Here is a 57,671-nt window from a genome sequence, read left to right as displayed (position 1 = left end):
CACTTACACCTACCTGTTGAACGGCCTGGCACCGGACTCGAACTGGACCGGGGTGTTCCGCCCGGGGGAAAAGCTGCGGCTGCGCTTCATCAACGGCTCGGCCATGACCTACTTCGACGTGCGCATCCCCGGCCTGAAAATGACCGTGGTCGCCGCCGATGGCCTGCACGTCAAACCGGTGAGCGTCGACGAGTTTCGCATCGCCGTGGCGGAAACCTTCGACGTTATCGTCGAACCGACCGAAACGGCCTACACCCTGTTCGCCCAGGCGATGGATCGCACCGGATACGCACGGGGCACCCTGGCAATGAAGGCCGGACAGGTTGCGCCACTGCCGCCATTGGACCCACGCCCTCTGGTGACCATGGATGACATGGGCATGGCCGGCATGGGTATGGCCGGCATGAACCACGGCAGCATGGCAAGCATGGATCACAGCAACATGGCCATGGGCGACATGCCCGGCATGCAGTCCCACCCGGCCTCGGAAACCGACAACCCGCTGGTGGACATGCAAGCCATGTCCACCTCACCAAAACTCGACGATCCCGGCATGGGCCTGCGCAACAACGGTCGCCGCGTGCTCACCTACTCCGACCTGCGCAGCACCTTCGAAGATCCGGACGGCCGCGACCCTGGCCGCACCATCGAGCTGCACCTGACCGGCCACATGGAAAAATTCGCCTGGTCGTTCAACGGCGTGAAGTTTTCTGATGCAGAGCCCCTGCGCCTCAAGTACGGCGAGCGGCTGCGGATCGTGCTGGTCAACGACACGATGATGATGCACCCCATCCACCTGCATGGCATGTGGAGCGACCTCGAAGACGAGAACGGCCAGTTCATGGTGCGCAAACACACCATCGACATGCCACCGGGCTCCCGGCGCAGCTATCGGGTCACTGCCGATGCGCTCGGCCGTTGGGCCTATCACTGCCATCTCCTGTACCACATGGAAATGGGCATGTTCCGTGAAGTTCGCGTGGAAGAATGAGGCGCACCCCATGACTCGATTCACCCCGTTTTTTTTGGCACTCGCGACCTCGACGGCGATGGCCGCCAGCGATGACATGCAAGGCATGGATCACAGCCAGATGGACCACGGCCAGATGCAAGGCATGGACGACGGCCAGATGCAGCCCGCCGCCCCCAGCGAAAGCCGCACGCCGATCCCGGTGCTGACCGATGCCGATCGCGCTGCGGTGTATGCCGATCCCGCCGGCCACCACGTACATGACAGCACGCTCAATTCATTTTTCCTCGCCGACAAACTCGAGTGGCAGGACGCCGATGACGGCAGCACCCTGGCCTGGGATTTGTCCGGTTGGGTCGGCGGCGACATCGATCGCCTGTGGCTGCGCTCCGAAGGTGAACGCACCAACGGCGTGACCGAGGACGCGGAAATCCAGGCCCTGTGGGGCCACGCCATTTCCCCGTGGTGGGACGTCGTCAGCGGCGTGCGCCAGGACTTCAAACCCAGCGCCCCGCAAACCTGGGCCGCGTTCGGCGTGCAAGGCATGGCGCTGTACAACTTCGAGGCCCAAGCCACGGCCTTCATCGGCGAAGGCGGCCAGAGCGCCGTGCGGCTGGAAGGCGACTACGACATCCTGCTGACCAACCGGCTGATCCTGCAGCCGACCGTCGAGCTCAATGCCTATGGCAAAAACGACCCGCAGCGGGGCATCGGCGCGGGGCTGTCCAACACCGAGGCGGGTTTGCGCCTGCGCTACGAAATCCGCCGGGAATTCGCGCCCTACCTCGGCGTGACCTGGAACCGCACCTACGGCAACACCGCCGACTACGCCAACGACGAAGACCAGGACCGCAGCGAAACCCGCCTCGTGCTCGGTGTTCGGCTGTGGTTCTGAACAGACTCACCCAAAACCGACAACAACCGCTTCGAGCGGTAAAGGACCTTGCATGCGCCTCATCAAACCCACCGCTATCGCAGTCGCGTTGCTCAGCGGCCTGCTCATGAGCACCCTCGCTCAAGCGCACCCCAAACTGCTCGCCTCCACGCCGGTGGAAGGCGCAGAAGGTGCCCCGCCCGACAAGATCGAACTGCACTTCTCCGAAAACCTCGTCACCCAGTTTTCCGGCGCCAAACTGCTGATGACCGAAATGGCCGGCATGGCCCACGCCCCGATGCCGGTCAAGGCCAAAGTCAGCGGCGGCAGTGATCCGAAGACCATGTTCATCACCCCGACAGCGCCCTTGACTGCCGGCACCTACAAGGTCGAATGGCGTGCGGTGTCGTCGGACACCCACCCGATCACCGGCAATGTCACGTTCAAAGTGAAATGATCGATGAGCGACTCGGCCAACGTCGTTCTACGGTTTGTGTTGTATGTGGATTTGATGCTGTTGTTTGGCGTGGCGCTGTTCGGGCTGTACAGCTTCAAGGGGCAGGAGAGGCTATCCGGGACGGTGCGGCCCTTTCGCCGGCTGTTGACGGCAACAGCCGGGCTCGGCGCACTGCTGTCCATCGCCGGCATGGTGCTGATGGTCCGCGCCATGAGCGGCGAATCAGACGTTACCGAGTTGCGCCCTCACCTCGAAATGATGCTGTTCGAGACAGACGTCGGGATGGCCTGGGCCGTGCGGATGATTGCACTGGCGGTCGCAGGTTTGGCGGTGATGCTAAACACACGCGCCCCCGGCCTCAGCCTGGTGATCGCCAGCACTGCCGGAGGCATCGCCCTCGCCAGCCTGGCCTGGAGCGGGCATGGCGCCATGGACGAAGGCAGCCGTCGTTACTGGCACTTCACCACAGACATCCTGCACCTGTTGGCGGCCGGCGCCTGGCTCGGCGCGTTGCTGGCGTTTGCCTTGATGGCACAACCCCGAGCCCTGCAAACCGAAGCCAACATACGCTTGCTGGCTCGCGCAGTCAGGCGATTTGAGCTTGTCGGTGCGCTGATCGTCGTGGGCATTACCGTCACGGGCGTGGTGAACTACCTGTTCATCGTCGGGCCGAAACTCGATGAGGTTTTACTCAGCCCCTACGGAATTCTGCTGGCGATCAAAGTGCTGCTGTTTGCCGGGATGCTGGTGTTGGCGGCGCTGAACCGCTTTCATCTTGGCCCCTTGCTGGAGCGGTCGTTGCGAGAGGGCCAATATCGCGAGGCAGCCCATGCACTTCGGCGCAGTGTGGTAGTGGAAATGGCCGCGGCGGTTTTGATTGTGGGGTTGGTGGCGTGGTTGGGGACGTTGAGCCCGGAAGTGGAATGAGGCATCTCCCGGGGGCGTTGATTTTCACACCGGTGAAAGTTTCACTACACTCCCCCTTCAAAACCACTCCAGCACAAAAGCCCGATAACAATGACGAAAATCAAAAGAGCAATGATGCTCGGCGGCTTGCTCGCACTCTCCCTTGGCGCCCAGGCAGAACCTTCGCATCTGGACAGCGTCATGCAAAAGGGACAATTGCGTGTTTGCACCACCGGCGACTACAAGCCCTACACCCTCAAAGCCGAGGACGGCGAATACTCCGGCATCGACATCGCCATGGCCCGCGCCCTGGCCGACAGCCTTGGCGTCAAGGTCGAGTGGGTGCCCACCACCTGGAAAACCCTGATGCCCGACATGCTCGCCGGCAAGTGCGACATCGCCATGGGCGGCGTCTCGGTCACCCTGGAACGGCAGAAAAAAGCCTTCTTCAGCAGCATCCTGGACGTCGACGGCAAAATCCCCCTGGTGCGCTGCGAAGACCAGGCGCTGTACCAGACCGTCGAACAGATCAACCAGCCAACGGTTCGCCTGGTCGAACCCGCCGGCGGCACCAACGAAGCCTTCGTCCACGCCTACCTGCCCAAGGCGCAATTGCAACTGCGCGACAACGTGAGCATCTTTCAGGAACTGCTGGATAAAAAAGCCGACGTGATGATCACCGATACGTCGGAGGCGCTGTACCAGCAGAAGCTCAAACCGGGCCTGTGCGCCGTCAACCCCACGCACTACATGCAATACGGCGAAAAAGCCTACCTGCTGCCCCGGGACGACATCACCTGGAAGCTGTACATCGATCAGTGGCTGCACCTGGCCAAGGCGACAGGCAACTACCAGAAGATCCTGCGCCAGTGGCTGGCGGTGCCTGACGCCAAGTAACGGATCGTTTTTTTCGCACAAAAAAGGGCGCATCCAAAGGGGCGCCCTTCTTCATTGCGGACCACGCATCAATCGTCGTGCAGCAAACCTGAACCGTATTCGCCGAAGCTGTTGCCGAGTGCGCTGCCGTGGAAATTCATCTTATTGGGGTTGCTGGTAGGCCCCGGGCCGAAGCCGGCAGGCTGCACGGAGTCGGCCGAATAATCGCTGTGGGTGCTCACACCCGAACAGGCGCTCAACAACAAAGCACCGGCAATCAGCGAGACTTTGACGAGGTTTGCGATCATTTTTTTGATACCTGCAGGTTGAGACGCGGGGGACATGACCTTTGGCGGACATCCTACGCCTCGGCTGTGCTGGGCAACATGAAACCTTATGGGGTGACAGCGTTGGTTCAGGAACCGTGTGCACCTGGCGACATCTCACCCCCAACGCTTTGCGGATCGACATTGTCCAATGCCCGATTCACCAACAACTCCCCCACCACCGCCAGCTGCTGAATCGACAGCGCCAAACTGCGTGTTGAACCTTCGAGCTGACAAGCCAGATCAGTGGTCAAGACGTTCAACGATGCAAGGGTCTCGCAGGCGTGACACAGGAGCGTTTCAGTGTCGACGTTGGGAAGAATGGTGAACACATGGCAGACGGGGTCGGCGTGATTCGGGTTTCTAAGTCGTTTGCTGACCACCCGCTGAGAGTCAGCGGAGAGTTGACCAAGATCGAGAGAGTCGGAAGCCATTGCGGTTTGCGGAGGATCAGGCGTGATCTTTTTCATCGTGTGAGTTCCTAGAATTAACCAAAGGAACTGCCAGCATCACTTCCACATGATGGGGTGGCAGCTGTGCGCAGGTGTGGAAGACCGGGGATCTAGGAACCCGGCGCACCCGAAAGTGCCCCGCGCACAGCCGCCATAATTTAACAGCAGACATGAAAAAAGCGCCTGCCTAAATTCAGGTGACGCCTGTGCGCCTAGATCTTGTGAAGGGCTTCCACACCCTTGTCGCTGAATTTGCAGCGACGCAAAAAGGCTATCCGGGTGGCTGAGGGAGTGCAATGTGGGCGATGGGGACGTGTGTTGCGGGAAATATCCGACATTTTCGTACTGAATTAAACAGACCTGATTGCCGGTATTCGGACTGCTGAGCCCCGTCATCCCATTCCTGATAAACTCCCCCTCCTCCCAGCCTCACCGATTCCAGATTGCCAATGTCCGCAGCCAACGCCACACCCGCCCCGCTCTCCCGCCGTTTCTCCGTCGCGCCGATGATGGATTGGACCGACCGCCACTGCCGCTTCTTCCTGCGCCTGCTGTCGAAAAACGCCCTGCTCTACACCGAAATGGTCACCACCGGTGCCCTGCTCAATGGCGATCACGAGCGTTTCCTGCGCCACAACGAAGCTGAGCACCCGCTGGCCCTGCAGCTCGGCGGTAGTGTCCCGCTGGACCTGGCCGCCTGCGCGCGCATGGCGCAGGAGCATGGTTACGACGAGGTGAACCTGAATGTCGGTTGCCCGAGTGATCGGGTGCAGAACAATATGATCGGCGCGTGCCTGATGGGGCACCCGCAACTGGTGGCCGATTGTGTGAAGGCGATGCGGGATGCGGTGTCGATTCCGGTGACGGTCAAGCACCGCATCGGGATCAACGGGCGGGACAGTTACGAGGAGCTGTGTGATTTCGTTGGCACGGTGCGGGATGCCGGGTGCACCAGTTTTACCGTGCATGCGCGGATTGCGATTCTGGAGGGGTTGTCGCCGAAGGAGAACCGTGACATCCCGCCCCTGCGTTATGACGTGGCGGCGCGGTTGAAGGCGGATTTTCCCGAGCTGGAGATTATTCTCAACGGCGGGATCAAGACGCTGGAGGCCTGCCACGAGCATTTGCAGACGTTCGACGGCGTGATGTTGGGCCGCGAGGCGTATCACAACCCTTATGTGATGGCCGAGGTGGACCAGCAGCTGTTCGGCAGCACGGCGCCGGTGATCACGCGGGCCGAAGCACTGGCACAGTTGCGGCCATATATCGCCGCACACATCGACGCTGGCGGTTCGATGCACCACATCACTCGCCATGTGCTGGGGCTGGGCACCGGGTTCCCGGGGGCGCGCAAGTTTCGGCAGTTGTTGTCGGTGGATATCCACAAGGCCAAGGAGCCCCTGGCCTTGCTGGATCAAGCTGCCGGGTTGCTTGAAGGGCGTTGATGCCCGGTTGTTCTCGCCATTTCAACCAGGTGGTTTGATCCGCCTGGCTCGCCTGTTCAGCTGGCGGCCGCCGCCGTCCAGTTCACCCAGCCGAATGCCCAGGTTGCCAGGATCAACAATCCGAAAACAATCCGGTACCACGCGAAGGCGGCATAGCTGTGGTTCGCAATGAACTTGAGCAGGCCGCGTACGGCGATCATGGCGAAAAAGAACGCTGTGACGAAGCCCAGGGCGAAAACCGGCAGGTCGCCGGTCTGGAACAGCTCCCGGTACTTGTAGCCTGAATACACCGCCGCACCGACCATGGTGGGCATCGCCAGGAAGAACGAGTACTCGGTAGCCGCCTTGCGCGACAGGCCAAACAGCAAGCCACCGATAATGGTCGATCCGGAACGGGAAGTGCCCGGGATCATCGCCAGGCATTGCGCGAAGCCTACCTTCAGTGCATCCGGCCAGCGCATGTCGTCGACATGGTCGACGTGCACCACGTGGTCCCTCTGCTCCGCCCACAACATGACAATGCCGCCCACGACCAAGGCGACTGCCACGGTGATCGGGTTGAACAGGTAGTGATGAATCTGGTCGGCGAACAAGACACCCAGAACCACGGCCGGAAGAAAACCGATCAGCACGTTCAGGGTGAATCGTTGTGCATTGCGTTGGGTGGGCAGTCCTTTGACGATCTCTGAAATCTTGCGGCGAAACTCCCAGACAACGGCAAGAATGGCGCCCAGCTGAATAATGATATTGAACGCCATGGCGCGTTCACCGCCAAATTCCAGCAAGTCCGCAACAATAATCTGGTGGCCCGTACTGGAGATCGGCAAAAACTCAGTCAGGCCTTCTACCGCGCCCAGGATCAACACTTTGAAAAGGGTCCAGAAATCCATCAATCCTCCGTCAGACCGTTCTTTGGGAACGATCCGTCAACTGCACTCAGATATTGAGTAGCTCAAGCAAAACAATCGAGACATCCACACCCATTACCTGATGTAGCGAGGGAGAATATGTCTTATCAAAAGACACACTCAAGCCATGTTAATAATCGTCCGAGTACGAACACCTCGGAAATATATTTAGGTATTCAGTAGAAAAAAGTCTCGCCACTCAATAAAGTGTGATCGCCCTCACACTAATTGTGTGTCTTACTGGATTCAGCACCTTGGCATGAATGATGGCACGCAGAGGGCCAAACAGTGGCAAAAGGACATAAAAAACAAATCGCCATCGTTTCAAAATAGTGGCACAATTCCATATTGCCACCATCTAGTGGCGCTATTTCACTAGTTCAGCCCACCGAGAAAATCAACTAAAAGCTTGAAAAGCTTAACTATTGTTAGAAAACTCGGGAGCCACGTCTAAAATTCGCGTAAATGTTACCAATTGTCAGTCACAGATGAGAACCGGTGCTTTAACATCCCGATGTCAGCACCTATTCGAGTCAATGCATGATGCTTACAGGGAACTTAGCGACTAGAAGCCAGCGCCAGACTAACGATGAACCCGGAGTTCTCACTCTGGGTCGTACCCGTGGCGTGGCTGAACATTTTAGAGCGCTAGTCGCAAGGCATGTGCGGACCGATATGGCACTAGAGGCCAACGCCTACACTAGTTCATTCAAGAAGAATGAACGCTCTGGTTCGTACCGCGCCATCTTCATCATCATCGACAGCCCCCAGGCCCTCGAGGAAAGCCTCGCGCTAGTGGAAGACCTGCGCACCGGCAACTTGAAACCCATTATTTGCGCGGTGATCACGGGCCGAGGCAGCTACAACAAGATCAAGTACTATCTTGCGGGGGCCGACTACTGTATCAAGTTCAATACCCTTTCCGATGAAAGCTTCGAGTTGCTCGCCGAGTTCTTCAACAGTGAAGAATGGCAAAGAGATATCAATTTGATATTGGACCCCACCCGTATTTGCCTACTGGGCACCAGCAAGAAGCTGGACATTTCCTTTGCAGAAATGAAGATCCTGGAAGCCTTTGCGCAAACCAGTAATCACATACTAAGCCACGATGAAATCGCCAATATCATGGGGCTCAACACCAACTTTTATGACCCCAGGGCGCTGGAAAAATCGATCAGTCGCCTTCGTGGGAAAATCAAGGACATGTATGGCACAAACGCCATCCAGAGCATCCGGGGGCATGGGTACCGGTTGATGAGGGGGCTGATCTCGACCCCCTGATACACCGCAGGGATGGCGCTTTAGTATCAATTCAACAGGCGATTTTCCTCAACGATACAAAGGTCTCGACTTCATCGTTTTTTTTGTATTTCATACTGACGACACTTATCGATTCAATCACCGAGGCAACATCGGACCATAACAATAAGAGTTTATTCTGTAACTGTAGATCGAGTGGAACCTATCGAGGGCCAAATTTGGGCCCAGACCCTGCCTTTCGATTACTTCCGAGGGAGTTATTACTCCCCTGCCGATCATCTTTTCGCCAAATTTGGTGTGTACTTCAGGAGAGAGACATGGAAACTAGTACAACCCTCCCAAGGAAATACTTTGTCGTCGTGACCCACAGCACTACGTCGCAGCGTGAACTTGAGAACATCCTGTCCAGTGAGCGCTTCAACTCGTTTGGCACCTCCCAGGCACAGATGTTTATTGAAGGTGCCGCGTCGCCCTCTTCCGCTCCCCTGCTGATGGAGTTCAGCTACCCAAACGTTTCAAGGAAGAACGTCGCGCGCAGTATCGAACATGATACACAGCGACTATTGGCCACCTTGGAATCCGAATGGCTGGCAGCGCAATCGACTAATCCATTCCACAGCATGCCGGCAACCGCCGGGGCAGCCAACGACATTGCGCGAACAATCGAGGGCGACACTCCTTACAGCGAAGCCTGGCAACTCGACAAGGATCAAAGCGTATTGGCAAAAGAGGGCGTCGAGATCAGCCTGACCGGATTGGAAGCCGCGCTGGTAAAGAAAATGCTGCACCATGAAGAGCGTGTCGTCAGTCGAGACGAACTGATCCTCAGCATCGGCAGGGAGCCGGAACAATATCGCGGCCTGGAAATGTGCCTGAGTCGACTGCAAGACAAATTCAAAATGGCCAGTAACGGTGAACGGCTGTTTCGTGCAGTAAGAAATCGTGGCTATTGCCTGATCCAGGAAGTCGTGACGTAAACATCTCCACCTTTAACGAATAAAACAAACAGAAACAGTGCGATTACAACAATAAAAAAGCACTCTGTTTGGTTTCAACCTCCGCGCCAGTCAGACCGCCCTCATCCCCACCCCTCCTACAATACCAAAGACCACTCTAATTATTCACCTCCTTCCATTCGACCTTTTCTAACGCTCGACCTTTTCTAAAATCCTGATAGTTGGCACTTTGCCATCTTGTTAGAACTCGTCAGACAGCATCTCCGCCAATAACTTAGTCTATTGACTGACGACAGTTCGGCATATCGACGTTGTTACCTCAGGACACTGTTCCAACAACAATAATAAGCCTACTTAACAACTCGGATTTCAACTGTCGAAACCTGAATGGACGTCTTTTGGGGATATTGTATGGATCTTACTCTTAGTATCAATCGAAACACGGGCCTCAAGGGACTTACCTTTTGGGGGCAGTGGGCGCTGGCACAGGGCTTTGTAGTTTCTCTGTTGTTCATACTTGCCGAGCGGCACACTGGAACGGTCGAGTTCTATTACCGAATGTGCGCAACGCTCGCCGTCCTGGCCTCGGTTCCGGCTTATACGTTCAGCGGCGTGTACCGCAAAAGAGACAATTATCTGTCAGGGCTGGGACGCCTGTTCATGGGCTGGTCCATGACGATGGCGGCGCTGGCCTGCATCGCGTTTGTCTGCAAGGCCGATGAGCTGTTTTCCCGACAAGTCATCCTGGGTTGGGCGGTGTACGGCTTCCTCGGCCAGGCGTTGCTGTATGCTCCGCTGCATGCGTTCTCGAAGTTCTACCAGCGGTCACGCAAAAGCGAGCATAAAACCCTGATCGTCGGCACCGGTGAACTGGCGCTGGGATTGGCGAACAAGCTGAGCGACCTCGAAAACCTGCCGTTGGTGGGCCTGGTCAGCAACGGCGCCCTTCCTGACCTGGAGCCGGGCGCACCGCGCATCGTCGGCGCCCAGGAGGACCTGCTGGAACTGATCAAGACCCATGACATCCGTCGTTTGTACATCACGCTACCCCTGTCGGAAGCGGCAAAAATCGAAGCCATGTACGTCGATTTGCTCGATGCCAACGTTGACGTGGTCTGGGTGCCGGACTTGAACAGCCTGACGCTGCTCAATCACTCGGTGAAAGTCGTGGACGGCCTGCCGGCGATCTACTTGAACGAAAGTCCGCTGACCAGTCGGCCCACTGCCGCGCTCAGCAAAAGCCTGGTGGAAAAAAGCGTGGCCCTGCTGGCCATTATCCTGCTGAGCCCGGTGTTGCTGGTCATTGCCTTGGCCGTAAAGCTCAACTCCCCCGGCCCGGTGTTCTTCAAGCAGGACCGCCATGGCTGGAACGGCAAGGTGATTCAGGTCTGGAAGTTCCGCTCCATGCGCGTGCACGACGACCATGAGGTCAAGCAGGCGAGCCGTAACGACTCGCGTATCACCGCTGTCGGACGCTTCATCCGTCGTACTTCGCTGGACGAGTTGCCGCAACTGTTCAACGTGCTGCAAGGACACATGGCACTGGTCGGCCCGCGCCCTCACGCCATCGCGCACAACAACTACTATTCGGGGAAAATTCTCGCCTACATGGCGCGCCATCGAATCAAACCGGGCATCACTGGCCTGGCGCAGATCAATGGTTGCCGTGGCGAGACCGACACCATCGACAAAATGCAGAAGCGTGTCGAGATCGACCTCAAGTACATCAACAACTGGTCGCTGTGGCTGGACCTGAAGATTCTGGTGAAGACGCCGTTCACCTTGTTGTCGAAAGACATCTACTGATGGTTTAGGGCTGCACAAGGCAACACCGCAAGGGGACGCAAGTCCCCTTTTTCGTGGCTGTGATAGTGTTTTCTGTCTATTACCTGAACCAGGGCTTCAGCGACCAATCGCCTCAGGCAAACCCGGTGAAACAGGATTACAGTTAAAGCTCACCGCCGAACAACAGCGGTGGCTTTAAACCGGACCTCTGAGGAACACCGTTATGCCGTGGAAAAACTCCGAGTCGCGCTATAGCACCCTATCGATCGCGCTGCATTGGTTGATGCTGGTCCTGCTGGTGCTGGTTTACGCCTGTATCGAGTTTCGCGGGCTCTTTCCCAAGGGCAGTGGCGGGCGCACGCTGATCGTCGAATCACACTTCATGCTCGGCCTGACCGTATTCGTTCTGGTCTGGCTGCGATTGTTCGCACGCAGTTTCGGCCCGGCGCCGCAGATCTTCCCGGCGTCGCCGCACTGGCAAACGACGCTGGCCAGGCTGATGCACTGGGCGCTGTACATTTTCATGATCGTCACGCCGATTCTCGGCTGGCTGGTCACCAGCGCCAAAGGCAATCAGGTGATGTTCTACGGTATCGACCTGCCGATGCCGGTAGCGGAAAACAAGGACCTGGCCAAACAACTCCAGGAATGGCATGAACTCGGCGGCACTATCGGCTATTGGCTGATCGGCCTGCATGCCGCGGCCGCGCTGTATCACCACTATGTGGTGGGCGATAACACCCTGCTGCGGATGATGCCCAAGCGGGTGAACCGCGACGCCTGAGACCAATGCATTCCAATGTGGGAGCGAGCTTGCTCGCTCCCACATTGATTTGCCGTGCGTTTCAGATTTGTGGACTGAACCCCCTTCGTCCCTGCAAACCGCCGGTGTGGACGAAGATCAGCCGCGTGCCCCGGGCGAACTTACCCACCTCGACTTGTTGCTTGAGGGCCATGAGAGCCTTGCCGGTGTAAAGCGGTTCCAGGGGAATGCCGCTGCCCTTCCCGGTCTTTTCGATAAAGTCGAGTAGCAGCGGATCAACCTTGGCAAACCCGCCGCGACTGGCCTCGAACAGCTCATAAGCTGCATCGATCAGACCCGCTTCCCGCACGATCCTCTCGACCTGCTGCGCCACCCCGTGATCGTCAGGTACCGCCAGGGCACCGTACACCGGATGATCCCCCGCTTCGGCCAGCACCAGGCCGGCCAGGGTCGTGCCGGTTCCGCAGGCCAGCCACCAGCCGTCGTAGTCACGCCAACCCAAGCCCTCCAGTTGCGCGCAAACGCTGGCCCGCAGTTGCATGCAACCCAGGGCGCCAGGCAAACCGCCTCCCCCTTCAGGCACCGGATGCAACGTCGGGTAGCGGGTTTGCCAGGGTTGCCAGAAACCCTCTTCATGCCTCGCTCGATAGCCTGCGTAACCCAGCCAGTGCAACTCCATGCCGAACGCCTGCAAGTCCTTGACCGTCGGGGTTTGCTGAGGGTGGCCGCGCAACAGGCCCACTGTGGAAAAGCCGAAACGCCGGCCCGCCGCCGCCAGGGCGTGGAGGTGATTGGAGTGCGCGCCACCGAGACTGATGATGCCTTCGCCACCCTGGCGTTCGGCGGTCTTCAGGTGCTCGATGAGCTTGAACCATTTGTTGCCGCTGATCAGCGGGTCGATCCGGTCCAGGCGCAGGATCGCCACTTCGATGCCGGCATGGGTGAGCCAGTCGAGATCAAGGCGTTCGAGGGGGGCCTGGGGTAGCCAAGTATCGGGAGGGAGAAGCATTGACGCCTGATCCGAGTGGGGAACAGGCATCTTAACAGCCTTGAGGACGCCTTCGCGGGCAAGCCCGCGATAGCCATTGGCACGCTGGATCTGCGTATTACAACTGCGCCGCCAGACGCGAACCCTGATTGATCGCACGCTTGGCATCCAGTTCTGCCGCGACATCCGCGCCGCCGATCAGGTGCACGCTCTGCCCCGCCGACACCAGACCGTCATGCAATTCGCGCAGCGGGTCCTGCCCGGCGCAAATCACGATGTTATCCACCGGCAGCACCTGCGGCTCGCCGGCTTCGCCGATGCGGATGTGCAGGCCTTCGTCGTCGATCTTCAGGTATTCAACACTGTTGAGCATCTGCACCTGTTTGTTCTTAAGGCCGGTGCGATGAATCCAGCCGGTGGTCTTGCCCAGGCCGTCGCCGACTTTGGACGTCTTGCGTTGCAGCAGGAATACCTCGCGGGCTGGCGCATGGGGCGCTGCCTTGATTCCCGCAACACCGCCGCGCGCTTCAAGGTGTGTATCGATGCCCCATTCCTTCCAGAACGCGGCGCGATCCTGACTGGTGGCGACACCTTCATGCACCAGGAACTCGGAAACGTCGAAACCGATACCACCGGCACCAATCACCGCGACGCGCTTGCCGACCGGTTTGCGCTCCAGGATCACGTCCAGGTAGCTCAGCACCTTGGCGTTTTCCACCCCTGGGATGGCCGGCACGCGCGGCGCAATGCCGGTGGCCAGAATGATCTCGTCGTAGCCGCCCTCGACCAGTCCCGCCACGTCGACGCGGGTGTTCAGGCACACCTCGACGTTGGTGGTCTGCAACTTGCGGTTGAAGTAGCGAATGGTCTCAAAGAACTCTTCCTTGCCCGGAACGCGCTTGGCAATGTTGAACTGACCGCCGATCTCACTGGCCGAATCGAACAGCGTCACCTGATGGCCACGCTCGGCGGCCACGGTCGCGGCGGATAAACCGGCCGGACCGGCACCGACCACGGCAATTTTCTTCAGCTGCTGCACCGGCAGATAGTTGAGCTCGGTTTCGTGGCAGGCACGCGGGTTGACCAGGCAACTGGTCAGCTTGCCGCCGAAGGTGTGGTCGAGGCAGGCCTGGTTGCAACCGATGCAGGTGTTGATTTCATCGGCACGGCCTTCAGCGGCCTTGTTGACGAAATCCGGGTCGGCGAGGAACGGCCGCGCCATGGACACCATGTCGGCATCGCCGTCGGCCAGGATCTGCTCGGCCACTTCCGGGGTGTTGATACGATTGGTGGTGATCAGCGGAATATTGACCGAACCCCGCAGCTTGGCCGTGACCTTGCTGAAGGCCGCGCGCGGAACTTTGGTGGCGATGGTCGGAATCCGCGCTTCGTGCCAGCCGATACCGGTGTTGATGATGGTCGCACCGGCCTGCTCGATGGCCTTGGCCAGTTGAACGATCTCTTCCCAGGTGCTGCCGCCTTCGACCAGGTCGAGCATCGACAGGCGGAAAATGATGATGAAGTTCGGACCTACCGCTTCACGCACGCGACGGACGATCTCCACCGGCAGGCGCATGCGGTTTTCGTAGCTGCCGCCCCAGCGGTCGGTACGATGGTTGGTGTGGGCGGCGAGGAACTGGTTAATGAAATAACCTTCGGAGCCCATGATTTCCACGCCGTCGTACTCGGCGGTTTGTGCCAGTACCGAGCAAGTGATGAAATCGCTGATCTGCTTCTCGATGCCTTCCTCATCCAGTTCCTTGGGCTTGAACGGGTTGATCGGCGCCTGGATCGCGCTGGGCGCAACCTGTTTCGGGCTGTAGGCATAACGACCGGCATGGAGGATCTGCATGCAGATCTTGCCGCCCGCGTCATGCACGGCACGGGTAACGATACGGTGCTTGAGCGCCTCTTCTTCGGTCGTCAGCTTGGCCGCGCCGGAATACACGCCACCCTCGTCGTTCGGGCCGATACCGCCGGTGACCATCAGGCCGACACCGCCACGGGCACGCTCGGCGAAGTACGCCGCCATGCGCTCGAAGCCACCCGGTTTCTCTTCAAGGCCAGTGTGCATCGACCCCATCAGGGTGCGATTGCGCAGCGTGGTGAACCCCAGGTCCAGCGGAGCCAGCAGGTGCGGGTATTGAGCGGCGGTCATCGGTAACTCCACATCGAGCGATCACGGAAAGTGCAGGAGCTCTGTGGCCCCCATCAGTCATGTTCGACAGACTAAGAGTCGCGCCGCCATCCCTCAATGACCGTAAATGACAACTTATTGATCGAAATGAGCAGCGACATTGGGCTAAAGGGGATGACACAAAACAAAAACGACCTTGCGGTGCAGGTCCGCATTGAAACCTGCATCCGGAAGGCCGCTTCCTTTCGGGCTCTGGACAAGCCCGCAGGATTTACCCGCAGTATCGGCCTAGCATGTGCTTGCTACTGCCCGCGCAGGCGCAACGTAGTCGTCCTGTTGTTTCGCTCGCTGGGTCAACACCAGCATCGTCAGGAACCCGAGCAAAATCAGTAGCGGATAAGCCATCAACAGTTCGGAAAGGGAATACTTCCAGGCCAAGGGGCGCCCGACTCCCAGCATGGCGGCATACATCCAGGACACTGCCGACAACGACCCGCAGGCCAACGCCAGCATCCGTGCACTGAATCCGAGTTTGAGCAAGGAGCCTGCCTTTTGCAGGGCTGGCAGTACCAGGCGATGCAACAGGACGCCGTTGTAACTGAGCAATGCCACAATAATGACTTTGGCTTGAAGCTTTGGATTCAAAAAGTAATCGGCTCCTTTATCCAGGTAATCAATACCGACGACAGCGACCCCCGTTACCCACAGCGCTATTAGTGCAACGATGACAGACTTCTGAAGACTTTCCATGTGAGCATTATCATGCTCAGTAAATACGTTCCGCTTTAGAAGGTCCTTGACCATCGCAACATCACTGGTCAGCACCAAACCAATGGCCACACAACACGCCACCAAATGTACGTAAATAACGCCCAGACGCAAAAACTCCAGGAATTCCTTATTTTCCAGCAGACTCATAATGGTATTTATCGCCACGGTATTTTCTCCACCTTATTCGAGAGTACGGATCGACCACTTGACAGAATCTTTAATTATTAAAAATCCTGTACGACCTTACTTCTAAAAGATAAGCCAAATCATGGACTCGGCGCTGTCAACCTCATTGACTCACTTGGCGAATCAATGACCGGCTGGTTTATTGCCTCCCTGAGTTTCAGATAAAATCCCCCCATTTGCTTTCACTGCATTTGAGATTCCATTTCCACTTCTTTTTTTGCAATCGCGGAGGCAGGTCATGGCTGACGTGCTCAAGGATCAGAGGCCGCAGACGCTGCAATGTTCATTTTTCGCACAAACCACCGACAAACGGTGCGTAGCGCAAGTTCGTCTGACGCGACAGCAATGAGTCAACTTCCGCGCTATTGCCCACGACAACGGGTCTGCTTGACTAGATGCACTTCGACAATTGCAAATTGGATCCGCTAGTTGTTATACATCTCACAACTCACGCAATAGCGAGCGACTCTCATCCAGAGCAAACTCCAACTGCGGATTTCACGATGATCCAGCCACCCTTTCAGGTAGACGGCAGCGCAGTATTAACTGAAACAAACAGGATGCCAATCAAGTCAGTTAATTATCAGCGAATAAAACTGTGCACGGTCAAACCACATCGAATGGAAAGTACATTGAAACGGCATACATGCCAGTTGTGGTCACGCTCAAAACCCGAAGTAGATAAATGCCGTAGCTGCCACGATACCCCATGCAACCAACGCCATTACCGTTGAATTTTGCGTCGACCAGGATTCGTCCAATCGCTGCAAGCCGAACTTCGAAAATCCGGCCTGGTCATAACAGTAGTGCATGATCGCCCGGTAGGTATATCGCAGACCGACCAACAGAAACAGGGTAATCAGGCCAAGGACAAGTGCATGCCTGAAAGCCGGTTTAACCAATGGCGCAAGGTGATCCTGTTCGCAAGCAACGCTATCGACTTCCACAACGGTTATTCGCTGATAGCCCGCCGAAGACCGCTGTTGGCCAATCTGGATCACCGCCTGTTGCTCCAGATCCAGCGCCTGGTACTTCCAGAGCGTTGATGATCCTTCCCGGCAGTAGGTAAACGCAGCAGGACTTGAGACGGCGATAATACAGGCGTCGTTGATGCCCATTTCCTTGAGCGTTTGCGTGGCTGATCTGGTGAAGTCCAGGTCGAAGAGCGGAGTGACCCCACTGGCAGATGCCGCGACCGAAACCAATAAGCTGCTCAAGAGGCAGATGGCTGAAATGTTCAAGGCCGGGTTTCCTTTTTCCGTTGATTCTTTGATTTCGCAGTTCGGTTCCAACCTGCCTTGATGAGTTCCAGTACGCTGCTGGCACCCCGATAGCTAATGGGCAATCGAATGGAAGGAGAAAGGGAGGGCATCCATTGCCCTCCCCTCCGCTGTCCACGCTCCCTGCGACAGTACTGACCAGGACCTCAAGTGGCCAGAATGAAGTCCGTCTGATCAACGGCCGCGCTGGCGACACCCACAAGGCGGATGGAGTCCGCCCCGATCCCCACCATCGTGTCCGCCCCGTCGGTCGTTATGCTCACGTTGGCCGCGAACGTCGCACTGGTGATCCCCAGCCCCGCGATGTTGAGCACGTCCTGCCCTGCAGCCAGATTGGCTCCGAATCCAAAGATCGCATCGGTGCCGAAACCCGCGGCAGCAAACATGAAGGTATCGTTGCCGGCGGTACCGGTACTCAACAGGTCGTTACCACCACCACCGGTGAGCACGTCGTTACCCGCACCACCCACGATCGTGTTGTTGAGCGCGTTCCCCGTGCCCGCGAAGTTGCCGCTGCCGCCGAAATACAGATTCTCGACGTTGGCACCCAGGGTGTAGCTCGAGAGCGAGGTCCAGACCGTATCGTTACCGGCACCGGCGAGTTCGGTCACCACGTCCCCAGCGGAGGTGACTTCGTAGGTATCGTTGCCAATACCGCCGGCCATCGTATCGTCACCGTTACCGCCAATGAGAATGTCGTTACCCGCAGCACCCACGAGCGTGTTGGCGAGCGCGTTACCGGTGGCCCTGAAATTGCCGCTACCGCCGAAATACAGATTGTCGAGGTTGGCACCCAGGGTGTAGTTCGCGAGCGAGGTCCAGACCGTATCGCCACCGGCACCGGCAAGCTCGGTCACCACATCCCCAACGGAGGTGACTTCGTAGACATCGTTGCCAGCACCGCCGGCCATCGTGTCGTTACCGTTACCGCCGATGAGAATGTCGTTACCCGCACCACCCACGATCGTGTTGGCGAGCGCGTTACCGGTGGCCCTGAAATTGCCGCTACCGCCGAAATACAGATTCTCGAGGTTGGCACCCAGGGTGTAGGTCGCGAGCGAGGTCCAGACGGTATCGATACCGGCACCGGCAAGTTCGGTCACCACATCCCCAACGGAGGTGACCTCGTAGATGTCGTTGCCAAGACCGCCGGCCATCGTATCGTTACCGTTACCACCGATGAGAATGTCGTTACCCGCACCGCCCACGAGCGTGTTGGCGAGCGCGTTACCGGTGGCCCTGAAATTGCCGCTACCGCCGAAATACAGATTCTCGACGTTGGCACCCAGGGTGTAGCTCGCGAGCGAGGTCCAGATCGTGTCGCTGCCGCCACCGGCGAGTTCGGTCACCACGTCCCCGACGGAGGTAACTTCGTAGATATCGTTGCCAATACCGCCGGCCATCGTATCGTTACCGTTACCACCGATGAGAATGTCATTGCCCGCGTCACCATTGATGATGTCGTTGCCACCCTGGCCGTTCATGAAGTCGTTGCCATCACCTCCGCTGGCCACATCATTGCCTGCCGTGCCGATCCATGTGTCGACACCGACGGTACCGGCAAACACAGTACCGACAAGCACCGGGGCCGTGGCGTCGGATGCGATGCTTTCGGCCACACCGAAGTCATCCACGAAACTGACCACCACGCGCACCTGATCGCCGACCTGAGCCTGGCCAAGCATGAACGTGCTACCGGTGGCTCCGGGGATGTTGACGAAGCTGACTCCGTTGGTCTCCTGCCACTGGAAAGTGAACTGCGGATTGCTGAGGCCATCGACGTCGACGAGGGTCGACAGGTTGGCGGTCAGCACTTCGTTCAAAAACGCAAACCCGAGGATGCCCGGCCCGGCGATCGGTGCGTTGTTCGCCGACGAGTCGACGATCTCCAGCGTACCAATGGCATCCTGATACACCGCCCGAACGCGGATGTTCAGACCGGCGACATCGTCCGCCACCATATAGGTGTCGCCGACCGCCCGCGAAGCCTCGCCTGCGGCGATAAAGGTGATGTCCTCAAAGATGCCCGAACCCGGGACGTTTTCGACCTGCCAGTAGTAAGACACGGGCCCGGTAATCGCGCCGGTCACATTGGCCACACCCTGGTTGTTGGCGTCGCGTATCGACTGGCTGCTGACGCGCAGCAACTGGCCGGCGACAGGCGCATCGACACGCGCACCGGTGGTAGCATCGAGGATCGCCAGACGCCCCACAGGAGCGCTGTTCGTGACGGTGCCAACACCGGAGGCCTGCGTCTGGTCAGCGAACTGCAGGCGCTCGATGCCCGTCAGGCGATCGACGCCATCACGCCCTGCAACCAGATCGGTCACGATGACAGCGTTGCCATCGACAGCAACTGTGTACTCCGACGCATTACCGGAGAACACCGCAGTGTCGAAGTTGTCCGTGCCGGTCAGAATCTCCCGCACGATGACCAGTTGGCCCGGGTTGTAGGTACCGTTGAGCATCAACGGTACCAGTGGTTCCATGCTGTTGAACGTGGCGATCTCCGCGCCGCTTCCATCAGCACCCGCCCGTACGCTGATGCGTACGTTCAGCCACTTGTCACCATCGATGATGTCGTTACCACCACGGCCTTCGATGAGGTCGCTGCCGCTGCCACCGAGGATGATGTTGCCACCGTCGTAGAACGTCGCCCCGACAGGCAGCAGACCCGCCAGGCCATTGATCAGGCTGATGTTGGTCAGCACACTGCCGGTTGCACCCGCGGTGGGTAGCGATGTCGCATCTTCGTTATCACCGCGCAGGAAGTCACCGTGGGACGAACCCGACAGCCCTTCCATGATGTCGAAACGCACCAGTGCCGAGGCTCCCGAACCCGGCTGCACAGGCACATCGAAGAAGCGGTCGCTGTAATCGATGGTCACGCCCTGGGCGAGGTCCTTGAAGGTCGCCCAGTCATAGCCCGAGCCACCGATATAGCGGTCACCGAAGCCGAGACTGCCGACCATGATGTCGTCGCCACCTTCGCCGTTGAACTTATCGTTCTCGTTGCCGCCGATGTAGACGTCGTGACCGATCACCGGATCGTTGCCGAGCGGATCGAAGTTGTCGCCAGGCGCACCGTCCGAGGTGCCCTTCTCGATCCAGTCGTCGCCTTCGTTACCCATGTCCTGCTCGTTGGCTTTGCTGCCCAGGATGAAGTCGTTACCCTGGCCACCAATGGCTTCGGAGGCATCCTCACCGGTAATGATGAAGTCGTTGCCGAACCCGCCAATGAGCAGATTGACGCCGTTGCCTCCGTGCAGCACGTCGTTGCCGTCGCCACCCTGGATGTTATCGTCGCCGCCTGTGTCGGTGATGATGTCGTCGCCGGCACCACCGCGCAACTGGTCGTTGCCGTTACCGCCGTCGATGCGATCGTTGCCACCATCACCCCAGAGCGTGTCATCGCCATCGCCCGAGAGGAGGATGTCTGCGTTGTCGGTACCACCCAGTACGATGTGCTCTTCACCTGTGTACTTGACGTAGTTGGTGTCCGCCCCCACGGTCAGCGGGTTGTCGCGGAACACTACCTGCGCGCCGTTCGGACCGAGCGGATCGACGGTGAGCAGACCTTCGTTGAATTGCCTGCCCTGGTCCACTTCCAGGTAGAACGCCGGATCCGAGAACACCAGGCCCGGCAAGTGCGTGGCCGAAGTGTTGGCCATGATCAGCTTGGCGAACGAGTTGCTTTCAAGCTCCGCGTTCATCGACAGGCCAGAGGTACGCTCCAGGTAGTAGAAGCGATCGCCGTCCTGCAGTTTTTCCAGCTGGTTCTCGAACACGAAGTTGAAGGTCGAGCCGAGCATGCCGCCGAACGGAGTTTTCTGTTCGGCAAGGCCGCCGATCCACATATCGATGGCATCGACACCCGTGATCGTGACATTTCTCAGGTCATCGGCAGTGCCCGCGATCCCATCCCTGCCGGGCAGCGTCACGTTGGCAAAGGCACCGGTGCTGTTGAGGAAGTCCAGGCGGTCAGCCGGCGCCCCCACGCCACCAAGGACCAGCGCCAGCGCTGCAGCGCGTTTACCTTCCAGCGTGGTCGCCGCCGTGATCGTGTCATGCGTGCCATAGGCTGCGATGAAGTTGATCAACGACTCCGGATGCTTGAGGTGCTGCACCAGGTCGACCCAGCTGTTGTACGGCTTGAGTTGGGTGTCACCGGTTTGACTGTAGATGTCGCGGCGGAACGCGTTGAGTGAAGGAATCCCCACGTCGCGGCCACGGGCGATGTTGAGCGCCGGCAGGTCGAGCGGCAAGCCGAGCAGGTTACTGCGCAGCGCATCGGTGACGAACTCGTCGATTTCGTTACCGGTTTGCCGAGTCACCCCACGGATGATCGCACTGGTCGCATCCTCTGGCGACACGCCACTGGCGGCGTACGCCAACGGGTTGAGGAACGCCGCGATCAGGCCGGTCTGTTGATTGCCCGCGACATTCGGATTGCCGTCGCCCACCACGTTGAAGTTGATATCGTAACGATCGACGGTCTCGGTCAGCATCGAGTGGCCAAACCGGTACACGGTATGGGCGAACTCGGCGACGATCGAAGGGTCGAGGTCGACGTCATAGACCTGGGTCGGTGCGAAGAACAGGTCGATGTTGGGCTGGATGGTCCGCGCAAACTCCTCGAACACCAGGTGCTGATACTGCATCTCGGTGCCGAACTTGGCAGCCTGGAACAAGCGCTCGCCATTCCACTGCAGCGCATCGAACTCAGCCTGGGTGGTTGGCAATGCGGCCACCGGAGTGAGCAGCCATTCGTTGAGGAAGGCCACGTCACCCGAGTCGAGCACGGTGTCCTTGGTTTGCTGGACCAGGCGGTTGTGCTCGGAGTGGAAGATCGCATGCACCGCGGTCAGGCCGATGTTCTCGTTGACCCGACCGTCGCCGGCGATGTAGTGGGCATCGAGCAGTTCGTTGTCATAGGTCAGGTTGTTGCCGCCTGGGCCAACAGGCTGCGCATTGCCGACATCGGCGTCAGCGTCCGCCTGCAGAACCCCACCGACTACGACCGGCACAGCGTTGTGAGCGATGTCGTTAAGGAAGGCATGGCCGGTGCGCACGGCGTTCACGAGGCTGACCGGACTGGCCGGATTGCCTTCGACAAGCGTAGTGACGTCGTCGGCGGTGCCGGCAATGCCGTCTGCCCCGTTGTTCACCCGAATGACAATCTGCGGGAAGCCGTTCGGCCCTTTGATGAAGTTGCCATAGGCGTCAGTCGCCAGCAGCGGGCCGCTGTCGATATCGGCGTCGGTCAGATTGATACCGAGCACGTCGCGCGCCTGGGCCTTGACCACCTTCCAGGTTGCCATGCCACCGATTTCAACGTCGTCAGCGGTACCAAACGTGCCATCCACCCCCAGGTCACGGTTAGTGATCAACCGGCCTGTCGCGACGGGGCCGTTGGCGGTCAGTTCATATCCGCGCAGGAACACCTGATGCGACGGGTGCGAACTATAGGTCTGGTTCTGGTCCACAAACGGCGAGGTGGTGTTGGTGTGCTCATGGATGTCGTCGGCGGTGCCGAGAATGCCATCCGCCCCTGGCTGGTTGGTCGCGCGGGTCAGGACCATGAAGTTCGTCGGGCTACCTGGGACGAACAGTGGATCATCCGGCTGAAGCGGAATGAAGACAGTGCCCGAACCGCCTTTGGTCACCAGGTCCAGGCCATGATCGAAGAACTGCCCGAAGAAGGTCATCCAGGCGTTGAACGGAGCTGACAGCCCCGCATCCGCCGTGGTGTTCTCGAACAGATATACATCGTGGTCGTCGGCAGTACCGAACTGACCGTCCAGGCCGGGACTGGCGACTATCGATACGCCATCCTTGAGCACGTCGTCATTACCCGCCAGGCCGAAGTTGAGCACACCGTCCAGGCCCGGGTCGAAAGCCGTGGCATAGGCCGCCGGGTTGTTCGCCGTCTGGTCGACGATCAGGTTACTGATGGTGCGCGGCTGCGAGTCAATCACAAGGCCGCTGTTCTGCGTATACGACGTTCCCCCTTCCGCCGGATTGAAGACCGGATCGCTCACGCGCGGGAAGAGGTTGTCGGCGGCACCAAACTCGGTGTGATTGTTGCCGTTGAGGTTCATCAGGTTGTTGTTCGACCCGTCGACCGTACGCAGACCCAACGGTGCGCGGATGTTCGGGATCAGCGAGAGGATGTCCTGACCGGCCGCATCAGCCTCGGCAATCCTGATCTGGTCAAGGATGAAGTTGAGGTCGGAACGGACCATGTGCAGGCCCGCGCCACCCGCAGTGGCATCGACTACCGGTACCGGCGCCGTTGGCGTAACCGGTGCACCGGCGACTACGGCTGTCGTCGGCGTGGAGAACAGGATCTCCGTGGTGCCGTGACCGTCCTGATAAATCGCCTTGACCCGCAACGACAACCCGGCGAGGTCAGGAGTAACCCTGAACGCCGTACCATCGGCGCTTTGGAACGCCAGGTCGCCAGCCGGCAACAGAATGATGTCCTCGAATACGCCAGAGTTTGGATCGGCCTCGAACTGCCAGATGTAGGACACCGAGGAATTGTTGATCAACCCCTGCGGATTACCCGCCGCGACGTTGTCGTCATCGGTCACTCCGGCAACGCTGACAGTCAGTAAATCGCCCACCGTGATCGCGCCGCCGTTGCCATCGGTGAGAGTAGGACTGCCATCCGGTTGAGCATTGAGCCCCTCCACCAGCACTTGCTGGCCATCCGCGAACTGCAGGCGCTCGATGTTCAGCAAGGTATCGGTGCCATCGCGACCTGCGACGCTATCCGCTACTGTCCAGACATCGTCCGTCACATCGTCCGTGCCACGGTCGTCGACCGTCACCGCATAGTCGGCCGCAACCCCGGAGTAAATGGCAGTGTCGAAGGCCGCCCCACCCGTTGAGGTGCCGGGCATGATTTCCCGCACGGCCTTGAGCTGACCAGGGTTATAGGTGCGGTCCAGCATGAACGGGATCATATCGACCATGCTGTCGAAGGAGGCGATCTCGGGGCCGGTATGGTTGACGTCGCCGACGGCATAAACTGCAATCCTGACGTTGATCCATTTGTCGCCGTCGATCAGGTCATCGCCGCCGCGGCCCTCGATCAGGTCGCTGCCATCACCGCCGAGGATGATGTTGCCCGTGGCGAAGCCGGTGACCGGCAATCCGGCATCGGCCAGGAACTGGTCCAGTCCGCGAATCAACGCGACATTGGTCAGCGCACTGCCCGTGGCACCACCGTGGTTGATGATGGTGTCGGCATCGACATCATCGCCTTTGAGCACATCGCCGAAACTCGAACCGGACAAACCTTCGACCTCGGCAAAACGGTCGAGAATCGAGGCCGGCGAGGCGCCGACCGGATTGAACACCCCAGCGTTCTGGTTCGGCGTATTGCCGTGTGGCTGCGCCAGCGCGGCCATGCTCAGGTCTGCGGTCACGCCGACCCGATCATTCTTGTAGCTGACCCAGTCGAAACCGGACATGCCGTCCATCTTGTCCTGGGCATCGCTGCCGATAAAGATGTCATCGCCACCCTCGCCGATCATTTCGTCGAAGCCGCCACCACCAATAAAGATGTCGTTGCCGATCACATCGTCATTGAGCAGCGGCGAGAAGTTATCGCCAGGCGCACCGTCCTGCGTGCCCTTCTCGATCCAGTCGTCACCTTCGTTGCCGGTAGGTGGCAGGTTGGTCTTGGCACCGAGGATGAAGTCGTCGCCCTGACCACCGAAGGTGGTAGTGATGTCTTCGGTGGTGATGATGAAGTCCTGGCCGTCGCCACCCAGGACCAGGTTGCCACCAGCCAGCATGCTGCCGACCACGATCACATCGTTACCGGCATTACCTTCCAGACGGTTGTCGCCGAACGAGTCGCTGATGATGTCATCGCCATCGCCACCCAGTACCGCATCGTTACCCGCACCGCCTTCGAGGCGGTCGTTGCCGGCGTCGCCGTAAATGGTGTCATCGCCTTCACCGGAAATGATGATGTCATTGCCGGCGGTGCCGCCCATGACGATATGGTCTTCACCGGTGTACTGCAGATAATTGGTGTCCGGCCCCACGGTATCGGGGTTGTCGCGAATTACCAGGGACACGACTTCCACGCCGTTGATCATGATGCCGCCGGTCGGATCGGCGCGGCCATCCACGCCAAGGCCGGTGAACTGAGAGGCCTGATTCACTTCGAGGGTGAACGTCGGCGTCAGGAACACGGTGTTCGACAGGTGGGTGACATCGGTGTTGAGCATGATCAGCTTGGCAAAGGAGTTGTTCTCCAACTCGGTGCCGAAGTTCAGGCCCGCGGTACGCGACAGATAGTAGAAGCGGTCGCCGTTCTGCAACGCCTCCATCTGGGTTTCAAACACGAAGTTGAACGTCGAGCCGAGCATGCCGCCGAACGGCATCTTCTGTTCGGCGAGGCCACCGACCCAGAAGTCGATGTCGTCGACGCCCGTGACCGTCACACCGGTCACGTCATCTGCAGTACCCAGTACCCCATCCGCGCCGGCCTGCGTTACGTTGGCATAAGCACCGGTGCTGTTGAGGAAGTCCAGGCGGTCAGCCGGCGAACCCACGCCACCCAATACCAGCGCCAGGGCTGCAGCGCGTTTGTCTGCCAGTGTGAGCGCCGCCGTGATCGTGCTATGCGTACCATAGGCCGCGATGAAGTTTACCAGCGACTCGGGATGCTTGAGACTGTCCGCCAGGTCAGCCCAGCTGATGTACGGCTTGAGTTGGCTGTCGCCGGTGGATGCGTAGAACTCACGGCGCGCTTCATTCAAGGTGGGGATGCCCGTGTCGCGACCACGTGCCAGGTTCAGGGTCGGCAAATCGAGCGGCAGACCGAGCAGATTGTTGCGCAACGCTTCGGTGACGAACTCATCGAGTTCGTTGCCGACCTGCCGGGTCACACCACGAATGATCGCCCCTGCCGCCTGGTCCGCAGTCACCCCGCTGCTGGCAAATGCCAACGGGTTGAGGAAGGCTGCGATCAGACCCAGTTGCGAGTCCGGGTTGGTCGGGTCAGTGAGCAGCGGATTGAACGCAGGGTCGAAGCGATCGACGGTCTCGGTCAACATCGAGTGACCGAAGCGGTACACCACGTGGGCGAACTCGGCGAGGATTGCCGGGTTGATCGAGGTGTCATAGCCGTTGGGCGCAAGGAACTCGTCGACCTGCGGCTGAATGGTCCGCGCGAACTCCTCGAACACCAGGTGCTGGTACTGCATCTCGGTGCCGAACTTGGCGGCCTGGAACAGGCGTTCGCCATCCCACACCAATGCCGCGATCCCGGCAGGTGTAGTCGGTATTGCAGCCACGTCGTCCACCAGCCACTGATTGAGGAAGGCCAGGTCGCCGGAGGCCAGGATAGTGTCCTTCGATTGCTGGACCAGGCGGTTGTGCTCGGAGTGGAACACATGGTGCACGGTGGTCAGGCCAATGTTCTCGTTCGCCCGGCCATCGCCGGCAATGTAGTGGGCGTCGAGCAGTTCGTTGTCATAGGTCAGGTTGTTGCCGCCAGGGCCAACGGGCTGAGCATTGCCGACAGCGATGTCGGCATCCGCCTGCAGAACCCCGCCGACGACGACCGGCGCGGCATTGTGGGCGATATCGTCGAGGAAGCCATGTCCGGTACTCACGGCGTTGGCCAGACTGATCGGAGCTGCCCGGTTGCCTTCGACCAGTTGCGTGACGTCGTCAGCCGTGCCGGCGATGCCGTCGGCGCCGTTGCTGATACGAATCACCACCTGCGGCATGCCGTTCGGCCCGCGGATGAAGTTACCGTACGCATCGGTTGCCAGTAATGGCACGTTGTGCACGTCGGCGTCAGTCAGGTTGATGCCCAGAATGTCACGGGCCTGGGCCTTGACCACTGCCCAGGTCGCCATGCCGCCATTCTCGCCGTCGCCATCATCGGCAGTGCCGAACCGGCCATCCGGGCCAAGGTCACGGTTGGTAATCAAACGCCCTGTCGCAACAGGATCACCGGCCGCATTGACGACGTATTCACGCAGGAACACTTGATGCGAAGGGTGCGAACTGTAGGTCTGGCTCTGGTCGACGAACGGCGAAGTGGTGTTGGTCTGGCCATCATCGGTCGTGCCGACGATTCCGTCCGCGCCTGCGGTACGCACTGCACGTGACAGCACCATGAAGTTGGTCGGGCTGCCCGGTACGAACAACGGATCGTCCGGCTGCAGCGGAATGAACACGACGTCGGTCGCGCTCTTGGTGACCAGGTCGAGACCGTGGTCGAAGAACTGGCCGAAGAAGGTCATCCACGAGTTGAAGCTGGCGGTCAGGCCGACATCCGGCGACACGTTGGGAAAGAAGAACACATCCTTGTCATCGGCCGTGCCGAACACGCCATCGAGCCCGGGGCTGGTGACTATCTGTACGCCGTCCTTGAGTACGTCGTCATTACCTGCCGCGCCGAAGTTGAGTACACCGTCCAGGCCTGGATCGAACGCTGAGGCATAGGCCGCCGGGTTGTTGGCGGTCTGGTCGACGACCAGGTTACTGATAATCCGTGGTTGCGGGTCGATCACCGTCCCTGTTCCGGCGTATTGCGGCGATAGAAAGGAAGGATCGAGCAGGCGCGGGAAGGGATTGTCCGCTGCGCCAAATTCACTCTGGCCGGTGACCAGGTTATTAAAGCTGCCATCGACGGTACGCAGGCCGAACGGCACCTGAGAATTGGGAAGCAAATCAATGAGGTTGGCGCCGTTGGCGTTCGCTTCGGCGATAAAGATTTGCTTGAGGATGAACTCCAGGTCCGACTTGCTGAAATTGGCCATTTTGGATTGCCCTCGATCTGTCTGGGTAAAGGCGCGGGACGAGAAAATCCTCCCGCGCCAAGTCAAGTGCTGGCTTGCGCAGTTTGTTGGTTGTGTTTTTTTGCGAGAGCTGGCGTTACCCGGGACCCGGGATCAGCGCCTGGAATTCGCTATATGAATTGCTCGCCGGGCGTTCAGGCAGAGCGGATTCGAGCCCTGGGCGGGCCATGGAATCTGGAAGTGAAGGCAAACGTTCTGGAAAGCCCCTTCCCTCTGCAAAAGAACGAAATGATCGACATATTTCTGCTCCTCTCGGGAAAATCACCGCGCCTTGCACTGCCAAATCGATGGCAGGCTTCGGGCGGGCGGGCCCCCCGATAACTAAGACTAAAGTTCCATAGCAAATCTTTGTCAATATTACGTCGTTAAAACAGACGACTGGTGGCAGGCATCCCAACTAGCTGTTTTTAAAAGACATATAGAAAGTTGCGTGTTGGTATAGAGCGAAATGTTATTTCGGAGTGTTTAACTGCCACCTACGCTGCTGCATAAGGGAGCAACGCAGCGATTTCGGAAGACTCGCCATCCATAGAGCGACCAGCCTGCGTGTCCATAAGTTGTTTACGGGACTACATTTACTGTTAGCCGCTGCGCCCCAAGGGCAATCGGCTTTTCGCAGTGGGAGGACCAACATGCCCAAGCAGTCGAGCATCCGTTCCGAACTGGCCGACGCGCTCTTTCGCCTGCGCCGCAGTTTTTATTCGCTGGCGGCGTTCAGCGGTGTCATAAACGTCATGATGTTGACGCCAGCTATTTATATGCTGCAGGTCTACGATCGAGCCCTGGTCAGTCGCAACGTCACGACGCTGGCGATGTTGACGGTCCTGGTGGTGGGTCTGTTCCTGCTGATGTCCACGCTGGAAATGGTCCGCACCCGCGTGCTGATCCGGGTCGGCAACTGCCTCGACATGGACCTCAATCGACGCATCTTCACCGCTGCATTCGAGCGCAACCTGAGCCGCGCCGGAGGTAACCCGGCCCAGGCCCTGCAAGACCTCTCCCAGGTCCGTCAGTTCGTCACCGGCAATTCCCTGTTCGCTTTCTTCGATGCACCGTGGACGCCGATCTATCTGCTGGTCGCCTATCTGATCCACCCGATACTCGGACTGATCACGCTGATCGGCTCGCTGATTCTGGTGGCCTTGGCCTGGCTCACCGAGAAGGCGACGCAGAAGCCGCTGGCCGAAGCCAACCAGGCTGCCCTCTCATCCGCCCTGTACGCCAACAACAACCTGCGCAACGCCGAGGTCATAGAGGCCATGGGCATGCTGCCGTCGATCAGCAAGCGCTGGTTCCAAAGCCATTTGCGCATCCTGGAAATGCAGACCCTGGCCTCCGATCGCGCCGCCTTGATCAGCAGCACCGGGCGCTTCGTGCGGATCACTTTGCAGTCGTTGATCCTCGGCGCCGGTGCGCTGCTGGCGATCGAAGGCAAGATCACCCCGGGGATGATGATTGCCTGCTCGATCCTCACCGGCCGCGCACTGGGTCCGGTGGAACAGGTCATCGCGTCGTGGAAGCAATTGCTCGGCTGCCGCACGGCCTGGGGCCGGCTCAACGAGATGCTGCAGGACTATCCGCGCCGGCCACCGAGCATGTCGCTGCAGCGGCCAATGGGCATGCTGGCGGTTGAGAATGTGTATGCCGGCGCCCCGGCTACCAACAATACGATTCTGCGCGGCGTGAGCTTCAGCCTTGTCCCCGGCGAAAGCCTTGGCATTATCGGTCCGTCCGCCTCGGGTAAATCCACCCTCGCCCGCCTGCTGGTCGGCGTCTGGCCGGCGCAGGCCGGCAAGGTGCGCCTGGACGGTGCGGACATATTCAACTGGAACAAGGGTGAACTTGGCCCCTGGCTCGGCTATCTGCCACAGGATGTGGAGTTGTTCGAGGGCAATATCGCCGACAACATTGCGCGCTTTGGCGAAGTGGACAGCGAAGCGGTCATCCGCGCCGCCAAGATCACTGGCGTGCACGAGATGATCCTGCGTTTTCCGCAGGGTTACGACACCCGCCTGGGCACTGATGGCAGCCCGCTATCCGGCGGCCAGAAGCAGCGCATCGCCTTGGCCCGCGCGCTGTATGGCGAGCCCAATCTGATCGTGCTGGACGAGCCGAACGCCAACCTCGACGACGTCGGCGAAAAGGCCTTGGTCGATGCCCTGGCCGAGCTCAAGGGCCGTGGCGCCACCGTCATTCTGATTTCTCACCGTCCCAACGTACTCTGTGCTGTCGATAAGGTGCTGATGCTGCGCGACGGCGGCGTGCAGATGCTCGGCACGCGTGATGAAGTATTCGCAGCGCTGCGCAAGGCCAGTGTGATCCCTGCAGGCGCGTCGACTCCGCTGGCCTCCGTCAAAGCGCGGGAGTGACCGATCATGCAAATGAGCCAACATACCGAGATGATTACAGCCGATTCCAGGAGCGTGGTAGACCTGGACGTCGGCAAGCCCGCGCGGTGGGGCGTGTGGCTGGTGCTTGCCGGCTTCGGCGGCTTCCTCCTGTGGTCATGGCTGGCGCCGCTGGATGCCGGCGTGGTAGCGACAGGCACGGTCAAGGTCACCAGCAATCGCAAAGCCGTGCAGCATCTGAGCGGTGGCACCGTGGAGGCCATTCTCGTTCGCGAAGGCGATCTGGTGACAAAAGGCCAGGAGGTGGTCCGCCTCGACTCGTTGCGTGCCCTTGCCGAACAGGGTGCGGTCAGCGCCCAGTACATCGTCAGCAAGACGGTGGAAAACCGTCTGGAAGCGGAACGTGACGGCCGCGAGGTGGTGAACTTCGATCCTGAATTGCTCAAGCGCTTCAAGGATGACCACCGCCTGGAAGCCGCCATGGACCTGCAACAGCGTCTGCTCGACACCCGGCGCGCCGGTCTCGCCGGCGAGATCAGCATCCTGCAGGAGAACCTGGCGGCGTCGGCCGTGCAGCTCAAGGGCCTGCAGCAGGTCTACAGCGCCCGCGCCTCACAGATCAGTTTCCTCAACCAGGAACTGCAAGGCACCCGCGTGCTGACGGCCGAAGGCTATGTGCCGCGCAACCGCCTGCTTGAGCTGGAACGCAGTAATGCCGACCTCTCCGCCGGCCAGGCCGAGAACCTCAACAACATCGCCCGCGTGCGTAGCCAGACCACCGAAATCAAGCTGCGCATCCTGCAGCGCCAGCACGACTACCTGAAGGAAGTCGAATCGCAGTTGACGGAAACAGCCAAGGAAAACACCACCCTGGCCGACCGCTTGCGCGCGCTCGACTATGAAGTGACCCACACGGTGATTCGATCGCCGATCGATGGCATGGTCCAGGCTTTGAGCATCGCCACCGTCGGCGGGATCATCCAACCCGGCTTCAAGATCATGGAAATCGTTCCGGTCAACGAACCCTTGCAGGTCGACGCGATGATTCCTGTGCAGGCCATCGACAAAATGGTCCCCGGCCTGCCCGTGGACATTTCCTTCCCGGCCTTCAACCATGCCAAGACACCAAACATCCCCGGCCGTGTGATGACCATTTCCGCCGACCGCCTGATGGACGAGGAAAGCAAGCAGCCGTTCTATCTGGCCCAGGTGGAAGTCACCCCCGATGGCATGGGCCTGCTTGGCACCAATCACATTCGCCCCGGAATGCCCGCCAGCGTCACCATCAAGACCGGCGAACGCAATATGTTGAGCTATCTTCTTAAACCAATGCTCGAACGTGTGGACAGCTCATTCAAGGAACAATGAAATGGATCGTCATTGCCTGCTCTTCTGCCTGATGGGGTTGGCCTTGCCGGCCAACGCCATGGACCTCAAGCAAGCCTGGGATCTGTTGCAGTTCCAGGGGCCGATCTACCAGGCCGCCATGCATGAAAAAGAGGCCGGCGGGGAAAACCGCGCCATTGGCACGGCCGGCCTGCTACCGCAGATCAACGCCTCTGCCTACGACAACAAGGTCAATGGCACACAACGCCAGAGTGGCATCGAAAGGGATCTCGACTATGATTCCAAGGGCGCCAACGTGCGCCTGCGCCAGCCGCTGTTCAACAAACAGAAGATGGCCGAGTACCGCCAGGGTCAGCAGCGTGCCGACTACAGCAACGCGGTATTCGATGCCAAAAGCCAGGATGCAGCGGTGCGCTTGGCCGAAAGCTATTTCGACGTGCTCCTGGCCAGCGAAACCATCACCTTGGCCAAGTCCAAGCTGAACGCCTTTGAAGAGCAACTCGCCTCAGCGAAACGGCGCCTGGAACTGGGGGCCGGCACCGTCACCGACGTCGACGAATCGACCGCTCGCCGCGACCTCGCCGAAGCCGAACTGATCGAAGCCCAAGACAACCTGGTCAACGCGCGTCGCAAGCTCGAGGAATACATCGGTGAAACCCCCGAATCCCTGACCACCTTGCGTCCGAGTTTCGATACACCACCGCTGGTACCAAGCAACCTGCAGGACTGGCTGGTCAAAGCCCAGGTCGATAGCCCGTTGCTCCATGCGCGCCGGTACAGCCGCGACCTCGCCGAAGAAGAAGTGAACCGCGCCAGGGCCGGCCATTGGCCAACCCTGGATTTCGTTGCCGGCTACACCGCGGGTGAGAGCCAATCCCTCTCCGAACTGAATCAACGCAACCGCTACGGTTCGATCGGACTGGAAGTCAACATCCCGATATTCGCCGGTGGCGGCGTCAGCGCGTTGACACGCCAGGCCAGTGCCAATAGCGACAAGGCCACGGACGAACTCGACGCTGCGCGACAGGAGGTCATCACCGGAACCACCCGCGAGTATCAAGGCATCCTGAGCGGCGCCAAACGCATTCGTGCGCTGGAGAAGGCCGTGGCATCCAACGAGCGCTCACTGGCATCGTCACGCAAGGGCTTCAAGGAAGGCGGCACCAGCACCAACTCGGATGTCCTCAATGCAGAAGAACTGCTCTTCGTTGCGCGCCACGATCTGTTCGATGCCAAGCTGCGCTATTTGATGTCGCGCCTGCGCCTGGCCTCTTCGGTGGGCAGCCTGGGCGACGACGATATTGACCAGATCAACAACTACCTCGGCCCGGAACTGCTGGTCACCAAATAACGTTCACCTGCCGGCCGGTCGCGCCAAATGATGGCCGACCGGCCCTCTCCTCCCATGATCCCCACCAAGCCATTCATTACCGCGCCTTCGCGCACAAAGGCAGCCTCCAGAGAAATAAACAGTCACCGCTGAAATTTGCCCAATAAGCCCTTGATTCCCTTTATGCTCGATCCCGCTCCAAATCAAAAGCCACGCCCGGCTCCAGGCTGTAAACTGTTTCCCCATGCGCAAATTTTTGTACCTGACATTTTCCATGGCATTGCTCGCCGCCCTCACGACCTACGCGATGTGGGCCGCAGACCGGCCAGTGGGTCATTACCTTTCGGACCTGCGGATCAGCCTGGCTGTCGACCAGGGCACGCCTGCGGACCGAGGCAATCTGTTGGGCATCCAGCCCGAACTGTTTCCTACCGACTATCAAAGCCCCGAGCGTTTGCACCGCAAGCTCGCGGCCTATCTGCAAGCAGCCCGGGACCAGGGTTTGCTGAACGGCAAGACCGTCGTCGTGCTGCCGGAGCACGTCGGTACCTGGCTGATGGTCAGCGGCGAGAAGGATGAGCTGTATCAGGCCAGCACCCTCAAGGAGGCCATGAACTGGCTGGCGGTGAGCAATCCCCTGAAGTTCGCCAAGGCGTGGATCAACGCCGAGGGCGGCAATCGTCTGGACGATGCCCACCTGCGCATGAAAGCCAAGGCAATGGCCAGGGACTACCAGGCATTGTTCGGAGGGCTGGCCAGGGAATTCCACGTGACGCTGGTGGCGGGCTCCATCGTGCTGCCCGAACCGAGCATCATCGACGGCACCTTGAAAATCGGCCGCGGCGCGCTGTACAACAGCAGCGTGGTGTTCAACAGCGATGGCCTGCCGATCGGCCAGCCCCAGCGCCAGATACACCCGTTCTTCGCGCAACAAAACGGGATCAAGGCGAACGGCGAGCACTCGCTCAATGTCGTCGATACCCCCGCGGGAAGGCTGGGCGTATTGATCGGCCACGACAGCTGGTACCCGGACAACTACCTCAAGCTCAACGACCAGAGCGTACAGTTGGTTGCGGTACCGGCCTTTGTTGCCGGCCGTGGCACCTGGGATCAACCGTGGCGCGGCTACAGGGGTTCTTCGGCACCGGCGTCGGTCAACTTGAAGCCTGGAGAAGTCAGTGAAGGTCAGGCCTGGCAGCGCCTGACCCTCACGACCCGGATGCCGGCCAGTCAGGCCGTCGCTGGCATGAGTGTGTTCCTGCGGGGGCAGTTCTGGGACCAGGGCAGCGCCGGGCATAGCTTCCTCAGCAGCAACGGCCAGCACTTTGCCGATGGCAACACCCAGGGTGCGCGCTTGCTGAACCTCTGGTTGTAAGCCATGAATCCACAGCCGATGCGTCTTGGCGATCTGTCGGTGGGCTTTGTTCATAGCCTGGCCGATGCCGTGCGCAGTCATGGCGTCGATCCGCAGCCACTGCTCGATCAATACGGTCTCGATGCCGCACGCCTGAGCGAAGCCGGTGCCCGGTTATCGATACCGCGCTACATGCGCCTGGGCCACAGCGCCATTCAACTGACCGACAACCCGGCCCTTGGCTTGCGCATGGGTCAGCTCAGTCGCCTGAGCCAGGCAGGCCTCGCAGGGGTCACCGCCGCCCAGGCGCCGACCGTACGAGAAGCCGCGCGCTGCCTGATTCGATTCGAAGCCTTGTACGGCTCCAATTATCGGGGTCAATCAAGCTTTCACGAAGACGCCCAGGGCGCCTGGCTGCGCTTCTATTCGATCAGCCCCTACAACGCCTATAACCGCTTTGTGGTGGATTCGATCATCGCCGGATGGTTGCAGCAATTATCCAGTGTCAGCCCTGCCCCGCTGCACGCCGAACGCATCGAGATCGAATTCGAGGAGCCCGGTTACCGTGCGGCCTATGACGTGTTGGGTGATTGTCCGATTCAGTTTGGCGGCGAGCGCAATCAACTGCGCTTGAGCCTGACAAGTCTCGCCCAGCGCAACCCCGAGCATTGCCCGAGTACCTGGCGGCATTTGCTGCAACTGTGCGAGCGGGAACTGGAACAACTCACACGCACCCGTAGCCTGCGTGAACGCATCATCGCGCTGCTGGGACCCTTGCTCAATGGTGGCCGAGAGCCCGACCTGCAGGAGGTGGCGGCACGCCTGAAGCTCCCCACCTGGACCTTGCGCCGCAAGCTCGCCGATGAGGGCACACAATTTCGTGCGATTCTCAACGACACCCGTCGCGACCTGGCCATGACTTACATACGTGACACCGAACTGGCGTTCGGAGAGATCGCCTACCTGCTGGGTTTTGCCTCAGCAGAAGCGTTTCAACGGGCATTCAAACGCTGGAACGGGCAGACACCCGGCGAATTTCGCCGCAGCCATCGCCAATCCACCTGATGCCTACAACTCGGTAGCGTCTTCCGCCGGCTCCAGTGGATCCAGTTCAAATGCCTGGTACTCGAGCAGCTCTTCTTGATAATCGTCCATTTTTGAATCCCCCAACCCATACTGAAAAAACGTCTGAATTAATGACCAGTTCCCTGAGCATAAAGTGCCCGCGTGAAAGAAAAGTGACGCGGACACGACACTCTGTCGCTACTGAATAAAACGTAGCATCTGGTCAGGAATTTATCATTGGTTTTTTAGCGCAAGGCCGCAGAACAGCGGACCTTGTTGATGAGGGTCAATCTTTTGGCTGGCCACGGGACCGGGTCATCCGACCCGATCCCGTGACGTCTCCATCACTGGCCGGAGGCAGGCATCGCCGGGATGGGTTCGCTCGGCGGTGGCAAGTCACTCGGGTTCGACGGTGGCGTGACGACTTCCTGGAGCGATGCAGGCTCTACACGCTCGGTCGGCGTGATCGGCGCCGTTTCAGGAGGCGGGGCAACAGGCTCGGAGGTCGCTGGAACCGCTTCAACGGGTGCAGGTACAGGTGCAGCAGGCTCTACAGCGGGAGTCGCTGTCGGAGCAGGTGCCAGCGGTGCCGGTGCTGCCTTGGCTTCAGGCATGCCCAGATCCGTTTTCGGCTTTTCGGGGATGTGCGCAGCCTTTTTCGCTTCCGGCGGCAGGAACAACTCGACCAGCGCAAAGAAACGTTCGTAGAACTTGGCAGACGATACGGTTTCGCTGGCGACCTTGACCATCGAGTCATCGGAGGAGCCGATCGGCATCGACACCGAGCCCAACACACCCACACCGAGACTGGCGGAGTTGTTGGTCTTCTTCAACGCATAACGATCCTGCAGGGCATTGGCGAATACGGTCGCGTGGTGCCCTTCGCTGCCGTCATCGGCGCAGACCACACTGAAGCTGATCTCCATGTGATTCTCGCCGGTCTGCTGGAAGCTCTTGTGACCGCTGACCAGCTTCGGATCGTTGCTGGTGATGATGTAACCCTGGCTGAGCAAGGCGCGACGGGCGGCTTCACAGCTCTGGGTATCGGTGACCGGATAGTTTCGGGAAAAGGTACCGGAGTCGTCGAAATTCTCATGCTCATAGATGGCAGGCTTGTTCGATGAACAACCAGCCGCAGTGGCAAGCACGGCTGCCAGCCCGACAACCCGCATGGGAAGTGATTTAAACATTGAACATCCTGAGGAAAACGGTTCGGGGCGTATTGTGCAACAGATCGATGCTTAGCGGAGCATCGATCGTGTCTTAAAACGGTTACAGGCTGATTGACCCCGGTTTTGCCCAAAAGTCACCGCGGCAATTGACGTACGGCCAAACAAAAAGACCCCGGCCTTTCGGCCGGGGTCTACTGTGCAGCGCTAAACCTGGTCAGACATCAGTAACGCTTGATCTCCGCCTGGCTTTCCAGCTGCTTGCGATAGGCCGCGAAGTCTTGCTGGCCGATGCGCGAAGCGAGGTAGCGACGATACTGTGCTTTCTCTTCTTCAGTCGGCGCCGCGGCTTCGTTCACGCCATTGAGGCGCACGATCATCAGGCTGCCATCAGCCAGCGTCACGCTGGTGAAGGTCGGCTTGTCCCTGGCCGCAGGCTTCGCCATGCGGAACAGCGCTTGCAGCACCGCTGGGTCGACACCTTCCTGAGCGCGAGTCGCCGCTTCGGTGACTTTCCATGTCTGGCCGTCGATCGCCTGATCCAGCGGGGTCTTGCCGTCGCGCAGGCTGGCAATCAGGGCGTCAGCCTTGGTCTTGGCATCGGCGCTGGCGTGCTCCTTGGTCAATTGCACACGGATCGCGGCAGAAACGCTTTCCAGCGGCAATTGCGAAGGCTTCAGGTGCTCCTTGGCACGCAACACGACCACGGTTTCCGGATCGAGCTCGATGGCGGTGCTGTTCGCGCCCTCATCCAGGACTTCCGGGCTGAACGCAGCCGTGATCACGGCACGGTTGGCGGCAATACCCTCACCGCCTTCACGGCCGAACGGCTTGGACGTGTGGACGGTCAGTTTCAGGTCCTGCGCCGGCTGAGCCAGATCGGAGGCTTCGAACGCGGCATCCTCCAGCTGCTTGCTCGCCTCGACGAAACGTTGCTCGACCTGCTGGATTTTCAGACCATGGGTCAGCTTGTCTTTCAGGCTGGCGAATGTCGGCACTTCAGGCGCTTCCACGCCCAACAGCTTGATCAGGTGGTACCCGAAATCGGTGCGAACCGGACCCGAGACTTGATCCTTGGCCAACGAATACAGGGCTTTTTCGAACGCTGGGTCGTAGACGCCAGGGCCGGCATAACCCAGGTCACCGCCGTTGTTCGCCGAACCAGGGTCCTGGGAGAATTCCTTGGCCAGCGCCTCGAATTTCTCGCCCTTGGCCAGACGGGCCTGGATCTCTTCGATCTTCGCCTTGGCTTGCGCCTCGGTGGTCTTGTCGTTCACTTCAATCAGAATGTGCGCCGCCTGGCGTTGCTCGGACAGGTTCGCGATTTCTTTCTGATAGGCCGCCTGCAGGTCTTCGTCATTGACGCTGACCTGATCGAAGAAGGAAGCCTTCTTCAGCTCGAGGTAATCGATGACCACCTGATCCGGCGTCATGAATTCCTTGGCGTGGTCGTCGTAGTAAGCCTTGACCTCATCGTCGGTCAGCTTCACCGCTGCCGGGTCGGTCTTGATGTTCAGGGAGGCAAAATCGCGGGTCTGTTTTTCCAGACGGGCAAACGCCAGAACCTGTGTATCGGTCACGAAACCGCTACCGGCCAGACCGGCACGCAGTTGCCCGATCAGCATTTCCTGAGCCATCAGCTGACGGAATTGCATGCGGGAGTAGCCGAGTTGGCGAATCACCTGGTCGAAACGCTCGGAACTGAACTTGCCATCCACCTGAAAATCAGGCGTTTGCAGGATGACCTGATCCAGAGCCGCTTCGGAAAAAGCGAATTTCGAACTTTCTGCGCCTTGCAGCAGCAGCTTGCGATCGATCAGGCCCTTGAGAGCCGATTCGCGCAGCATTTTTTCATCCAGCAAGGAAGCATCGAAATCCTTGCCCAGCTGTTGCATGAGCTGGCGGCGTTGCATATCCACCGCCTGGCTCAGCTCGTTCTGGCTGATTTCTTCACCATTGACCTTCGCCGCTTCATTCTTGCTCGTCGTGGCCTGAAAAATGGCGTCGAAACCAGTCAAGGCCATCAGTGCAACGATGACCCCGATAATAGTCTTGGCAATCCAGCCTTGTGAATTGTCCCTGATATTCTGCAGCATGCGTCCCCCAGAAACGGTTGAACTTCAAAATTAGGCAACCGTGGAGCGTGGGTAGAGTCCGGATAGAAGAAAGGCGCATCCGAGGATGCGCCTTCTCGTAACTGGCGGAGCGGATCGAGGGCTCGAACTGGCGGCCCTCGGTGTCTTGAACCGGCGACCTGCTGTCAGGACTGCCGCTCCGCTGCCAAGTCAGGCATGACCCCGACCCGGATGGGTAAAAACCTGAATCGAACTTAGTTGACAGCTTCTTTCAGTGCTTTACCGGCTTTGAAACCTGGTTTTTTGGCTGCTGCGATTTCCAGCGTCTTACCGGTCTGTGGGTTACGACCAATGCGAGCCGGACGATCAGTGACGGAGAAGGTACCGAAACCAACCAGAACAACAGAGTCGCCAGCCTTGAGAGCGCCAGTGACGGATTCGATTACAGCGTCCAGCGCACGGCCAGCAGCAGCTTTCGGGATATCAGCGGATGCAGCGATAGCATCAATCAGTTCCGACTTGTTCACTCTAAGTCCCCTTATATCTATTTGAGTATGATTCTAAGTTTTTTTGGTGAAAGCAAAAACGAGTGCTGAATGGCCTACAGACACTTAAGAGCCGCTTTATAACAAGGGCTCTAAAAAGCTGTCAAGAAAGCCCCCCAGGCAAATACGTACTAATGCGTGCTAATTCTTTCCTTAGAATCTGCGTCACGTTTCTCATCCTTCGCGACTATCTCCGGAGCCACGTCCGGCAAGGGCTCCGGCGCGTATTGCAACGCAATTTGCAGGACCTCGTCAATCCATTTAACCGGTTTAATCTGTAGATCCTGCTTGATATTGTCCGGAATCTCTTTGAGATCGCGCACATTCTCTTCAGGAATGATCACGGTCTTGATTCCGCCCCGATGGGCAGCCAGCAGTTTTTCTTTCAAGCCACCAATGGCCAGGACCTGACCACGCAGCGTGATTTCGCCGGTCATGGCGACATCCGCGCGTACCGGAATGCCGGTCAATGCCGATACCAGGGCCGTGCACATGCCCACGCCGGCGCTAGGGCCGTCCTTGGGAGTCGCCCCTTCCGGCATATGGATGTGCGTGTCGCGCTTCTCATGGAAGTCCAGAGGGATCCCCAGGCTCTTCGCCCGACTGCGGACAACGGTCAAGGCCGCGGTGATCGATTCGACCATCACGTCACCCAGGGAACCGGTCTTGATCAACTGGCCCTTGCCCGGTACGACGGCCGCTTCGATGGTCAGCAGTTCGCCGCCCACTTGAGTCCACGCCAGGCCGGTCACCTGACCGATCTGATCCTGCTGCTCGGCCAGGCCGTAGCGGAATTTGCGCACGCCCAGGAAGTGCTCCAGCATGTCTGCGGAGACCTTCACCGAGAAGCGTTTTTCCAGTGCATGCTCCTTGACGGCCTTGCGGCAGACCTTGGCAATCTGGCGCTCCAGCCCACGCACACCGGCTTCACGGGTGTAGTAGCGGATGATGTCGCGGATCGCTTCTGCGTCAAACTCCAGCTCGCCTTTCTTCAGGCCGTTGGCAGTGATCTGCTTCGGCGAAAGGTATTTGACGGCGATGTTGATCTTCTCGTCTTCGGTGTAGCCCGGCAGACGGATCACCTCCATCCGGTCCAGCAACGCCGGCGGGATGTTCATCGAGTTCGAGGTGCACAGGAACATCACATCGGAAAGGTCGTAATCGACTTCCAGATAGTGATCGTTGAAGTTGTGGTTCTGCTCGGGATCGAGCACTTCCAGCAACGCCGATGCCGGATCGCCACGCATGTCGCTGCCCATCTTGTCGATTTCGTCGAGCAGGAACAGCGGGTTGCGGACGCCCACTTTTGTCATCTTTTGAATCAATCTTCCTGGCATCGAACCGATGTAAGTACGGCGATGGCCACGAATTTCCGCCTCGTCACGTACACCGCCCAGGGCCATGCGCACGAATTTGCGGTTGGTGGCGTGAGCAATCGACTCCGCCAGGGACGTTTTACCCACCCCCGGAGGACCGACCAGGCACAACACCGGACCACGAATCTTCTTCACGCGCTTTTGCACGGCGAGGTATTCGAGGATGCGTTCCTTGACCTCTTCCAGGCCGTAGTGGTCGGCGTCCAGAATGTCTTCTGCACGCGCCAGGTCCAGGCGCACCTTGCTCTGAGCCTTCCACGGCACTTGAACCAGCCAGTCGATGTACGAGCGCACCACGGTCGCTTCCGCGGACATCGGCGACATCTGCTTGAGCTTGTTCAGCTCGGCCGTCGCCTTGGCCAGCGCGTCTTTCGGCAGACCGGCGGCATCGATACGCTTTTTCAGCTCTTCGACTTCGTTGTGACCTTCGTCGCTGTCGCCGAGCTCTTTCTGAATGGCCTTCATCTGCTCATTCAGGTAGTACTCGCGCTGACTGCGCTCCATTTGTTTTTTGACGCGGCCGCGAATGCGTTTTTCGACTTGCAGCAGATCGATCTCGGCATCCAGCAACGCCAGGACGTGCTCGACCCGGGCCGACAAATCGATGATTTCGAGGATTTCCTGCTTCTGTTCGATTTTCAGCGCCATGTGCGCGGCCATGGTGTCTACCAGGCGGCCTGGCTCATCGATGCTGTTGAGCGACGACAGGACTTCAGCCGGGACTTTCTTGCCCAACTGCACATATTGCTCGAACTGGGACAGCAGGCTGCGAACGAACACTTCCGACTCGCGCTCTGGTGCTTCAACTTCGTCGATCAGGGAGACTTCGGCGCGGCAGTGGCCGTCCACTTCGCTGAAGCGCTCAACGGCGCCCCGCTGCTCGCCTTCGACCAGAACCTTGACCGTTCCGTCAGGCAGTTTCAGCAGTTGCAGAACAGTGGCAATCGTACCAACGCGGTACAGAGCCTCTTCACCGGGGTCGTCGTCAGCCGGGTTTCTCTGGGCCAGCAGAAGAATCTGCTTGTCACCCGTCATCGCAGCTTCGAGGGCTTCGATGGATTTCTCGCGCCCCACGAACAGCGGGATAACCATGTGCGGATAAACCACGACATCACGCAATGGCAGGAGAGGCAATTCGATGGTTGTCTTCATGATTTCGCCTCTACGGCGGCCATAAGGCCGGAAACAGATGGAAGTAAGCTTGAAACCAAGATGGGGGCTAGTTTGGAAAAAAACAAGCGGATAAAAGCAGTAAAAGATCTCAGCCCGAAGAAGCTTGAGAAAATGGCTGGCTGTCAGGCCGCCTTCGCTGCGGTGCGGCGATCCGACAAGCCGGCCCCAAATAGCAAAGGGGCCCGAAGGCCCCTTCTTTGTACCGGCTGCGTGACGCTTAAGCGTCTGGCGCGGCCTTGGCGGTCGGCTCACTGTTCTCGTAGATATACAGTGGCTTGGACTTGCCTTCTATCACGCTTTCATCGATCACTACTTTGCTCACCTCTGATTGCGAGGGGATTTCATACATAGTGTCGAGCAATACACCTTCGAGAATCGAACGCAGGCCACGGGCACCGGTTTTACGCTCCAGGGCACGCTTGGCGACCGATTTCAGAGCGTCGGTCCGGAATTCCAGATCCACGCCTTCCATCTCGAACAACTTGGCATACTGCTTGGTCAGAGCATTTTTCGGCTCGGTGAGGATCTGCATCAACGCAGCCTCGTCGAGCTCGTCCAGCGTGGCAAGTACCGGCAGACGACCGACGAACTCCGGGATCAGACCGAACTTGACCAGATCGTCAGGCTCGACTTCACGCAGGGACTCACCGACTTTCTTGCCTTCTTCCTTGCTGCGCACTTCCGCATTGAAACCGATGCCACCCTTGGTGGAACGGTTTTGAATGACCTTCTCAAGACCAGAGAACGCGCCACCGCAGATGAACAGGATGTTACGGGTGTCGACCTGCAGGAATTCCTGCTGCGGATGCTTGCGACCACCTTGTGGCGGAACGGAAGCGACCGTGCCTTCGATCAACTTGAGCAGGGCCTGCTGCACGCCTTCACCGGAAACGTCCCGGGTGATCGACGGGTTGTCAGACTTGCGCGAAATCTTGTCGATCTCATCGATGTAGACAATGCCCATCTGGGCTTTTTCCACGTCGTAATCGCACTTCTGCAACAGCTTCTGAATGATGTTCTCGACATCTTCACCCACGTAACCCGCCTCGGTGAGGGTGGTTGCGTCGGCGATGGTGAACGGAACGTTCAGCAAACGGGCCAGTGTTTCGGCAAGCAGGGTCTTACCCGAGCCTGTCGGGCCGATCAGCAGGATGTTGCTCTTGCCGAGTTCGACGTCGTCATTCTTCTTGTCACGCTGATTCAGGCGCTTGTAGTGGTTGTACACCGCTACGGCCAGAACCTTTTTCGCACGCTCCTGACCAATCACATACTGATCAAGGATGCCGCTGATTTCTTTAGGCGAAGGCAATTTATGCGCGCTGCTTTCGGCCTGTGCTTCCTGCACCTCCTCGCGGATGATGTCGTTGCACAGGTCGACGCACTCGTCGCAGATAAAGACCGAGGGGCCGGCAATCAATTTGCGTACTTCATGCTGGCTTTTGCCACAGAAGGAGCAATAGAGCAGCTTGCCGTTGTCCTCGCCGTTGCGGGTGTCAGTCATTCGTTCGATCCAAATCCGATAGGCTTGCAACACAAGATGAAGGCTATTGCGGGCTTTTTCAAGCCCGCAGGTGTCGGACCCGCCGACCAACCTTATTTTGAGCTGCTTATTTTAAGCAGGACGCTGGCTGATCACTTCATCGATCAACCCGTACTCACGCGCGGCTTCCGCACTCATGAAATTGTCGCGATTGGTATCGCGCTCGATTTCTTCGAGAGTGCGCCCGCTATGCTGGGCCATCAGCGTGTTGAGACGCTCGCGAATGAAGAGGATTTCCTTGGCATGGATTTCGATATCCGACGCCTGGCCCTGGAAACCGCCCAGTGGCTGGTGAATCATCACACGCGAGTTCGGCAGGCAGTAACGCTTGCCGGGAGCACCGGCCGTCAGCAGGAACGCACCCATGCTGCACGCCTGACCGATACAGGTGGTCGCCACGTTGGGTTTGATGAACTGCATGGTGTCATAGATCGACATGCCCGCCGTCACCGAACCGCCCGGGGAGTTGATATAGAGATGGATGTCCTTGTCCGGGTTTTCCGCTTCAAGGAACAGCAGTTGCGCACAGATCAGGTTGGCCATGTAGTCCTCTACCGGACCAACCAGAAAGATCACCCGCTCCTTGAGGAGACGCGAGTAGATGTCGTAGGCGCGCTCGCCACGAGCGGACTGCTCGACAACCATCGGGACCAGGCCGCCTGCGGCCTGGATATCAGAGTTCTGCTGAATATACGAATTACGGAACATGCTCTGCAGTCACTCCCAAATAGTTATGTCTTGAATACGCATAAGCCAGCTCGAAGGCTGGCTTATGGTGTTTGCTTCTTACCGCAAAAGTGATCAGTCGGCTTGTGGTGCTTCTACCGGCTTGACTGCTTCTTCGTAAGAGACCGATTTGTCGGTCACGCTAGCTTTCTGCAGAACAGTATCCACAACTTGCTCTTCCAGCACAACCGAGCGAACTTCGTTCAGTTGCTGGTCGTTCTTGTAGTACCAGGACACAACTTGCTCAGGCTCCTGGTAGGCCGAAGCCATTTCCTGAATCATCTCGCGAACGCGGGTTTCGTCAGGCTTGAGGTCGAATTGCTTGACCACTTCAGCCACGATCAGGCCCAGCACTACACGGCGCTTGGCTTGTTCTTCGAACAGCTCGGCCGGCAGTTGGTCTGGCTTGATGTTGCCGCCGAACTGCTGGACAGCCTGCACGCGCAGACGGTCAACTTCGTTGGACAGCAGAGCCTTTGGCACTTCGATCGGGTTGGTGGCCAGCAGACCGTCCATTACCTGATTCTTGACCTTGGATTTGATCGCCTGACGCAGCTCACGCTCCATGTTCTTGCGAACTTCGGCGCGGAAGCCTTCCAGACCGGTTTCCTTGATGCCGAATTGAGCGAAGAACTCCTCGGTCAGTTCTGGCAGCTTTGGCTCGGAAACGGTGTTGACGGTCACGGTGAACTCGGCGGTTTTGCCAGCCAGGTCCAGATTCTGATAGTCCTCTGGGAAAGTCAGGTTCAGAACGCGCTCTTCACCGGCTTTTGCACCAACCAGGCCATCTTCGAAACCAGGGATCATGCGGCCGGAACCCAGAACCAGCTGAGTACCCTTGGCGGAACCGCCAGCGAACACTTCACCGTCGACCTTGCCGACGAAATCGATGTTCAGCTGGTCTTCGTTTTGAGCGGCGCGATCGGCCACTTCGAAACGGGTGTTCTGCTTGCGCAGGATGTCCAGCATCTTGTCCAGATCGGCATCAGACACATCAGCGCTCAGACGCTCTACGGCGATACCTTCGAAACCGGCAACGGTGAACTCAGGGAACACTTCGAATACGGCTACGTATTCCAGGTCCTTGCCTGCTTCCAGGGATTTTGGTTCGATCGAAGGCTGACCAGCCGGGTTCAGCTTCTGCTCAACCACAGCTTCGTAGAAGGAAGACTGGATCACGTCGCCTACAGCTTCCTGGCGAGCGTCAGCACCGAAACGGCGCTTGATTTCGCTCATTGGCACTTTGCCTGGACGGAAGCCAGCAATCTTGGCCTTTTGGGCGGTCTGCTGCAGACGCTTGTTGACCTGGCTCTCGATGCGCTCAGCCGGCACGGTGACGCTCATGCGGCGCTCAAGAGCAGTAGTATTTTCAACAGAAACTTGCATGGATATTCCTCGTTGCACAGACGTTAGCCGGCCGTTTCCGACCCCAGAATCAAGGGCATGCATTCTAGTGGGTCAAACTCAAGAAGTCACCCTACTGAAAACGGGTAAAAACGCAGCAGGCAATTTATAGGTGCGAATGCACGAATGCACCTCGCCCCGATGGCAAATACAACCAATCACGCCAGGGCTCTGCGCCAACCTTTCCATATATAGAGAAGGCAGCCAATCATCTCCCTGACAGCCGATCTCGCAAGCAAGGCCGGCGGGCAGGACTGCATCATCGAGAAACATAAATACGACGAAACGCCCCGCCCCTGCGACCCGGAACCTGCGGCCGCCGAAACAAAAAAGGCGCCAGACTTTTCAATCTGGCGCCTTTCGAAATATGGGGTGGACGATGGGGATCGAACCCACGACAACGGGAGTCACAATCCCGTGCTCTACCAACTGAGCTACGCCCACCATATTGCCTGTTAAAGAAGCCAAACAACTTCTTTATCAAGCTCCAGCCAGACCAACGGCCTGAGTGAAGCTTTAATTGGTGCGGATGAAGAGACTCGAACTCTTACGCCTCGCGGCGCTGGAACCTAAATCCAGTGTGTCTACCAATTCCACCACATCCGCGGGGTGAAGCCTTTAAAGCAAAGGCGCCAGACTGTTAATCTGGCGCCTTTCGAAATATGGGGTGGACGATGGGGATCGAACCCACGACAACGGGAGTCACAATCCCGTGCTCTTACCAACTGAGCTACGCCCACCATATCGCGTTACTTGTGCCAAAGCTGCCTAATGGCGCACCCGGCAGGACTCGAACCTGCGACCATCCGCTTAGAAGGCGGATGCTCTATCCAGCTGAGCTACGGGCGCCTTGTTAGCTGTAACCTTGGAGGACTACAAACTAAGTGCTTTCCAGTCTCGCAGAATCGTAATCCCGCTCAACCTTCCTAACCAGTGCTAGGCTGTGCCCGACAAGTGCGACGAATAGTATAGAGCCACCCGAAGGTCGTCAAATCCTTTTTAAAAAAAATTCATTTAATTAAAGGAGTTAGGGGAATTTGCAGACCAAGCGCCTTTGCCCTCACCGCATGACATGCGAGAATGCGTTCTCTTTTTTTCCCCTCTCGATGGTTAATCACGCGCAATGACTGCACAACTAATCGACGGCAAATCGATCGCCGCCAGCCTGCGCCAGCAGATCGCCCAACGTGTCACCGAGCGTCGCCAGCAAGGCCTACGCACGCCCGGCCTTGCGGTGATCCTGGTCGGCAGCGATCCTGCCTCTCAGGTTTATGTCTCGCACAAGCGTAAAGACTGTGAAGAGGTCGGCTTTCTATCCCAAGCCTATGACCTGCCTTCCGAAACCACTCAAGAAGCGCTGACCGAGCTGATCGATCGCCTGAACGACGATCCTGCAATCGACGGCGTCCTGCTTCAGCTTCCGCTTCCCGAACACCTGGACGCCTCCAGGCTGCTGGAACGCATTCGTCCGGATAAAGACGTCGACGGTTTCCATCCTTATAACGTCGGTCGCCTGGCCCAGCGTATCCCGCTGCTGCGCCCATGCACCCCCAAAGGCATCATGACCCTGCTGGAAAGCACCGGTGTCGACCTTTACGGGATGAATGCCGTGGTTGTCGGCGCGTCCAATATCGTTGGCCGCCCGATGGCCATGGAATTGCTGCTGGCCGGTTGCACCGTGACGGTCACCCACCGCTTTACCAAGGACCTGGCCGGCCATGTCGGCCGCGCGGACCTGGTCGTCGTTGCCGCCGGCAAGCCGGGTCTGGTCAAGGGCGAATGGATCAAGGAAGGCGCGATCGTGATCGATGTCGGCATCAACCGTCAGGAAGACGGCAAGCTAGTGGGCGACGTGATCTACGAAACCGCCCTGCCCCGCGCCGGCTGGATCACTCCGGTACCAGGCGGCGTAGGCCCGATGACCCGTGCCTGCCTGCTGGAAAACACCCTGTATGCCGCCGAAACCCTGCATAGCTGAGTTTCAACGCAAACGCTGACAGCGTGACAAGGAACCCCGCCTAGGCTAATGCCGATCAGTAAGGCGAACCCGGACGCTACGCCTTCCTTGTAGCAGCTGCCGAAGGCTGCGTCCGGCTGCGCAGCAGTCGTAAATCCGGCTTGCACGACCTCTCTGACGTACCGCGAACCCTGATTTTACGACTGCTGCGCACTCGAACGCAGGCTTCGCCAGCTGCTACAGAGATTGCGTTCAAACGAAAGAAACCGGCCACCTGGGCTAATGCCGATCAGTTAGGCGAACCCAGACGTCACGCCTTCCTTGTAGCAGCTGCCGAAGGCTGCGTCCGGCTGCGCAGCAGTCGTAAATCCGGCTTGCACGATCTCTCTGACGTACCGCGAACTCTGATTTTACGACTGCTGTGCAGCCGGACGCAGGCTACGCCAGCTGCTACAGATTGCGTTATGGCTTAACTGATCGGCATTACCCGCCTTGGCGGGTTTTTTTTGCCTGCGAAAAACGTCGACCACCCGACGAAAAATGACTTTTTTTTCATGTTTCTCAGGACTTTCACCCGTTGCTTGAACAACCATCGACAGTTATTCAGCCATACTCCAGAATGTCGCGTTTTTTACGAAATAGCCCGTTACAAAACGGCTTATCAACACCTTACGAGTCTGCCAGCGTGAAAATCCGTCTTTCCATCCTGAGCCTATTTTTTGCAGTTACAGGGACTTTCATCACGCCAATCGCCAGCGCTGGCGAAACCACAGCCGCGCCTCGGGATACCTCGCAACTCAAGCTCGCTTCCGGCAGCTCTTTACTGCTGGATATGCAGACCAACAAAGTCATCTATGCCAGCAATCCGGACGTTGTCGTCCCCATCGCGTCCGTCAGCAAACTGATGACCGGCCTGGTCGTGGTTGAAGCCCGGCAAAACATGGATGAATACATCAACATCAACATCAGCGACACACCGGAAATGAAAGGTGTGTACTCCCGGGTCAAGCTCAAGAGCGAACTGCCGCGCCGGGAAATGCTGCTGATTGCCCTGATGTCATCTGAAAACCGGGCCGCTGCAAGCCTGGCCCACCACTATCCGGGTGGCTATGCCGCGTTTATCGCTGCAATGAACGCCAAGGCCCGGGCCTTGGGCATGACCAATACCCATTTCGTCGAGCCGACAGGTCTGTCGCCGCGCAACGTTTCGACCGCTCGCGATTTGAGCAAACTGTTGATCGCCGCCCACAAGTACCCGCTGCTGACCGAACTGAGTACAACCAAGGAAAAGACCGTTTCGTTTCGCAAACCGAACTACAGCCTGGGCTTTCGCAACACCGACCATTTGGTCCGCAAGCCGGACTGGGACATCCAGCTGACAAAAACCGGTTTCACCAATGAAGCAGGTCACTGCCTGGTGCTGGTGACCCGAATGAGTAACCGCCCGGTGGCCTTGGTGATCCTTGACGCCTATGGCAAGTACACCCATTTTGCCGATGCCACGCGCATGCGTAATTGGGTAGAGAGCGGAAAGAGCGCGGACGTGCCTTCCGTGGCCTTGCAGTACAAGGCAGACAAGAACCTCAAGCAGCGCCAGAGCGGCGTGGTTGAAGCGTCTAAGTAACCTTGCTGCAACCCCATTGAAAAGCCCCGAACATTCGGGGCTTTTTTTCGTCGCAACGTCAGTCGTTGGGCAGCGGCATCTGGTCGTCATCCGGGATGCCGTCGCCGACACTTGGATCTCTCCACCCCTTCGGCTTTTCAGTGGGCACCACCGTTGGCCGCGCCAGGGGATCTCTTAAAGGGCTGTCAGGATCCATTACCGGATCGCAGCTTTGCTCGGGGGTTGTGGGGACGGTTTGCGGACGTTTGTCGTCGAAACTGGAATCGGTAGACATACACACCTCCATTGAACCTAAGGCTTCAGGTTGCCCAGTGGATCATAGGGCTTGGCCGGAGCCTTGGAGTTCTCACCCGGCTTCACGTCCCTCGGCGCCTTGGCGGGCCCGATCGGGTCAACCTGAGGATCGGCAAGGTCCGGGGAGTCAGGATCGAAACCCAGTTCATTACCAGATGAATGTTCAGACGAATGCGGACCGACGGGCGTTTTGGAATGAGCCATGGGTGCCTCCTGATCTCGGCCCGAAGCAATGCTCCGGGCCCTTAAGATCAGAGGCTGGCGATGGGCGATGGTGCCCGGCGGGTGACCAACGGACTTACTGGCTGGCCAAGGCCTTCTTCGCCCTGGCGGCGGCCTGCTCCTGACCGGCCTGCGCCAGATCGTTGGCGGCCTTGAGCCAACGCTGCTGATCGACCTGGGCCGGGACCTGCGTCGGGTTCTGGATCAGCACCGCCCAGCCACCGGCATCCTTGAACGCTGACTCGAAGGAACTGAAGCCCATCAGTTCGCGGCGATTCATCCCGGCCCGCAGCAGGACCGTCTGCTTCTGGCGGTTGTAGCCGGCCAGAATGGCGTAACGCGGTTCGGCCCACATGGCCGAGCCTTCGGTAAAGCGCACCATCACCGGATAACCGGCGGCGACTTGCGTCAACAAGGCCGCAAGGTTGCTATCGAGGGGATAAACGACCATCCCGTACTCGCGGGCAAGGTTCTGCATGTTCTGTTGCAACCGGGCTTCGCCCCCCGGCAAATGCAAGGGTTTGTCGAGCAACCCCGGGGTAATCACGATGCCCTGCTGGGACAGCATGCTGGCCAGCACCTGTGGCCCGCTTTGATACGCATCGCCCCGGTAGAACCGGCCGCTGAGTTCGACACGCTCGGGCAAGCGCTTGATCTCGGGCGCAACGCTCCCGGCACAGCCCGCCAGGCTTGCCACGCAACCGGCGATCAGCATGGTCGACAAAATTCGAGAAAATACCCGCACCATCATCTCTCTCTTGTTCAGGTTCAGACGCCAGGCAATCCCATTCCCGGCTTGGTCGTCGATCATAGGTCGCCGCGCCGCTACGGTATAGCTCTAAACGGTAGTGGAGTGAATTCGATAGAGCGAACTGGTTGGTGACAGGCGACTTTCGGTCAATAGCCTGAAATGCAGCAACGGCTAGACTGTTCCCTGAAGAGACGACAGCGAAGCGTGAGTGCCCAAAGAAGGGCAAAGAGGAGGCACAGATGAGCCTGACCATGATCATTGTATTGTTGATTTGCAGCTGGCTGACGGTCGCCGCCGCGATGCTGTGGGGCGTGCTTCGCATTACTCGTCGCCACCATCACCCTGTCCAGCCGGCCCCTGCGCCAGAAGCAGACAAGACACCGAGCCAACACGCCAACGCTCACTGACCATACCTTTACCCGAGACCAACAAAAACGGCCGCCTGCACTCCTTGGAGTTCAGGCGGCCGTTTCCTTTAGCGCAGGTCAAGCCTCGGTGGCTACCCGCTTCTGCCTGGACCGGCGGGACATCATGTTCAACACCTCGATCGAAGCCGAGAATGCCATGGCCGCATAGACGTAGCCTTTCGGTACGTGGGCACCGAAGCCTTCGGCAATCAGCGTCATGCCGATCATGATCAGGAAGCCCAGGGCCAGCATCACCACCGTCGGGTTGTCGTTGATGAACTTGGCCAGCGGATCAGCCGCCAGCAACATCACCAGTACCGACACCACCACCGCGATGACCATGATCGGCAAATGCTCGGTCATGCCGACAGCGGTAATGATGCTGTCGATGGAGAACACCATGTCCAGCATCAGGATCTGACCGATCGCGGCAGCGAAGCCCAGGGTCACGGTCGAGGTCGCCGATTTCGGATCTTCCGGGGCAGGGTCCATGCTGTGATGGATCTCGGTGGTCGCCTTCCACAACAGGAACAGGCCACCGGCAATCAGGATCATGTCTTTCCAGGAAAACGCGTGGCCGAGAATCTCGATCACCGGCGCAGTCAACTGCACGATGAACGCGATGGTGCTCAGCAAGCCCAGGCGCAGGATCAACGCCATGCCGATACCAATGCGCCGTGCCCGCTGTCGATTGTGCAAGGGCAGCTTGTTGGTCAGGATCGAGATGAAGATCAGGTTGTCGATGCCGAGCACGATCTCCATCACGATCAGGGTGGCAAGGGCGACCCAGGCGGTGGGGCTGGCGGCAAGTTGTAAAAGGTAGTCCATGGGTCAGTCCTGACTCGTTGTAATACGGTTTAGATTTCCTGGGAGGAAGATTCGGTTTTTTCCGATTCTTTTTCCGATGATTCTTTTTTGCTGATCAACCCGCTGGTGGCGTCACTGAGTGCTTGCTCGGCGGCCTTGTGGGTATCGTCAATCGCCTGTTTGGCGCTTTCGGCAGCCTTGCCCATCAATTGTTGCGCGCTTTTCTCGGCCTGGTCGCAACCGGCCAGTACCAGTAAAGACGTAATCAGCAGTGCCGTGGCTTTAAGCTTCATGATGCTTTCCTCGATAGAACGAACGGGACCAAAACGATGACCCGTTGATAGCGATGCATTCTAGGGAAGCAAACACTTCAGGAAAATTCGTATTTTCAGCGGTTATACTTCGATTTTTACGAACTATAGATCACCATGCTCAACTATCGGCAACTGCATTACTTCTGGGTGGTAGCCAAGACCGGCAGCATCGTGCGCGCCTGCGAGCAGCTCAATCTCACGCCACAAACCATCAGCGGGCAGATCTCATTACTGGAACAGACCTTTGGCATCGAGTTGTTCCGGCGCGTTGGACGGCAACTCGAACTGACCGAAGCCGGCCGCCAGGCCTTGCCCTACGCCGAACAAATGTTCCAGCTCGGTGGCGAACTGGAACTGATGCTGCGGGCACAGCCCAATGAACAGCAGATCCTGTTTCGCGTCGGTGTGGCCGACGTGGTGCCCAAGTCCATCGTCTATCGCCTGATTGCACCGACCATGGAGCTGAGCGAACCGCTGCGTATCACGTGTCGCGAAGACAAACTTGAACGTTTGTTGGCCGACCTGGCGATCCAGCGCCTGGACCTGGTGATCTCCGACAGCCCGATGCCGTCGCACCTGGACATCAAGGGCTACAGCCAGAAACTCGGTGAGTGCGGGATCAGCTTCTTCGCCACCCCTGAGCTGGCGGCCCGTTACGGACGGGACTTTCCGCGCAATCTGCACGGTGCGCCGCTACTGATTCCCGGGCCGGAAACCGTGGTGCGCAGCCGCTTGCAGCGCTGGTTTGCCGAGCAGCAGGTCCAGCCGCAAATTGTCGGTGAGTTCGACGACAGCGCCCTGATGCAGGCCTTCGGCCAATCCGGCAGCGGGATATTCATCGGCCCGAGCGTGATTGCCGATGAGGTGCAACGCCAATATGGCGTGGAGGTGATTGGCCAGACCGACGCGGTGAGCGAGTCGTTCTATGCCATCTCGGTGGAACGCAAGGTCAAGCACCCCGGCATTGTCGCCATTACCGAAGGTGCCCGACGCGAGCTGTTTACAGCGCTGTAACCTCTTCACGCGGCTTGAAGGTCATCAGGGCGATGGCCAGCAGGATCGACGCCAGAATGAACGCGGCGGCGGCAAAACCAAGGCCTTGCAGGCCGACGCTATCGATCACCCGACCACCGATCATCGCGCCCAGACCGATACCGAGGTTGGCCCCGGCGATGTTCAGCGACGCGGCGAAGGCCGGCGCTTCGGGCGCAGCTTTCATCAGGCGCACATGGCTGACCAGGAACAACGCCGCCTGGGTCACGCCCCAGATGCCCATCGCCGCCGCCAGACCGAGGGGCGAATGGATGTTCGGCACCAGTGCCACCAGGCCGGCGATCATGAATGCGCAGAACATCATCGACGCCATCAGCGGGTGACGATCCACCGCCCGGCCGCCGAGGGAGTTGCCGATCAGCCCGACCGCGCCAAAGCCCATCAAACACCAGCCGACCACGGTGCCGTTGAAACCGGCCAAGCGCTCAAGGATGTCCGCCAGATAGGTGTACGCGGTAAACATGCCGCTGAATACAATCACTGACAGCAGCACGTGACCGAGCATCAGCGGGCTGCGCAGGATCTTGAACTGCGAACGAAAGCTCACCTGATGCTGGTGCAGGTTGGTCCTGGGCAGATAGATAAACAGCAGCAGCGCCTTGGCAAAGGCGATGACCGCCAGAATCGCGAAGGCACTGCGCCAGCCGAACGCATCGGAAATCAGCGTGCCCACGGGAATGCCGAACACCGTGGCACAGACGATGCCGAAGCCGATCTTGGCGATGGCGCGACCGGCGTAATCCGGCCCGACGATGTCCACCGCCGTTTCGCTGGCCAAGGCCCAGAACACCGGCAGCCCCAGCGCCGGGATCAAGCGGGCAAACGCCATCACCCAGATATTCGGCGCCAGCGCCGCGAGCGTGTTGGCCAGGCCAAACATGATCAGCACCGAGATGAACAGCTTGCGGCGCTCGAAGCGGGCGAAATACGCCGTCAGGAACGGCCCGAATGCGGCCACGGTGAAGGCGAACAGGGTCACCAGCAAACCGGCCTGCGGGATGCTGACCTCCAGGTCCCGGGCGATGGCCGGCAACAGGCCGACGATGATGAATTCCGTGGTCAGCACCGTAAAGCCGGCGGCGGACAACAGAAGAATGGGCAACAGCATGCAAAACTCCAGAAAACGAAAACACCAGCGATAGCCCGAAGGCCCACTGGCAGACATGAAAATGAGGATGGCGAATCTTAACAGAGTGTTTTCGGATGCGGTTGCACGAACCTGCAATTCGCGTTGAAGACCAGGGCGTCAGTTCGTCACAGGTCTGAAAGATCGTTCCTGCGCTGTGATAAAGTCCGCGCCCCTTGTGGCGAGTGAGCTTGCTCCCTCGCCACAGGAATCAGCGCTGGCATTAGCCCTGTGTTCCCCTCTCGGTTTCCCGTGTGCGGCCTGCCCTGCTTGTTGCTGCAACTGCGGCGAAACCACGCACTTATAAAAATTCAGAGATGCCGTTTTATGACTGCTTCATCCCCTTCTCTATTGCAACGCCTTAAACGCCTGAGCCTGGTCACACAGATCGTGATCGGCCTGATCGCCGGTATTGCCCTGGCGCTGATCGCCCCCGACATGGCGAAGTCCACGGCGTTCATCGGCAAAGTGTTTGTCTCGGCGCTCAAAGCCGTCGCGCCGATTCTGGTTTTCGTGCTGGTCATGGCGTCGATTGCCAACCACAAGCACGGTCAGGAAACCCACATCCGACCGATTCTGTTCCTGTATCTGCTGGGCACTTTTGCCGCGGCCGTGGTCGCGGTGGTTGCCAGCATGACGTTCCCGTCGAGCCTGGTGCTGTCGACCCAGGACGTCGCAGTCACAGCGCCAGGCGGGATTGGCGAAGTGCTGCAAAGCCTGTTGCTGAGCGTCGTCGACAACCCGGTCAGTGCCCTGATGAACGCCAATTTCATCGGCATTCTGGCGTGGGCCATCGGCATGGGCATCGCCATCCGCCATTCCGGCGACACCACCCGCGAAGTGCTGGGCGACCTGTCCAACGGCGTGACCGTGATCGTGCGTCTGGTGATCAGCTTCGCCCCGCTGGGCATCTTCGGCCTGGTAGCCTCGACGCTCGCTACTTCCGGTTTCGGCGCCTTGATCGGCTACGCGCACCTGCTGGCCGTACTGCTGGGTTGCATGTTGTTCGTGGCGCTGGTGATGAACCCGCTCATCGTGTTCTGGAAACTGCGTCACAACCCGTACCCGCTGGTTCTGACCTGTCTTCGCGAAAGCGGCATCACCGCATTCTTTACCCGCAGTTCGGCGGCGAACATTCCGGTCAACCTGGAACTGAGCAAGCGCCTGGGCCTGCACGAAGACACCTACTCGGTATCGATCCCGCTGGGCGCGACCATCAACATGGCCGGCGCGGCAATCACCATCACCGTGCTGACCCTGGCGGCCGTGCACACCCTGGGTATCGCCGTGGACATTCCCACCGCGATCCTGCTGAGCGTCGTCGCAGCCATCTGCGCCTGCGGCGCTTCGGGTGTGGCCGGTGGTTCGCTGTTGCTGATTCCACTGGCGTGCAGCCTGTTCGGCATCCCGAGCGAAATCGCCATGCAGGTGGTGGCAGTCGGTTTTATCATCGGCGTGTTGCAGGACTCGGCGGAAACCGCGCTGAACTCCTCCACCGATGTGCTGTTCACCGCGGCGGCTTGCCTGGGTGAAGAGCAGAAAACAGCACGATTGGCCTGACCCCACCGCCCCATGTGGGAGCGGGCTTGCTCGCGAAAGCGGTGGGTCAGCCAACATTGATGTAGCTGACACTCCGCCTTCGCGAGCAAGCCCGCTCCCACAGGATTTGTGGTGTAGCTGAAAAATGCGTACACATGAAAAAGCCCCCGCAACCTGAGGTTGCGGGGGCTTTTTTTGTACCTGGACGGTTTAGAACGCGCCCATGTAATCGCGCTTGCCCACTTCCACGCCGTTGTGGCGCAGCAGTGCGTAAGTGGTGGTGACGTGGAAGAAGAACTGCGGCAGGCCGTAGGTCAGCAGGTAGGACTGGCCGCTGAAGCGCTTCTCTTTAGGCGTGCCCGGACGGGTGACGATCTCGATGCCTTCCTTGCCGTTGATCTGCTCCGGCGTGAACTCGCCGATGTAGGCCAAAACCTTGGCGATCAGTGCCTGCAGCTCGGCGAAGGTGGTTTCAGTGTCGTCGTACTTCGGCAGTTCGACTTCGGCCAGACGCGAAGAAACGCCTTTGGCGAAATCAACGGCGATCTGCACCTGACGCACCAGCGGGAACATGTCCGGGAACAGGCGCGCTTGCAGGAAGGCGTTAGGATCAATGTTTTTTTCGGTGGCGTGAGCCTCGGCCTTTTTCAGTACATCGCTCAGGGCGTTGAGCATTTGCTGGAAAACAGGCACGGAAGCGTCGTACAGGGAAATGGTCATGGCAGGTCTCGTGTAGAGGAACGTGGTTCATGTGCATCTGTAGGAGCGAGCCTGCTCGCGATGGACGTTAACGAAAACGCGTCCTGTCTGGATGAACGCGTTGCGCCGAAGTCCATCGCGAGCAGGCTCGCTCCTACAGGTGATCGGCAGCAGGGGCCGATTATAGCCGCGCGCCGCCCATCCGAGACCGGTCTTTTTCAGCTGCCGTACACTTTGGCCGCCGGTACCGCTTGCGTCAGTAGTTGCGCGACTGCATCGCCCATCTCGCCAACCGCCCAGCGGCCCTGGCGATCCAGTTGCGGACCACGGCGCCAGCCGTCGGCGATCGACAACTTGCCGCCCTCGACTTCGAACATCTGCCCGGTCACCTCGGCAGACGCCTCGGAGCCCAGCCACACCACCAGCGGCGCGACGTTTTCCGGGGCGAAGTAATCAAAGCCTTCTTCAGGTTTTTTCATGGTGTCGGCGAACACTTGCTCGGTCATCCCGGTGCGCGCGGCTGGCGCCAAGGCATTGGCGGTGATCCCGTAGCGGCGCAGTTCAGCCGCCTGCACCAGCGTCAGTGAGGCAATACCGCCCTTGGCCGCTGCGTAGTTGGACTGACCGATGGAACCCTGCAAACCGGCGCCGGAACTGGTGTTGATGATCCGTGCATCGACCTTGGCGCCACCCTTGGCCTGCTCGCGCCAGTACTTCACGGCGTGGCTGGAAATACAGAAGTGGCCCTTGAGGTGCACGGCCACCACGGCGTCCCAGTCGGCCTCGCTGAGGCTGGCGAACATGCGGTCGCGGCAGATTCCGGCGTTGTTGACCACCACGTTCAGGTCGCCGAAGGTTTCAATGGCCTGGCGTACGATCAGCCCCGCCGAGTCATAACGGGTGATGTCGTCGCTGTTGGCCACGGCGCTGCCGCCCTGCCCCAGGATTTCGCCGACCACAGCGAGTGCCGCTTCGCGGTTGATGTCGTTGACCACCACATTCGCGCCTTCGGCGGCGAAAGCCATCGCGTAGGCCCGGCCCAGACCACCGCCGGCACCGGTGATGATCACGACGCGGTTTTCACAGATTTTCATCAATCTATTCCTTCAAATTCTTCACTAATCGACACAATTCCCCTGTGGGAGCGGGCTTGCTCGCGAAGGCGGTAGGTCAGGCCAATGTGACGATCATCGAACGCTTGTGATTTCAAGATGCCCGCTGAACCTGTGGGAGCGGGCTTGCTCGCGA

General features: G+C 59.0%; 43 protein-coding genes and 4 tRNA genes (1 of these 47 running past the window's edge). 20 read left to right on the top strand and 27 right to left on the bottom strand.

The window, feature by feature from the left end:
• The 5 genes from AC07W4_RS22680 to AC07W4_RS22660 all read left to right on the top strand — a co-directional run.
• A protein-coding gene (locus AC07W4_RS22680) for a copper resistance system multicopper oxidase (RefSeq protein ID WP_495034051.1) crosses the window boundary here: on the top strand, positions 1-991 show its 3' portion. Its footprint begins 731 nt before the window's first position; only the last 991 of its 1,722 coding nucleotides appear in the window; its start codon lies off the left edge, out of view; the stop codon is at positions 989-991.
• A 10-nt stretch (positions 992-1,001) separates the two neighbouring features.
• Complete coding sequence (locus tag AC07W4_RS22675; protein WP_495034050.1) at positions 1,002-1,865, top strand: copper resistance protein B; 864 nt, start codon at positions 1,002-1,004, stop codon at positions 1,863-1,865.
• Between the two features lie 52 nt (positions 1,866-1,917).
• Complete coding sequence (copC, locus tag AC07W4_RS22670) at positions 1,918-2,301, top strand: copper homeostasis periplasmic binding protein CopC (protein WP_495034049.1); 384 nt, start codon at positions 1,918-1,920, stop codon at positions 2,299-2,301.
• 3 nt (positions 2,302-2,304) lie between these two features.
• Positions 2,305-3,228, top strand: coding sequence for a copper homeostasis membrane protein CopD (copD, locus tag AC07W4_RS22665; protein ID WP_495034048.1), 924 nt, complete (start codon positions 2,305-2,307; stop codon positions 3,226-3,228).
• Positions 3,229-3,318: 90 nt separating this feature from the next.
• Positions 3,319-4,104: a transporter substrate-binding domain-containing protein gene (locus AC07W4_RS22660; protein WP_495034047.1), complete on the top strand. Its 786-nt coding sequence runs from the start codon at positions 3,319-3,321 to the stop codon at positions 4,102-4,104.
• 68 nt (positions 4,105-4,172) lie between these two features.
• Here AC07W4_RS22660 and AC07W4_RS22655 read toward each other — a convergent pair whose 3' ends face one another.
• Positions 4,173-4,391 carry a hypothetical protein gene (locus tag AC07W4_RS22655; protein ID WP_495034046.1) on the bottom strand — a complete coding sequence of 73 codons (219 nt, stop codon included), beginning with the start codon at positions 4,389-4,391 and terminating at the stop codon, positions 4,173-4,175.
• A gap of 107 nt (positions 4,392-4,498) precedes the next feature.
• Positions 4,499-4,879 carry a DUF6124 family protein gene (locus AC07W4_RS22650; RefSeq protein WP_495034045.1) on the bottom strand — a complete coding sequence of 127 codons (381 nt, stop codon included), beginning with the start codon at positions 4,877-4,879 and terminating at the stop codon, positions 4,499-4,501.
• A gap of 431 nt (positions 4,880-5,310) precedes the next feature.
• On the opposite strand from AC07W4_RS22650, the gene dusA reads away from it, so the two are divergent.
• On the top strand, positions 5,311-6,306 hold the full coding sequence (gene dusA / locus AC07W4_RS22645; protein ID WP_495034044.1) for a tRNA dihydrouridine(20/20a) synthase DusA: 996 nt from the start codon (positions 5,311-5,313) through the stop codon (positions 6,304-6,306).
• A gap of 56 nt (positions 6,307-6,362) precedes the next feature.
• Here the strand turns inward: dusA and AC07W4_RS22640 are convergent, their stop codons facing one another.
• Positions 6,363-7,196, bottom strand: a complete 834-nt coding sequence (locus AC07W4_RS22640; protein ID WP_495034043.1) for an undecaprenyl-diphosphate phosphatase — start codon at positions 7,194-7,196, stop codon at positions 6,363-6,365.
• Between the two features lie 558 nt (positions 7,197-7,754).
• On the opposite strand from AC07W4_RS22640, the gene AC07W4_RS22635 reads away from it, so the two are divergent.
• The 4 genes from AC07W4_RS22635 (at position 7,755) to AC07W4_RS22620 (ending at position 11,999) form a co-directional block, all read left to right on the top strand.
• Positions 7,755-8,495: a winged helix-turn-helix domain-containing protein gene (locus AC07W4_RS22635; protein WP_495034042.1), complete on the top strand. Its 741-nt coding sequence runs from the start codon at positions 7,755-7,757 to the stop codon at positions 8,493-8,495.
• A gap of 296 nt (positions 8,496-8,791) precedes the next feature.
• The gene (locus AC07W4_RS22630) at positions 8,792-9,451 is read left to right on the top strand and encodes a winged helix-turn-helix domain-containing protein (protein WP_495034041.1); all 660 of its coding nucleotides are present in this window, start codon (positions 8,792-8,794) and stop codon (positions 9,449-9,451) included.
• Between the two features lie 390 nt (positions 9,452-9,841).
• Positions 9,842-11,236, top strand: coding sequence for an undecaprenyl-phosphate glucose phosphotransferase (locus AC07W4_RS22625; protein ID WP_495034040.1), 1,395 nt, complete (start codon positions 9,842-9,844; stop codon positions 11,234-11,236).
• A 202-nt stretch (positions 11,237-11,438) separates the two neighbouring features.
• Positions 11,439-11,999, top strand: a complete 561-nt coding sequence (locus tag AC07W4_RS22620) for a cytochrome b (RefSeq protein WP_495034039.1) — start codon at positions 11,439-11,441, stop codon at positions 11,997-11,999.
• 61 nt (positions 12,000-12,060) lie between these two features.
• On the opposite strand, the gene AC07W4_RS22615 is transcribed toward AC07W4_RS22620, so the two are convergent.
• The 5 genes from AC07W4_RS22615 to AC07W4_RS22595 form a co-directional block, all read right to left on the bottom strand.
• Entirely contained in the window at positions 12,061-12,987 is a 927-nt protein-coding gene (locus AC07W4_RS22615) for a 1-aminocyclopropane-1-carboxylate deaminase/D-cysteine desulfhydrase (protein ID WP_495034038.1), read from the bottom strand.
• A 97-nt stretch (positions 12,988-13,084) separates the two neighbouring features.
• Positions 13,085-15,124, bottom strand: a complete 2,040-nt coding sequence (locus tag AC07W4_RS22610; RefSeq protein WP_495034037.1) for an oxidoreductase — start codon at positions 15,122-15,124, stop codon at positions 13,085-13,087.
• A gap of 267 nt (positions 15,125-15,391) precedes the next feature.
• Positions 15,392-16,039 carry a hypothetical protein gene (locus tag AC07W4_RS22605; protein WP_495034036.1) on the bottom strand — a complete coding sequence of 216 codons (648 nt, stop codon included), beginning with the start codon at positions 16,037-16,039 and terminating at the stop codon, positions 15,392-15,394.
• A gap of 686 nt (positions 16,040-16,725) precedes the next feature.
• Positions 16,726-17,301, bottom strand: coding sequence for a hypothetical protein (locus tag AC07W4_RS22600; RefSeq protein ID WP_032829542.1), 576 nt, complete (start codon positions 17,299-17,301; stop codon positions 16,726-16,728).
• 185 nt (positions 17,302-17,486) lie between these two features.
• Entirely contained in the window at positions 17,487-28,139 is a 10,653-nt protein-coding gene (locus AC07W4_RS22595; RefSeq protein WP_495034035.1) for a peroxidase family protein, read from the bottom strand.
• Positions 28,140-28,810: 671 nt separating this feature from the next.
• Here AC07W4_RS22595 and AC07W4_RS22590 point away from each other — a divergent pair.
• The 5 genes from AC07W4_RS22590 to AC07W4_RS22570 all read left to right on the top strand — a co-directional run bounded on the left by AC07W4_RS22590 (position 28,811) and on the right by AC07W4_RS22570 (position 35,622).
• Complete coding sequence (locus AC07W4_RS22590; protein ID WP_495034034.1) at positions 28,811-30,547, top strand: type I secretion system permease/ATPase; 1,737 nt, start codon at positions 28,811-28,813, stop codon at positions 30,545-30,547.
• 6 nt (positions 30,548-30,553) lie between these two features.
• Positions 30,554-31,894, top strand: coding sequence for an HlyD family type I secretion periplasmic adaptor subunit (locus AC07W4_RS22585; protein WP_008048857.1), 1,341 nt, complete (start codon positions 30,554-30,556; stop codon positions 31,892-31,894).
• A gap of 1 nt (position 31,895) precedes the next feature.
• Positions 31,896-33,224: a TolC family outer membrane protein gene (locus tag AC07W4_RS22580; RefSeq protein WP_008048856.1), complete on the top strand. Its 1,329-nt coding sequence runs from the start codon at positions 31,896-31,898 to the stop codon at positions 33,222-33,224.
• A 223-nt stretch (positions 33,225-33,447) separates the two neighbouring features.
• Complete coding sequence (locus tag AC07W4_RS22575) at positions 33,448-34,578, top strand: nitrilase-related carbon-nitrogen hydrolase (RefSeq protein ID WP_495034033.1); 1,131 nt, start codon at positions 33,448-33,450, stop codon at positions 34,576-34,578.
• Positions 34,579-34,581: 3 nt separating this feature from the next.
• Positions 34,582-35,622 (top strand): AraC family transcriptional regulator, encoded by a 1,041-nt coding sequence (locus AC07W4_RS22570; RefSeq protein WP_008048854.1) that lies wholly within the window; start codon positions 34,582-34,584, stop codon positions 35,620-35,622.
• Between the two features lie 344 nt (positions 35,623-35,966).
• Here the strand turns inward: AC07W4_RS22570 and AC07W4_RS22565 are convergent, their stop codons facing one another.
• The 11 genes from AC07W4_RS22565 to AC07W4_RS22515 all read right to left on the bottom strand — a co-directional run bounded on the left by AC07W4_RS22565 (position 35,967) and on the right by AC07W4_RS22515 (position 46,479).
• A complete protein-coding gene (locus AC07W4_RS22565; RefSeq protein WP_495034032.1) occupies positions 35,967-36,812 on the bottom strand; it encodes a DUF2242 domain-containing protein in 846 nt (281 codons plus the stop codon).
• A gap of 203 nt (positions 36,813-37,015) precedes the next feature.
• A complete protein-coding gene (locus tag AC07W4_RS22560; protein ID WP_495034031.1) occupies positions 37,016-38,887 on the bottom strand; it encodes a SurA N-terminal domain-containing protein in 1,872 nt (623 codons plus the stop codon).
• A gap of 233 nt (positions 38,888-39,120) precedes the next feature.
• The gene (locus AC07W4_RS22555; RefSeq protein ID WP_002552737.1) at positions 39,121-39,393 is read right to left on the bottom strand and encodes an HU family DNA-binding protein; all 273 of its coding nucleotides are present in this window, start codon (positions 39,391-39,393) and stop codon (positions 39,121-39,123) included.
• A gap of 149 nt (positions 39,394-39,542) precedes the next feature.
• Positions 39,543-41,939, bottom strand: a complete 2,397-nt coding sequence (lon, locus tag AC07W4_RS22550) for an endopeptidase La (protein ID WP_495034030.1) — start codon at positions 41,937-41,939, stop codon at positions 39,543-39,545.
• Between the two features lie 238 nt (positions 41,940-42,177).
• Positions 42,178-43,461: an ATP-dependent Clp protease ATP-binding subunit ClpX gene (gene clpX, locus AC07W4_RS22545; RefSeq protein WP_008048848.1), complete on the bottom strand. Its 1,284-nt coding sequence runs from the start codon at positions 43,459-43,461 to the stop codon at positions 42,178-42,180.
• 111 nt (positions 43,462-43,572) lie between these two features.
• The gene (clpP, locus tag AC07W4_RS22540; protein WP_008048846.1) at positions 43,573-44,208 is read right to left on the bottom strand and encodes an ATP-dependent Clp endopeptidase proteolytic subunit ClpP; all 636 of its coding nucleotides are present in this window, start codon (positions 44,206-44,208) and stop codon (positions 43,573-43,575) included.
• A 93-nt stretch (positions 44,209-44,301) separates the two neighbouring features.
• Entirely contained in the window at positions 44,302-45,612 is a 1,311-nt protein-coding gene (gene tig, locus AC07W4_RS22535) for a trigger factor (RefSeq protein WP_032829541.1), read from the bottom strand.
• A gap of 386 nt (positions 45,613-45,998) precedes the next feature.
• Positions 45,999-46,074: transfer RNA gene (locus AC07W4_RS22530), tRNA-His, on the bottom strand.
• Positions 46,075-46,151: 77 nt separating this feature from the next.
• Positions 46,152-46,236, bottom strand: a tRNA-Leu gene (locus AC07W4_RS22525).
• Positions 46,237-46,293: 57 nt separating this feature from the next.
• Positions 46,294-46,370: transfer RNA gene (locus tag AC07W4_RS22520), tRNA-His, on the bottom strand.
• A 32-nt stretch (positions 46,371-46,402) separates the two neighbouring features.
• Positions 46,403-46,479, bottom strand: a tRNA-Arg gene (locus tag AC07W4_RS22515).
• Between the two features lie 274 nt (positions 46,480-46,753).
• Between AC07W4_RS22515 and folD the strand changes: the two genes are divergently transcribed.
• Positions 46,754-47,608, top strand: a complete 855-nt coding sequence (gene folD, locus AC07W4_RS22510) for a bifunctional methylenetetrahydrofolate dehydrogenase/methenyltetrahydrofolate cyclohydrolase FolD (protein ID WP_008048844.1) — start codon at positions 46,754-46,756, stop codon at positions 47,606-47,608.
• 664 nt (positions 47,609-48,272) lie between these two features.
• On the top strand, positions 48,273-49,211 hold the full coding sequence (gene pbpG / locus AC07W4_RS22505) for a D-alanyl-D-alanine endopeptidase (RefSeq protein ID WP_008048843.1): 939 nt from the start codon (positions 48,273-48,275) through the stop codon (positions 49,209-49,211).
• 58 nt (positions 49,212-49,269) lie between these two features.
• On the opposite strand, the gene AC07W4_RS22500 is transcribed toward pbpG, so the two are convergent.
• The 3 genes from AC07W4_RS22500 to AC07W4_RS22490 form a co-directional block, all read right to left on the bottom strand.
• Entirely contained in the window at positions 49,270-49,485 is a 216-nt protein-coding gene (locus tag AC07W4_RS22500) for a hypothetical protein (RefSeq protein ID WP_495034029.1), read from the bottom strand.
• 17 nt (positions 49,486-49,502) lie between these two features.
• The gene (locus tag AC07W4_RS22495) at positions 49,503-49,709 is read right to left on the bottom strand and encodes a DUF6021 family protein (RefSeq protein ID WP_495034028.1); all 207 of its coding nucleotides are present in this window, start codon (positions 49,707-49,709) and stop codon (positions 49,503-49,505) included.
• A gap of 94 nt (positions 49,710-49,803) precedes the next feature.
• The gene (locus tag AC07W4_RS22490) at positions 49,804-50,538 is read right to left on the bottom strand and encodes a C39 family peptidase (RefSeq protein WP_495034027.1); all 735 of its coding nucleotides are present in this window, start codon (positions 50,536-50,538) and stop codon (positions 49,804-49,806) included.
• Positions 50,539-50,717: 179 nt separating this feature from the next.
• Here AC07W4_RS22490 and AC07W4_RS22485 point away from each other — a divergent pair, with 179 nt between their 5' ends.
• Complete coding sequence (locus AC07W4_RS22485; RefSeq protein WP_008048839.1) at positions 50,718-50,885, top strand: hypothetical protein; 168 nt, start codon at positions 50,718-50,720, stop codon at positions 50,883-50,885.
• A 78-nt stretch (positions 50,886-50,963) separates the two neighbouring features.
• On the opposite strand, the gene AC07W4_RS22480 is transcribed toward AC07W4_RS22485, so the two are convergent.
• Both AC07W4_RS22480 and AC07W4_RS22475 read right to left on the bottom strand, forming a co-directional pair.
• On the bottom strand, positions 50,964-51,713 hold the full coding sequence (locus tag AC07W4_RS22480; protein ID WP_414875328.1) for a TerC family protein: 750 nt from the start codon (positions 51,711-51,713) through the stop codon (positions 50,964-50,966).
• Between the two features lie 29 nt (positions 51,714-51,742).
• Entirely contained in the window at positions 51,743-51,985 is a 243-nt protein-coding gene (locus AC07W4_RS22475; protein ID WP_008048837.1) for a hypothetical protein, read from the bottom strand.
• A 135-nt stretch (positions 51,986-52,120) separates the two neighbouring features.
• On the opposite strand from AC07W4_RS22475, the gene nhaR reads away from it, so the two are divergent.
• Positions 52,121-53,020, top strand: coding sequence for a transcriptional activator NhaR (gene nhaR / locus AC07W4_RS22470; RefSeq protein WP_008048836.1), 900 nt, complete (start codon positions 52,121-52,123; stop codon positions 53,018-53,020).
• On the opposite strand, the gene AC07W4_RS22465 is transcribed toward nhaR, so the two are convergent.
• Entirely contained in the window at positions 53,007-54,167 is a 1,161-nt protein-coding gene (locus AC07W4_RS22465) for an MFS transporter (RefSeq protein WP_008048831.1), read from the bottom strand. The two genes, nhaR and AC07W4_RS22465, sit on opposite strands and share 14 nt — an antisense overlap.
• Positions 54,168-54,512: 345 nt before the next feature.
• On the opposite strand from AC07W4_RS22465, the gene sstT reads away from it, so the two are divergent.
• Positions 54,513-55,745, top strand: coding sequence for a serine/threonine transporter SstT (sstT, locus tag AC07W4_RS22460; RefSeq protein ID WP_495034026.1), 1,233 nt, complete (start codon positions 54,513-54,515; stop codon positions 55,743-55,745).
• Between the two features lie 189 nt (positions 55,746-55,934).
• On the opposite strand, the gene AC07W4_RS22455 is transcribed toward sstT, so the two are convergent.
• The gene (locus tag AC07W4_RS22455; RefSeq protein WP_495034025.1) at positions 55,935-56,444 is read right to left on the bottom strand and encodes a DUF1993 domain-containing protein; all 510 of its coding nucleotides are present in this window, start codon (positions 56,442-56,444) and stop codon (positions 55,935-55,937) included.
• Positions 56,445-56,641: 197 nt separating this feature from the next.
• Positions 56,642-57,517: an SDR family oxidoreductase gene (locus AC07W4_RS22450; protein ID WP_495034024.1), complete on the bottom strand. Its 876-nt coding sequence runs from the start codon at positions 57,515-57,517 to the stop codon at positions 56,642-56,644.
• Positions 57,518-57,671 lie beyond the last annotated feature (154 nt).

This window comes from Pseudomonas sp. GW821-FHT02A08, from assembly GCF_059422045.1.
Note: the sequence above shows the minus strand (reverse complement) of the source record. Positions and strands in the feature narration are given on the sequence as shown.

Bases quoted from the DNA above. Each gene is read 5' to 3' on its own strand.
- folD (WP_008048844.1), top strand. From the start codon at position 46,754: ATGACTGCACAACTAATCGACGGCAAATCGATCGCCGCCAGCCTGCGC.
- nhaR (WP_008048836.1), top strand. From the start codon at position 52,121: ATGCTCAACTATCGGCAACTGCATTACTTCTGGGTGGTAGCCAAGACC.
- AC07W4_RS22490 (WP_495034027.1), bottom strand. From the start codon at position 50,538: ATGATCGACGACCAAGCCGGGAATGGGATTGCCTGGCGTCTGAACCTG.
- AC07W4_RS22590 (WP_495034034.1), top strand. From the start codon at position 28,811: ATGCCCAAGCAGTCGAGCATCCGTTCCGAACTGGCCGACGCGCTCTTT.
- AC07W4_RS22620 (WP_495034039.1), top strand. From the start codon at position 11,439: ATGCCGTGGAAAAACTCCGAGTCGCGCTATAGCACCCTATCGATCGCG.
- AC07W4_RS22580 (WP_008048856.1), top strand. From the start codon at position 31,896: ATGGATCGTCATTGCCTGCTCTTCTGCCTGATGGGGTTGGCCTTGCCG.
- AC07W4_RS22565 (WP_495034032.1), bottom strand. From the start codon at position 36,812: ATGTTTAAATCACTTCCCATGCGGGTTGTCGGGCTGGCAGCCGTGCTT.
- AC07W4_RS22640 (WP_495034043.1), bottom strand. From the start codon at position 7,196: ATGGATTTCTGGACCCTTTTCAAAGTGTTGATCCTGGGCGCGGTAGAA.
- AC07W4_RS22625 (WP_495034040.1), top strand. From the start codon at position 9,842: ATGGATCTTACTCTTAGTATCAATCGAAACACGGGCCTCAAGGGACTT.
- AC07W4_RS22585 (WP_008048857.1), top strand. From the start codon at position 30,554: ATGCAAATGAGCCAACATACCGAGATGATTACAGCCGATTCCAGGAGC.
- AC07W4_RS22495 (WP_495034028.1), bottom strand. From the start codon at position 49,709: ATGGCTCATTCCAAAACGCCCGTCGGTCCGCATTCGTCTGAACATTCA.
- AC07W4_RS22675 (WP_495034050.1), top strand. From the start codon at position 1,002: ATGACTCGATTCACCCCGTTTTTTTTGGCACTCGCGACCTCGACGGCG.
- AC07W4_RS22595 (WP_495034035.1), bottom strand. From the start codon at position 28,139: ATGGCCAATTTCAGCAAGTCGGACCTGGAGTTCATCCTCAAGCAAATC.
- AC07W4_RS22655 (WP_495034046.1), bottom strand. From the start codon at position 4,391: ATGATCGCAAACCTCGTCAAAGTCTCGCTGATTGCCGGTGCTTTGTTG.
- AC07W4_RS22630 (WP_495034041.1), top strand. From the start codon at position 8,792: ATGGAAACTAGTACAACCCTCCCAAGGAAATACTTTGTCGTCGTGACC.
- AC07W4_RS22450 (WP_495034024.1), bottom strand. From the start codon at position 57,517: ATGAAAATCTGTGAAAACCGCGTCGTGATCATCACCGGTGCCGGCGGT.
- clpX (WP_008048848.1), bottom strand. From the start codon at position 43,461: ATGACTGACACCCGCAACGGCGAGGACAACGGCAAGCTGCTCTATTGC.
- AC07W4_RS22660 (WP_495034047.1), top strand. From the start codon at position 3,319: ATGACGAAAATCAAAAGAGCAATGATGCTCGGCGGCTTGCTCGCACTC.
- AC07W4_RS22560 (WP_495034031.1), bottom strand. From the start codon at position 38,887: ATGCTGCAGAATATCAGGGACAATTCACAAGGCTGGATTGCCAAGACT.
- AC07W4_RS22465 (WP_008048831.1), bottom strand. From the start codon at position 54,167: ATGCTGTTGCCCATTCTTCTGTTGTCCGCCGCCGGCTTTACGGTGCTG.
- AC07W4_RS22500 (WP_495034029.1), bottom strand. From the start codon at position 49,485: ATGTCTACCGATTCCAGTTTCGACGACAAACGTCCGCAAACCGTCCCC.
- sstT (WP_495034026.1), top strand. From the start codon at position 54,513: ATGACTGCTTCATCCCCTTCTCTATTGCAACGCCTTAAACGCCTGAGC.
- copD (WP_495034048.1), top strand. From the start codon at position 2,305: ATGAGCGACTCGGCCAACGTCGTTCTACGGTTTGTGTTGTATGTGGAT.
- AC07W4_RS22615 (WP_495034038.1), bottom strand. From the start codon at position 12,987: ATGCTTCTCCCTCCCGATACTTGGCTACCCCAGGCCCCCCTCGAACGC.
- copC (WP_495034049.1), top strand. From the start codon at position 1,918: ATGCGCCTCATCAAACCCACCGCTATCGCAGTCGCGTTGCTCAGCGGC.
- AC07W4_RS22480 (WP_414875328.1), bottom strand. From the start codon at position 51,713: ATGGACTACCTTTTACAACTTGCCGCCAGCCCCACCGCCTGGGTCGCC.
- dusA (WP_495034044.1), top strand. From the start codon at position 5,311: ATGTCCGCAGCCAACGCCACACCCGCCCCGCTCTCCCGCCGTTTCTCC.
- tig (WP_032829541.1), bottom strand. From the start codon at position 45,612: ATGCAAGTTTCTGTTGAAAATACTACTGCTCTTGAGCGCCGCATGAGC.
- AC07W4_RS22570 (WP_008048854.1), top strand. From the start codon at position 34,582: ATGAATCCACAGCCGATGCGTCTTGGCGATCTGTCGGTGGGCTTTGTT.
- AC07W4_RS22650 (WP_495034045.1), bottom strand. From the start codon at position 4,879: ATGAAAAAGATCACGCCTGATCCTCCGCAAACCGCAATGGCTTCCGAC.
- AC07W4_RS22610 (WP_495034037.1), bottom strand. From the start codon at position 15,124: ATGACCGCCGCTCAATACCCGCACCTGCTGGCTCCGCTGGACCTGGGG.
- AC07W4_RS22635 (WP_495034042.1), top strand. From the start codon at position 7,755: ATGATGCTTACAGGGAACTTAGCGACTAGAAGCCAGCGCCAGACTAAC.
- AC07W4_RS22455 (WP_495034025.1), bottom strand. From the start codon at position 56,444: ATGACCATTTCCCTGTACGACGCTTCCGTGCCTGTTTTCCAGCAAATG.
- AC07W4_RS22485 (WP_008048839.1), top strand. From the start codon at position 50,718: ATGAGCCTGACCATGATCATTGTATTGTTGATTTGCAGCTGGCTGACG.
- lon (WP_495034030.1), bottom strand. From the start codon at position 41,939: ATGAAGACAACCATCGAATTGCCTCTCCTGCCATTGCGTGATGTCGTG.
- AC07W4_RS22475 (WP_008048837.1), bottom strand. From the start codon at position 51,985: ATGAAGCTTAAAGCCACGGCACTGCTGATTACGTCTTTACTGGTACTG.
- clpP (WP_008048846.1), bottom strand. From the start codon at position 44,208: ATGTTCCGTAATTCGTATATTCAGCAGAACTCTGATATCCAGGCCGCA.
- AC07W4_RS22575 (WP_495034033.1), top strand. From the start codon at position 33,448: ATGCGCAAATTTTTGTACCTGACATTTTCCATGGCATTGCTCGCCGCC.